The organism is Microcoleus sp. S13_C5, assembly GCF_036700845.1.
In the GTDB taxonomy this organism is placed as follows: Bacteria; Cyanobacteriota; Cyanobacteriia; order Cyanobacteriales; family Microcoleaceae; genus Microcoleus.
Genome location: NZ_JAUBPR010000034.1, coordinates 1 through 53,276 on the forward strand (window position 1 = coordinate 1; position 53,276 = coordinate 53,276).

Consider the following 53,276-nt stretch of genomic DNA (forward strand, 5'->3'; position numbering starts at 1 on the left):
TTCAACGGAAAAACTTTGGGGTTCCCACTTTTCACAACTGATAAAAAAATTCCACCCACATCTGCGGAATGTGGGTTGTAAACAGGTAGCCTTGCTGGTATTAAAGTTATAGTAGGAGGGCATTCTCCTGAACTAGGTGGGGTTACTCCCGATCGATGTATTCCCATCGCCGAAAAAACTGGATTGATTTTGCCCGAAGAGCACATGGGTTTTAGAGTAAGCTTGCTGGCAATATCAGCAGTGGCTAGCAGCAGGACTAATTCTGCCTAATATCGGGTTGAATCTGTCGGCACGTCAACTCAGCCAACCGACTTTAATCGCTAAGAGCGATCGCATTGTTCAGCGCACCGAAATGAAACCAAAATATCTCTAGCTATAGATTGCGGGAACGGCAATGATGCTTAATGTTGACATTGCCTACAATCTTTTGAGCCAATGAGCGAAGGGTGGCATTGAGATTTTTGTCGATGATTTTGGGACTGGCTATGCTGCTTTTAACAACCTGAAAAATTTTCCGGTGAAGTCACCCAAAATTGATCGCTCATTTGTCCGAAATTTAGCCAGCGATCCGAGCGATCGCTCAATTGCCAAAGCCATAGTTGCAATGGCACATCGCTTAAATCCGATCGCAATTGCCTAAGGAATTGAAACCACAGTGCAATGGCAATAGTTACAAGCATCGGCTGTGAAATCAGTCAGGGTTATATGTTTAGCAAGCCTGTCAGTGCTGAGGTTGCCACTCAATTAATCAGACATCCTGAATTGTTGTCTACCACTATTTGGGATGAGCAATCCTCATAAAAGCGCGCAAAAGTCTTATAATTAATTTAATGCTCGTGTCGATCAAATGACTCAAAAAATTTTACGGCGGAATAATATAAAAGTGTTTGGACAAGGCACCCAGACGATGATGTTTGCTCATGGATTTGGGTGCGATCAAAATATGTGGCGTTTCGTAACACCGGCCTTCGAGAAGGACTACAAAATCATCCTATTTGATTATGTAGGTTCGGGACAGTCTGATATTAGTGCCTACACTTATGAACGGTACAGCGACCTCAATGGCTATGTTCAGGATGTCCTCGATATCTGTGAAGAATTGGCGTTGACGGATGTGATTTTTGTCGGTCATTCTGTCAGCAGTATGATCGGCCTTCTGTCCTCAATGCAAGCTCCTAATTACTTTAATCGCCTGATTCTCCTAGGCCCTTCCCCCTGCTACATCAATGATTTACCAAATTATTACGGAGGGTTTGAGCGCACAGATATTGAAGATCTGCTAGATATCATGGAGAAAAATTACATTGGTTGGGCAAGCTTTCTGGCGCCAATGGTGATGCAGAATCAGGATCGTCCTGAGTTAAGTGAGGAACTTGAGACAAGTTTTTGCTCGACTGATCCAGTGATTGCAAGTCGCTTTGCCGAGGTAACTTTTTTCTCTGACAATCGCAGTGATTTACCCAAGGTATCAGTACCTTCACTGATATTGCAATGTGCTGATGACGTGATTGCTCCCACCGAGGTAGGGGATTTCCTCCACCGCCACCTACCTAAAAGTACGCTACGGCTGATGAAAGCTACGGGACATTGCCCGCACCTGAGTCATCCACAAGAGACGATCGAGATGATTAAGGAGTATTTGAGTGTACCTCATACTACCTGATTTGTATGGCAAACATGACCTACCAGATAGACGAGCTACTAAACACGTCACCCTGTGGATTCCTCTCGTTTGCTGACGATGGTACCATCATAATGGTCAACGCCACATTACTGCAATTACTCGGATACGAAACCGATGAACTGCGGGAACGGAAAATGGACTCCATTCTGCCAATGGCCAGCCGGATTTTTTTTCAAACCCATTTCTTCCCCCTGTTGAAGCTCCATGGTAAAGTAGAGGAAATTTACTTCTCATTAAGGTCGAAGGAGGGTAGTGATATACCCATGCTGCTCAACGCTGTGCGTCGGGAGAAGGGAGGAAGCTTCATCAACGATTGCATCTTTATCTGTATCCGCCAGCGTATCCTGTACGAAGGTGAAATTATTAAAGCAAAAAAAGCAGCAGAGGCAGCTACTCTCGCCCAAAAGCAAGCGGAAATGGCTCTGAGGCAACAGTACGACAAAGCCATATTACTTCAAGAAATTACTCAACACATCCGTCAATCTCTTGATTTATCTACAATTTTTGAGATTGCTTCGCAGGAGATTCGCCTGTTTCTTGATGCCGAGCGTGTCGGCATATTTAAGTTCGATCCTGACAGTAATTTTGGATATGGTGAATTTGTTTCAGAATCCGTAGGCGAAGGATGTAAATTGGTAAGCAGAAATCAATTTAACGACCCGTGTGTTAGTACACAAGATCCTGATTCATATAAAGAAGGGAGAATGCAGATAGTTGAAGATATCAATAAGATTGACCTTCAACACTGTTACCGCGCTCTTTGGAAACAATTTCCGGTTCGGGCTAACTTAGTGGCGCCGTTGCTCAATGGACAAGATTTGTGGGGGTTGTTATGTATTCATCAATGTTCTGCTCCTCGGCAGTGGGAAGAATTTGAAATTGACCTTGTTAAACAGATAGCTAATCAGTTAGCGATCGCTATTAAACAAGCGGATATTTTTCAGAAGTTGCAGAAGGAATTGGCAGAAAGGCAGCAGGCCCAAGCGCGCCTGAGAGAAATTAATCAACAACTTGCACTCTCTAACGAAGAACTAGCCCGCGCTACTCGCCTCTTAGAACAAGTGGTCAATATTGATGGGTTGACTCAAATTGCTAATCGCCGCTGTTTTAATGACCGCTTAGAGCATGAATGGCAGCGGCTATACCGGGAACAAAAACCTATTTCTCTTTTGTTGTTTGATGTGGATTATTTCAAACGCTATAATGATTGCTACGGTCATCAAATGGGGGATGATTGTCTGTTCAAACTTGCTCAGACTGTGCAAGAAGTGGTCTACCGTCCGGCGGATTTAGTGGCGCGTTACGGCGGGGAAGAATTTGCCATCATTTTGCCGAATACTGATATTGAAGGAGCGAGTTCGGTGGCCCAACGGATTCACGCTGCTATTCAAGCTTTACATATTCCTCACAAAACCTCTGATGTGAGCGATGTAGTTACTATTAGTATGGGTATCGCCAACTTGATTCCGATGTCGGACTTATCATCGGCTGACTTGATTGCGATCGCCGATCGTTCACTGTACCGTGCCAAGCAACAGGGGCGCAATCAGTCCGCGACCTGCGACTACAGTGGGGATTCGATTTTTGACACTGACGCTTAAATCACAATAATTGAGACCGAGGACAAAAATTTGTCCCCGGTCTCTCAAAATCAGTCATTTTATAAATTTAAATGAGCACGGAGGGATTTGAACCCCCGACCCTCAGGACCGGAACCTGATGCTCTATCCACTGAGCTACGTGCCCTCGACTGTTTACAGTATAACACGTCTTGCGGAAAATGGCGAGTGCCGATCGCAAATTTCCTGGCCGGCCTCCAAACCCCTTGACCCCTGGGGGTTAAACTCGCCCGCGCGCTCAAATATCAGGCTGTTCTCGAAGCCAGAGACTGCAACTTTTACCTAAATGGTAACAATAATACGACAATGGGTAAAATAATAGACTTTAATCGAGCAAACATTAGGTTTACATTCGATCGGGGTTGAGCATCTACCATAGCTCAAATAGCCCGCATCTATTCCCCCTAGCTAAGCGGCAGTAAATAAATGGTGCTGCTATTAAGACCGGTTGTGCAAATACGGTTCTAGACTAAGTTCACCAAACCTCTCAATTTTATGGTTTCTAAAATTTTAGACAAATTACCGCTGCGAACTGTTCTCATAGTTCCATTTATACTGCAAATCGTGGGAGCCGTGGGACTCGTAGGATATCTGTCTTTTAGAAACGGACAAAAAGCAGTTAATAACCTTGCCAGTCAGTTAATGAGCGAGGTCAGTTTGCGTGTCGAGCAAAACCTGCAAGTTTACCTGACAACTCCCCACCAAATCAATCAAACCAAGCTGGATGCTGTCAAACTCGGGTTGTTAAATATGGAAAACTTATCAGCTTGGGATAAATATCTTTGGCGTCAAGTACAATTATATCCCTATATCAATTTTACCTCCGTTGGCAACGATAAGGGAGATTATAGAGCAGGTGAACAACTGTCTAACGGCTCCCGAATGATTAATGTAATAGACACATCTACTGGCTTGAATTTTAATTCTTACAATACGAACTCTCTCGGCGATCGCACTACAGTTACTACCATTGCCAAAAACTATGATAATCGGCAACATCCTGCGTACAAAAAAGCCGTAAAAGTCGGCAAACCTACTTGGAGTTCAGTTTTTGTTTCCTTACTAGAGCCGACCTTAATTATCAGCGCTCTCCAACCAGTATACAGCGACAAAAATCAGCTAAAAGGAGTCTTATTTACTGCCTTGCGTCTAGACCATCTTGGGAGATTTCTCAACAGTCTCAAAGTTGGCAAATCCGGTCAAACATTTATTATAGATCGCCAGGGTACTTTGTTAGCAACTTCCACCACAGAAAAACCGTTTCGCACTAAAGGTAATGAAAGACAATTGTTTAAAGTAGAAGAAAGCAGCAACCATTTTACTCGCTCGACCGCTAAATATTTGACGACAAAATTTAAAAAATTAGACCAAATTAAAAAATCCGAGTTATTGAGCTTTGAAATAGATAACAAGCGACACTTTTTAAAAGTCTTGCCATTCCAAGACGGCAAAGGTTTAGACTGGCTGATTGTCGTAGTTGTTCCCGAAGCAGATTTCACCAAAGAAATCGATGCCAATACCCGCACAGCGGTTTTGCTTTGTTTCGCAGCTTTAGGATTAGCTGTGGTAATTGGCATTCTGACTTCTCAGTGGGTAACAAACCCTATTTTGAGTTTAAATACAGCAGCCAAAAATATTGCTAAAGGTGAATGGGATAAAACAGTAGAAACCGAACGCTCCGACGAATTGGGGGAATTAGCCAAGTCATTTAACAGCATGGCTCAACAACTGCAACAATCTTTTGAAACTTTAGAACAGCGAGTGCAAGAGCGGACGGCAGAATTGGCTATAGCTAAAGACAAAGCGGAAGTAGCGAACCAAGCTAAAAGCACTTTTCTCGCTAATATGAGCCACGAATTGCGATCGCCTCTCAATGCAATTCTCGGCTTTTCCCAACTGATGACTCGCAGCCAAACTCTATCCCTAGAACATCAAGAAAATATTAGCATAATTAGGAGCAGCGGAGAACACCTCCTTACCCTGATTAATAACGTGCTGGATTTATCTAAAATTGAATCGGGGCGCACCACCATAAATCCCAAAAAAATCGACCTCTATCGCCTGCTCAATGACTTGGAAGATATGTTTCAACTCAAAGCAGATGACAAGCACTTGCAGTTGGTTTTTGAGCGCAGTCCCCATGTGCCACAATACGTAGAAACGGACGATTTAAAATTGAGGCAAATTTTAATTAATCTGCTCAATAACTCTCTTAAATTTACCGAGTATGGCGGTGTCTGGGTCAGAGTTAGCAAGCAGTCGTCAGCCATAAATCAGCAGGCAGAAGGGGGAAATGTTGCTCAATCGGAAGTATCAACAAATACTGAAATTTCCGCCATTAATGGTATTAAAATATCTCAAGTAAGTCAGTCGAACAACCAGATCATTTCAACCCCAAATGACGATTCAGCTTCTACCTCTTCCTTCTTCCTTCATTTTGAAGTCGAGGATACTGGGCCCGGTATTGCTACCAATGAATTAGACGATCTTTTTGAACCTTTCGTGCAAACCAAGACAGGCAAAGATTCGCAAGAAGGTACCGGCTTGGGATTGCCCATCAGTCGCAAATTTGTGGAATTAATGGGCGGCGAAATGAGCGTCTGTTCTGCTGTGGGTAAGGGAACTAATTTTAAGTTTGACATTCAAGTTATTGCGGTCGATGCGGCTGAGATTGAAAGCCCAAAACCGGCCCGCAATGTTATTGCCTTGGCACCCAACCAACACACCTATAGAATTTTGATAGTAGACGATAAACCGCTCAACCGCCAACTGTTAATTAAAATCCTCTCTCCTCTGGGTTTTGAACTGAAAGAAGCTACTAACGGTCAAGAAGCTATTGAGATTTGGGATTGTTGGGAACCGCATTTAATTTGGATGGACATGAGAATGCCTGTGATGGACGGCTACGAAGCGACGCAATATATTAAAAGCACTATTAAAGGTCAAGCAACTGGGATTATTGCGCTGACTGCGAGCGTTTTGGAGGAAGAACGGGCGGTTATTTTATCGGCGGGTTGCGATGCTTTTATGAGGAAGCCTTTCCGGGAAGCCGATATTTTTGATGCTATGCACAAACATATCGGAGTGCGCTATATTTATGAAGATCCGGATCAAACTAATTTATCGGCAATCAAAGAGGGCGATCGCGCAATGACTGCGGCTGATTTCGTAAAATTGCCTGATTCACTGGTAGCAGATTTGAAGCTGGCGATACTAAATGCAGATATGGATGTAATTGATAGCTTGATCGAGCAAATTCGATTAAAGGATGCAGTAACGGCAGGTGCGATCGCGAATTGTATAGAAAATTTCGAGTACGACAAAGTTTTAAAGTTAATCTCTCAAGCAGTATCACATGAATAACGACCTTCCTAGCACCGAGCGCGGTAATATTTTAGTAGTTGACGACACCCCAGCTAATTTGCGGCTGCTAGCCGGAATTTTGAAGGGCAAGGGCTATAAAGTCCGCCCCGTACCTAGCGGCGAGTTAGCACTTTCGGCGGCAAAAGGTATGCCTCCAGATTTGATTTTGCTGGATATTATGATGCCCGAAATGAATGGGTATGAAGTTTGCGAAAAGATCAAAGCTGATGAACGGACTTGCGACATCCCGGTGATTTTTATTAGCGCGATTAATGACGTACTTGATAAGGTCAAAGCCTTTGCTGTGGGCGGGGTAGATTATATTACCAAGCCGTTTCAGGTGGAAGAGGTTATAGTGAGGGTAGAAACCCATTTAGCAATGTGCCAGTTGCAAAAAAAACTCCAACAGAAAAACAATCAACTTACAGTTACTTTAGACCAACTGCAAGCTACTCAGAATCAATTAGTGCAATCGGAAAAAATGGCAGCATTAGGGCAACTGATTGCGGGCATTGCTCACGAAATTAATACGCCGTTGGGGGCGATTCGGTCGTCTATTGGAAATATTACCAGCTTTTTGGATAACAATCTCGAAAGTTTGCCAGTTTTTTTTAAAGAACTGTCAACCGAACGCCAGGAAGATTTCTTGCGGTTGATGTACAGTTCTAGTCAACAAAATTACTCTTTATCTACGCGAGAAAAACGGGTATTGAAAAAAGGCGTGAAGCAGCAACTAGAGTCGGAAGGTATTGACAATTCGGACAGCCTTGCTAGCATTTTAGTCAATATCGGATTGCAAGGAAATCTGCAAGAATTCTTGCCGTTGCTCAAAGACCCGGACAGCGAAAATATTATAAAAACAGCCTACGACTTTGCTAGCATTCACCGAAGCGCCCGCACCATCGCTACCGCTACTGAACGCGCTGCAAAAGTCGTCTTTGCCCTAAAGAATTATGCGCGTTACGATGTAAATGGGGAAAAAATACAGGTGAATATTACGGATGGAATTGAAACGGTATTAACCCTTTATCAAAACCAAATAAAGCAGGGTGTAGAAGTTGTCAGAAACTATCAAGCTCAATTGCCGGCGGTACTGTGTTATCCCGACGAACTCAATCAAGTTTGGACAAATTTAATTCACAATGCCTTACAAGCGATGGACAATCAAGGAACTTTAACAATTGACGCGGTACAAAAAGATGCCAGCGTATTGGTAAAAATTATTGACAGCGGTAAGGGGATTCAACCAGAGATTATTCCGAAAATTTTTGAGCCGTTTTTTACTACTAAACCTGCGGGAGAAGGCAGCGGGTTGGGATTGGATATTGTCAAAAAAATAATTGAAAAACATCAGGGTAAAATTGATGTGGAGTCGATGCCAGGTAAAACAGCATTTACCGTATCTTTGCCAATTAATTTAACTGAGTAGATAAAGCGCCGGAGACTGAAGTCTGGGGCGAAAATTTGCAGTCTACCCGCGCAGAATGTAGAATTTGGAAAACGGTGTACTACCCATGGGGGTTCACCCTGCCACACTAAAGAAGGAAACTAGCGATGTCTAAATCAGCAATTTTGTGTGTGGACGATGAAGTAGCAGTGTTGGAAAGTCTGGAAATTGAACTGCAACAGGCATTTAACGGTAAATATCTGTGCGAATTTGCTGAAAGTGCTGCCGAAGCCCTGGAAATTATTGAAGAGCTATGTGAATCTGAAGTTAACATTTTAGTAATTGTCTCTGATTGGTTGATGCCCGGAATGAAAGGAGATGAGTTGCTGATTAAAATTCATCAAAAATATCCACAAATTGTGAAAGTAATGCTGACAGGACAAGCAGACAGACAAGCAATCGAACGCACCAAAAATCAAGCAAATCTTCATGCTTTCATAGAAAAACCTTGGCAAAATCAAGAATTAATTGAAGCGATTAAGTCGGGTCTAGCAAATTTATGAAAAAACCAGTCATTATTTGTGTCGATGATGAGCAGACTATACTCGATAGTCTGGAAATAGACCTGGTAAAAGCCTTTGAAGATAAATATTTAATTGAAACGGCCCAAAGTGGCGAAGAAGCTTTAGAGTTGCTGTCCGAACTTTTAGCAGAACAGTATGAAGTTCCTGTGGTGATATCGGATCATATCATGCCTAGTATGAAAGGAGACGAACTATTAAGGAGGGTTCATGCTATCTCGCCTAACTGTCTCAAGATTATGCTGACCGGGCAGGCAGATTTGGAGGCGGTAGCCAATGCTATTAACTATGCTAAATTGTACCGATATATACCTAAACCTTGGCAATGTGATGACTTAAAATTAACGGTCACTGAGGCAATATATAAATATTTTCAAGATAAACAATTAGCTGAAAAACAAATAGAACTTCAGGAAATGAATCAGGAGTTGGTAAAATTAAACCGCAAGCAGGCTATGCTGATTGCCAAACTCCATGAAAACGAAAGTCGCTTGACGCAATATCTAGAAGCTATGCCATTGGGCGTGTGTGTACTTGATGCAAACGGGCAATCTTTCTACGCTAACCAGAAAGCACGGGATGTATTTGGCAAAGGCACTGTGCCGCATATTAATTCAGAGCAAAAAGCAGCAATTTATCAATTCTATAAAACCGGGACCAATCAGAGATGCCCTGTGGAAGAATTGCCAATTATGCGGGCGCTTCGCGGCGAAAATGTGCGAACTGAGGGTATAGAAATTCGTACAGCTAATAAGATTATTCCTGTAGAAAGTTGGGCAACTCCAATTTATGATTCTACAGGCGAAATTTCCTATGCGATTATTGCTTTTAGTGACATAAGTGAACGCAAGGAAGCTGAAGCGGCGCTCATTCAAGCTGAAGAGAAGTATCGCGGGATATTTGAAAATGCTCTCGAAGGTATATTTCAGACGACGCCGGACGGACATTTTATCAGTGCGAATCCTGCTCTTGCAGAAATTTACGGCTACGATTCCGCATCAGAATTGATAGAAAGTATTAATGATATTCAGCAGCAATTGTACGTGAAACCGAACCGCCGTCAAGAGTTTCTGGCGCTGATGAAACAGCACGGTACTCTGTGTGAGTTTGAGTCTCAGGTTTACTGTCGAGATGGCAGCATTATCTGGATTTCTGAGTATGCCCGCACAGTTTATGATGCTAACGGTGAAGTGCTTTACTATCAGGGTTTTGCTAAGGATATTAGTTTGCAAAGACAGGTGGAAGTGGAACGAATCAGATTTACTAATGATTTAGAAAAAGCTTTGGCAGCTCAAGAAAAGTTAAATGAGGCACTGTCAGAAAGCGAAAGCCGATTGACTCAATTCCTGGAAGCGATGCCGGTGGGAATATTTGTTGTGGATGGTAAGGGTAAACCTTTTTACATGAATTCTTGGGGCGAAAGGATACTAGCCCAAGGTTTAATTTTTGATGGGGGTACTGACCAATTTCCTGAAGCTTATCATTTTTACGACGCTGGAACTAATCAATTGTATCCGAGAGATAGCCAACCGATTGTTCGGGCGTTGCGGGGAGAATTTGTGCGTATGGACGATCTAGAAGTCCATGGGTCGGATCGGATTGTGCCGATCGAGGTTTGGGCGACTCCAATCTACGACGAACGGAAAAACATAGTTTACGCGATCGCGGCTTTTCAAGACATCACAGAACGTCAAGAGGTAGAAACCGAGCGCCGTCAATTCACAGACGAGTTACAAAAAGCTTTAGCAGCGGAAGAAAAATTAACAGATGCTTACGGGCGATTTGTGCCGCACGAATTTCTCCACTTCCTGGGATATGAAAGTATTCTGGAAGTCAAATTAGGCGATCAGGTACAGAAAGAAATGTCGGTGCTGTTTTCAGATATCCGTGATTTCACTTCTCTTTCGGAAAGGATGAATCCCGAAGAGAATTTCCAATTTCTTAATGGTTATTTGTCGCGGATGGAACCGGCAATTACTGACAACTTGGGTTTTATTGATAAATACATTGGCGATGCGATTATGGCGCTGTTTGATGGCAGTGCGGACGATGCTGTGAAAGCTGGAATTGCAATGCTAGAAGAGCTTAACGAGTATAATCTTAGTCGTAATCAGGTCGATTGCCCGCCGCTGCAAATTGGCATTGGCATCAATACGGGTTCTTTGATGTTAGGCACGGTTGGCGGCCAAAGTCGGATGGACAGCACGGTGATTAGCGATGCGGTAAACTTAGCCTCCCGCGTGGAAACTTTGACGAAAGAGTATGAAGTTTCGATGTTAATTACTCACAATACTTTTATACAGTTAAACGATATTTATGATTTAAGGTTGATCGATCGCGTAACAGTTAAAGGCAAATCGCGAATGGTAACACTTTATGAAGTATTTGCGGCAGACCCGCCAGAGTTACGACAGAAAAAGTTAGAGACAAAGACAATCTTTGAGCAAGCTTTGGTACTCTACAATAGTGACAAGTGTGGCGAAGCTATAAGATTGTTTTCGGCCTGCTTAGAAATCAACCCTAATGATAAGGTAGCTCAAATTTATATGCAGCGGTGTCTGAAAGGAGCGATCGCTCCTGCATAATACAATTTTAAATTTTAGATTTTAGAATTGGGAATGATTTATTCCATAATGGTTGGGAGTGTGCTTAGAGTTGTATTCTTTTTTGAAACTGGTATAATCATTGTTTAGACAGGCAGGGAAACGCAAACTATGGTTTCTTGCTCCGGGAAACTTTCTATTTTAAATTCTCCTCCGTGCAATTCTACAAGGCGTTGAACAATAGCCAGACCCAATCCCAAACCTGCTTGTTGGTAAAGTTTGCGATCGAACTGCCTGTAAGCTTCTAGCTGGGCAATCTGATCGGCAGTCATGCCACGGCCTTGGTCTTTGACAGAAAGAACAAAAGTCTTATTTTCGACGAAAGTGCTTAATAAAACTGGCGTTCCTTCTAATGAAAATTTGAAGGCATTGTCCAATAGTTCTTCAACAATTTTTGCGAGTCGGACAGAATCCATAGCTACCGAGGCATCTTGCAAGTCTAATTGTAAATCGTCGGTTCTACTCGCGTGTTTTGCTTGCTGCCGCGCTTTTTGACTCAGCAAAGATTTTACACAGCTAAATTCGCTGTTTCGCATCTCCTTTAGCAGTTCGGGATTTGTGGCTGCTATCTCCAGTTCTGCATACAGCAAAAAGTTCTGAATCAGTCGATACAAGCGATGACCTGAAGTTTGAATTTGACCGATCATCTCTAAGATATCTGATTCCTCTAACACCTGATATTCTGACAGAATCAGCTCAGAAAAACCCAGAATTGCATTCAAAGGAGTCCGCAATTCGTGGGGCAGCGACATACTAATGTTAGTGCGTAATTCGTCTAGCGTCTTTTGAGATTGTCGGCTAATTGTTTTTTGTTTTTCAAGTCTAATAGCAATGGCTTTTAGCAGTTCTTGTGGCGTACACGGCTTAGTAATGTAATCGTCAGCTCCCAGTTCCATGCCCGTGCGAACGTCAACTTTATCGGCTTTGGCTGTGAGGAAAATAAACGGAATTGTGGCAGTCAAGGGTTCGGAGCGCAAAGCTTTAATGACGCCGTGACCGTCTACTTCCGGCATCATCATGTCGCACAAAATTAAATCCGGGATTGTTTCGATCGCCAATTTGATGCCGACTTTGCCGTTAATCGCTCCTATTCCTTCAAAATTCTCGGCTTCCAGCAACTCTAAAATATTCTCTCTAATCGCTTCTTCGTCTTCTATTACCAAAATTTTAGCCACGGTGATAGCTCCTTTTTGTTAGTAGTTTGTTGGCAAATTATGGGTTCAGATACTTGATAATTTTGTTGGTTAGGTGCTTAATTACTCGTTAAATTACGGATATATATAGTTGATAATTCAGTTGTTATTGACTGGGTTCGCAAATTAAAGGCAAGGTAATAGTGAAAGTTGTGCCTTTTCCTTCTTGACTGTCGATCGCAAGTTGGCCACCGTGAAGTTCCACAGCCCTCTTCACAATTGCTAAACCGAGACCTGTTCCCGAAATAGTGCCGACATTTGTAGCTCGGTAAAAAGTTTCTAATATCCGCTCTCGATCGGCTTGGGGAATGCCGATGCCCTGGTCTTGAATTTGGAAAACAGCTTCTTTGTTTTGACAATTGAGGTGCAAGGAAACTGTACTGCCGACGGGGGAATATTTGATGGCATTTGAGAGGACATTTCCCAAGATTTGCTGCAGCAGCTTTTCATCCATTTGAGCATCGCAGTTGCCGCCTTCATGTTGAAAGACGATCTGGTGTTGGTTGCTGTCGTTGAGCTGCTGCTCTTCTACCAGTTGACGGCAAAATTTTTCAAGGTTTAAGGAAACCGGTTGAAACTGCAAGGTATTGGCTTCGATTTTGCCAATTACGAGGATATCTTCTAATAACTCGGTCATGCGTTTAATTGCTAATTGAATCCGCACAAAATGAGTAGATTTTTTATCTTGGGGCCACTGAGAACTGTAATCTTGCAGCAATCCAGCCGAAAATTGGATGGTTGTCAAAGGTGTGCGGAACTCGTGGGAAACCATTGTGACAAATTTAGCTCGCAGTTCTGAAAGTTCCTTTTCTCGTGCGAGGGCTTTGAGAATTTCCGCTTCTGCTCGTTTGCGATCGCTAATGTCACGGGCTTCGGCAATCAGCAGCAAAACTTGTCCTGTTTCATTTTTAACAGGTTTCAGTGAGAAATCAACTGTCATAATTTGGCCACTTTTGCCTAACAAGTCGATTTCGCTGCGGAAAAACTCGCCGCGACTTGCTTTGCCGATCGCGCATTGCAATTGTTCGGAAACCTGTGGCGACTGGGCCCAAATCGCCATTTCCCAAATCGGGCGGCCCACAATACCCTCCGATCGCAATCCGGCAAAATCGAGGGCTGTCTCGTTCACTTCCAGCACAATTCCTTCGGGAGTCAGCAGCTTGGTTAGCTGAAATGAAGAGTCAAATATCGCCCGAAAGCGGCGTTCGCTTTCCCGCAGCATTTGAAATGTTTGAGATCGTTCGATCGCGTAGCGGATCGTCCGCACTAATAATTGAGTAGTAATTTGACCTTTAACAATATAGTCTTGAGCTCCCAAGCGAACTGATTCGAGGGCGATCGCCTCATCATCCAAGCCTGTCATTACCACCATTGCCGTATCGGGCGCAACTTCTCGCAGGCGAGTTAGGGTTTCCAAACCGCGGCTGTCCGGCAAAGAAAGGTCGAGCAAAACTACATCAAAGGATTGTTTGCACAGTTGTGCGATCGCCTCATGCAGGAACTCAACAGACACCAGTTCCCACTCGACACCCACAGATACTTCTAACAGTTCTGCAAGCAAATCAGCATCAGCAGGATTGTCTTCTACTAACAGAATCTTAATCCACATAGCTTTGACATTTTTGACTGTAAAATTTTCACTCTACCAATCTCAGGTTAAACTTTTTTGCTTTCTCTGGACATTTTCAACTTGAAAATTATTATTTGGGAACTGTCACCACCACCAGCCACCAATCCTCAATCCATTTCACGAGCTTAGCGACTTGACTAAAATCGATAGGCTTAGTGATGTAGCACCGGGCTGACAGGGCATAAAACTTAACCATCTCTTCATCGGCTGCTGAGGTTGTCATAATTACCACCGGAATCATTTTTAACTTTAGTGCTGAGTAGATTTATATCAATATTTTTCACCTTTTCTTTAGGCAAAATTAAGTTAAGCAGAACTAAATTGGGACTAGAAGGCGAACAGAAAAGGCTGTTTTGTTCAATAAGATTATTTCTTATACCATATTTTATACTATTTGCAAATTGTTAAAAATTTGCTGGTCGCCAGCTTTTATAAATTCCATCCCAGCCTCGCTGAGAAAATCATCCACCAGCAGAATTTCCATAGGTTAAAAATTTTTAGAGTTCTCATAAGCAAAGCATCTGTTCGTTTAATTTAGAGGAAGTTTGACGACTGCCAGCCAAAATTCCTCAATTAACCTCACTACTTTAGTAAATTCTAGGAAGTCTACCGGTTTTGTTATGTAACAGTTGGCGTGGAGCGAGTATGACTTAAAAATATCTTCGGGAGCTGCTGAAGTGCTGAGAATCACTACAGGAATTAATTTTAACTTGGGATCACTTTTAATTTCTTCTAGCACTTCAATACCGCTTTTTTTCGGCAGATGCAAATCGAGCAAAATCAAATCGGGACGGGGTACCCTGAGATAGGGTTCTTTTCGGCGCAAAAACTTGATTGCTTCGACTCCATCCTCCACAAAATGCAAGTTATTCAATATTTTACCCTGACTGAGGACTTCTATTGCCAAATCGGCATCGCTGGGAGAATCCTCAATCAGCAGAATCTCTATAGGTCTAACAGTGCTTCGATCGCTCATAACCGGCGTATCCTCTTGAGTATAAAAACAAAATTGAATTTTGAGGCTTCAGGTACTAATTATAGGAATAGTGAAGTAAAAAGTCGCTCCTTTTCCCTCTTGAGATACCACCCAGATGCGCCCGCCGTGGCGTTCAACAATGCGCTTGCACATCGCCAAACCTATGCCAGTACCGGAATATTCGCGGCGGGAGTGCAGGCGCGCAAAAATGATAAAAATGCGATCGGCATACTGCGGATCGATGCCAATGCCGTTATCGCGGACACTAAACACCCATTCGCTCTCTTGCCTGCAGGCAGCGATATAAATCAACGGGATCTCTTGGCGACAAAATTTGATGCTGTTGGCGAGCAAATTTTGGAATAATTGCACCAGTTGAAATTCATCCGCCATCACAGTTGGCATCGCGTCGCAGGTGATTACAGCTTTTGTTTCGGCGATCGCAATTTGCAAATTGCACATACTTTGCTTAACCACAGCGTTGCAGTCCGCCTGCTCAAACTCCTTACCCCTCGTTCCCAGGCGCGAATACGCCAACAAATCGTTAATTAACTGCTGCATTCTGGTGGCGCCATCGACAATATAATGAATATACTTATCTGCGCGATCGTCCAAATTTCCTTGATAGCGCTGGGCAAGCAATTGAGTGTAACTGGTAACGGCTCGGAGCGGTTCTTGCAAATCGTGGGAAGCCACATAAGCAAATTGTTCTAATTCCTCGTTGGAACGCTTCAAATCTTCTGTCAGTTGCAGCATTTGCTGCTCTGCTTCTTTGCGGGCTGTAATGTTGTAAACCAAGGCGCAACAAGACAGCAGATTACCCTGGGAGTCCATGACTGGACTGGTAGACATATCAGTCCAAATATCTTTGCCATCCTTGCTTTTGAATTTAAATTCGTGTTGTTCACCAATACCTTGCTTGCGCCGCTCGACATTTTCAATAGCTTGTGGTTTTTCCCGTTCGTCCATGAAATCCAAAAGTGGCCGCCCGAACATCTCTAATTCACTATAGCCTAGCATTCGCGCCATTGCGTGGTTTACGTAAGTCGTGAGGCCATTTCTATCAATTACCCAAATACCTTCTTCTGCTAATTCAACTATTTGCCTGTACTTGAATTCGCTTTCCTGCAAAGCTGTTTCAGTTAGTTTCCGTTCAGTGATATCTTTCATAAAACAGTGGTGACCGTTAAATATCCCTTGTGCATCGCAAGCTTTTACCATCGTTAATTGCTTATAAAAAAACGAGCGATTTTTTCGGACTCCTCTAGCTTCAACTTCTACTTTTCCAGAAATTAGCATTTCCTGATAAGCTGAGAGCATCATCTCAACATCGCCCGGATGTACGGTGAGCTGCCATTCCATGCCAAGCATTTGTTCCGGTTCGTAACCACATTTATGAGCGTAAGCTCGGTTAACCTTCACGTAGCGCCCCTCAATATCCAGCCGTGAAATGCCTTCCACCGCATTTTGCATGGCACTGGTTAGATCACGCAGCTCTTTTTCAGCTTGTTTGCGATCGCTAATATCCTGACCGATACCCAAAAAACCGTTAATATTTCCGTTACTATCAAATAAGGCAGTCACTGAAAGCAGTACCGGAAACCGCGAACCATCTTTGCGAATGTAAGTCCATTCATTTTCGTCAGCGATTTCCCGGCATGGCAAGGCAAATAATACTTGAATTCCCGGCTCTATTTTCACTCCCAATTCTTGAGAAAGAACTTCAGCTCTTTGAGCGACCTCCAGAGGCTCGTGAATTATTGCTAACGTGGCTTTTCCCACCACTTCTTCTAGCGAATAACCTAAAAGTTGCTCTGCCGCCCGATTAAATGTTTTAATTGTACCGTCGGGATCGGTAGAAATAATTGTGTAGTTGGCGCTATTAAGAATTGCATTTTGCAGTTGCGTCAATTCCAACAAAGTGAGCGCAATTTTTTCGCGGTAACCTATTTCTTTTTGTAATTGGTGGTTAGAAATTTCGATTTGAGCAGTGCGCTCAGCAACTCGATGCTCCAGAGTTTCATTGAGCCGTCGATTTTCATCTTCTACCTGCTTTCGTTCTGTAATATCAGTAATAGTACACACATAACTTTTAACCTCCCCATTTTCTCCAATTTGACCGACAGATTGACCGAATACCCAACTGATTTGAGTGTGATTAATGCCTTGAAAGCGGTACTCAGATTTAAACGGCAATTTCTCCTGCGCGGCGCTATACCATTCAGAAAAAACCCGATCGCGGTCGTCTGGATGAATGCCTTGCAACCACCCTTTGCCCAAAGCTTCATCACAGGTTATTCCCGAAATTTGACACCAGCGCTCGTTGACATACAAGCAGTCTCCTTCAGCATCTGCATAAAATATTCCTACCGGCGAAGCTTCAGTTAAAGTTTGATAGCGAGCTTCCGTTTCTCGGCGTTCAATTATTTCTTTTTGCAGTATTGAATCGATCATCCCTAATTGAGTTGGACTCAGCAGAGTTAATGCTTGGGGAACGAAAGGAATTAATGCAAAAGCGGTGTAACCAGAAATCGCAGCCGTAATAATTTTCAGACTGCCAGAAACCCAATAAACAGGATGCCAAAGCGTCCAAACTTCCATTATATGAGTAGTGCCGCAGCAGATAATAAAGGCTGCCAACAGCCAAAAGATGTTGCGGAAGGGTAAGTCTTTTCGCTGACCGATAAAATAAATTAGGGATAGCGGTATTGAATAGTAGGCCAGGGCAATTATAGAGTCTGACACTATGTGGAGCGCGACTAGCTCTCGCTGCCAAAGGTAACAGTAGCCTTGAGGAATATAATTCCCGGTGAATAACAACTGATTTAAAAAATTCCAAATCATAAACGGAATGGCAAATGGGGAAGGAGTAATTTAAGGCAATAACTTATAACTTATCTTAACTCTCTGAAATATACTGTTCTGGAGGCACGGGGGGCTAAAAACCCGGTTTCTTCATAAATGCCTCGTTGCCAAACCGAATATTGTTGTAGAAACGGGTTTTTCTTCGGTAAGTCTTAATATAGCAATTCTCAATGATTCGCGAGCTGTAGCGAGCTCTAGGTTGGGTATAACTCATATGTTGCACCATTCTCAATCCTTTTATGAACAGGCAAGATGCCTGTTCCACAAGAGATGAATTTTCTTGTGGAACAGGCATCTTGCCTGTTGCTGACAATGGTGCAAGATGTGAGGTATAACGAAGTGAAACCCTAGATGCCGATTTGAGATTTTAGATTTTAGCTTTTCCTTTCTTCTTCCTTATCTTCTAAATAACTAAAGCCTTCTTCCATCAATCCGTTACATCTGTTACATCCGTTACAGAATCCGTTGCCGAACTTCTTTCTTTTGCTATAAAAAATGGGGCGAGCTCGAAGCCCGCCCCACCAAAAATTATGCTGCTGCTATTAACCCAACAGCGCCTGAGCCTTAGCTACCACATTATCAACTGTGTAGCCAAACTTTTCTAAAGCAACGGGACCCGGTGCAGAAGCGCCAAATCTGTCGATGCTGATGCTGTCGCCTTCTGAACCCAAATAACGTCCCCAGCCGAAGCTACAAGCTGCTTCAACGGCCAACCGTTTAGTAACAGCTTTCGGCAGTACAGATTCGCGGTAAGCGGCATCTTGTAAGTCGAACAATTCCCAGCAAGGCATCGAAACTACGCGCACTTTATTGCCTGCAGCGCGCAATTTTTCAGCGGCATCAACGCAGAGGTAGGTTTCGCCGCCGGTGCCGATTAAAATGATGTCGGGAGTGCCGCCGTCGTCAGACAAAATGTAAGCGCCTTTGGCCGTTCCTTCGATCGAACTTCCAGCCAAGTTAGGCAAGTTTTGGCGCGACAAAGCCATTAAAGTGGGGCGAGTGCGGCTTTCAACTGCCACTTTGTAAGCGCCGGATGTTTCATTACCATCCGCAGGGCGCATTACCAACAAATCTGGAATTACGCGCAGAGAAGCTAAAGTTTCAACTGGTTGGTGAGTCGGGCCGTCTTCGCCCAAGGCTACGGAGTCGTGAGTCATTACATAAATAACTCCAGCTTCCGATAGTGCAGAGAGGCGAATTGCGCCCCGCATATAGTCAGCAAATACCAAGAAAGTGGCGCAGTAAGGAATTAAACCGCCGTGCAGTACCATACCGTTGGCGATCGCACCCATGCCGTGTTCCCGCACACCAAAGCGCAGGTTACGTCCTTCGTACTGACCTTTTTGGAAGTCTTTTTCACCCTTGAGCAAAGTCATGTTAGAAGATGCCAAGTCAGCGGAACCGCCGATCAATTCAGGTAAGACACCTGCCAAAGCATTCAAACATTTTCCAGAATGATTCCGAGTCGAATCTGCCTTATCTTCCGGCTTGTATGTCGGCAAAACTTTATCCCAACCTTCAGGAAGTTTGCCGGCAACCGTGCGCTCATATTCTGCTGCTTCAGCAGGATATGCTGCTTTATAAGCATCAAAAGCTTTCTGCCATTCTTGCTCAGCTTGAGCACCGCGATCGACTGCTTTGCGGAAGTGTGACAAAGCATCCTCAGGAATCTCAAACGGTGCGTGTTCCCACTTCAAGAAATCGCGAGTTGCTTGCACTTCATCGCTACCCAAAGCAGCACCGTGAGCACTGTAGGAATTGCGCTTGTTGGGAGAACCGTAACCAATGATGGTGCGGACTTTAATCATGGACGGTTTGTCCGTGACTTTTTTGGCTTCTTCAATAGCTTTGTGAACTGCTTCTAGGTTAGTATCTTCGTCTAGAGCGGTATTGTCTACTGTAATAACGTGCCAATTGTAAGCTTCAAAACGCTTGCCGACATCTTCAGTAAAGGCCAAGCTTGTGTCGCCTTCAATAGAAATGTGATTGTCATCGTACAAGGCTATTAATTTGCCGAGTCCGAGGTGTCCGGCCAAAGAACAAGCTTCGCCAGAAACACCTTCCATGTGGCAGCCGTCACCCATGATGACATAGGTGTAGTGGTCAACAATTGTGTGGTCGGGCTTGTTATACTTAGCAGCGAGGTGAGCTTCTGCCATTGCCAAACCGACGGCATTAGCAATTCCTTGTCCCAGGGGACCGGTGGTAACTTCTACGCCTTCGGTCATGAAGTTTTCGGGGTGTCCGGGGGTTCTGGATTCCCACTGGCGAAATTGCTTGATGTCGTCGAGGGTGACGCTATCGTAGCCGGTCAAGTACAGGAGGGCGTACTGTAGCATACAGCCGTGGCCGGCGGAGAGGACGAAGCGATCGCGATTAAACCACTTGGGGTTTTTGGGGTTGAACCGCATGAACCGATCCCACAGCACGAAGGCCATAGGGGCAGCGCCCATCGGCAGTCCCGGGTGTCCTGATTTTGCTTTTTCTACCGCATCGATGGCCAAAAAGCGGATAGAGTTGATGCAGAGTTCTTCGAGTGATTGGGTTGCAACAGCCATAATTCTGGTTTTTATATGTTAAGAGAGAGTGTGTGTGGTCGATTCTGACAGAGGTGCGATGAGCCGAGTTCGATCGCTCGCGTTTCTGCTGTTCAGTTTCTATGGAACTGCCGTGAGGCTGCACTACATATCATCTCACCAGTTGCGATCGACAGACAACTTAATTTTTTAATGTTTCGGTCGCTTTGTGCAGTCGATAACAATAGTTGTCTGTTGACTGTTGACTGTTGACTGTTGGGGAGAGGGAGTAGGAGGGATTGTTGTCTGTTGACTGTTGACTGTTGACTGTTGGGGAGAGGGAGTAGGAGGATGGAGAGGATAGAAGACTTCCGTCAGGATTAAAACCTTACTGACCTTTTGCATCTGTCGATCGCCAGTGTGTCTAGATTATCTGACAAATTGGTCTATGTTGACCAGTTATGATAGAGTTTGGTGTTTCTGACATTTTGCAGCTCGATCGCGAACAGGCAAGATGCCTGTTCCACAAAGAGTGAATTTTCTTGTAGGGCGTTGCTTTGAGCAACGCTCGATCGCACGATCGCCAGAATAGTGCAAGATGTCAGATATTTGTAATTTTAATCAGGCAATAACTAATGACTCTCAGTGAAGCCGAAGTCCGCAGTCAAAAAGTAGACGAACTGCGATCGCAAGGCATAGAACCGTATCCCAGTGAATCCTACGCGCGATCGCACACAGCCAAGCAAGTTCGCGAAATATTTAGTCAGCCGGGAAAAGAACTCCAAAACGGAGAAAGTGACCCCGAAGAAATTTCCCTGCGCTTAGCTGGCCGCATCACTTCCAAACGAGACAGCGGCAAAATTGGTTTCATCGATTTAAAAGACGCCACAGACAAAATTCAACTCAAAATCGAGAAAGCAATCGTCACCGGCGAAGTCGGTTTGAGCTTTGAACAAATTAAAAAATTGCTCGATGTCGGCGATTTTGTCGGCGTCGAAGGTATCGGCTGCCGCACCCCCAGGGGAGAACTTTCTATTTTAGTGAGGGAATTAAAGCTTTTATCAAAAGCTACCATTCAATTTCCCGATTCTTATTACGGAATTAACGACCCCGAAGTTTGCCGCCGTCACCGCGAAATGGACTTGGCAAGCAACCAAGATGCGCTTAACCGTTTTATGCTTCGCAGCCGCATCGTTCAAAGCATCCGTTCCTATCTATGGCAAGCCAATTTTTACGAAATAGAAACGCCAACACTGCAAGCTATTTATGGCGGTGCTGCTGCTAAGCCATTCATCACTCACCACAATGCTTTAGAGGTAGATTTGTATTTGCGAGTGGCTCCAGAATTATTCTTAAAAAGAGCAATTTGCGGCGGTTTCGAGCGAGTATTTGAACTAGGGAAAGCCTTTAGAAATGAGGGGATTGACAGCACCCACAATCCTGAGTTTACCTCTTTAGAAGTTTACCAAGCTTATGCTGATGTTTTCGACATTTTAGGAGTTGTCGAAGATGTGATTTGTTTCGCAGCGGCAGCGGTATTTGGGGATGTCAAGGAAATTGAAAATCAGGGGGAAACGATTAGTTTAGAACGCAAGTTCGACTACAGCGAAAAATATCCTGGTTTCAGCGGCAAACACTGGCAAGTGAAAACGATGGTAGAAGCTGTCAGAGACGAGTTTGGGCTGGATTTTGACAGTTTGGACTTAGAAAGTGCGCTCGCTTCTGCAACCAAGCTAGAATTGCATCTGTCTAAGTTAGAACAACAGAGTTTAGGCTACGTGCTGTATGCAGTTTTTGACAAATTAGTTGTTCCTAAACTAATTCAACCTACATTCATCATCGACTACCCTGTTGAAGTCAGCCCCTTAGCAAAAGGACATCGCAGCAAGCCAGGATTTGTAGAACGTTTCGAGCTATTTATCAACGGTACAGAATACTCGAACGGATTCTCTGAATTGAACGATCCGAAAGAGCAAAGAAAGCGGTTTGAGGAACAGTTAGCACAGAAAAATGCGGGCGATGACGAAGCACATCCAATGGATGAAGACTTTATCCAAGCGCTATCTTTGGGAATGCCTAACTGTGCCGGAATGGGTATCGGTGTAGACAGATTGGTGATGCTTTTAACTAATACTCAAAGCATCCGAGATGCGGTGATGTTCCCGACAATGCGACCTGTTAAAGATTCGTAAAATATTTTATTTCAGTTCACTTCCCCGACTTATTAGAGAAGTCGGGGAGTTCGCTATAGGCAGCTAAATATTAATATTTATGACATTTATAATAATAATTATAGCGCCCGTTATAATATTTTTGTTTATTTAACTAACCCACCGATCGCACATGATTTTAAGTGAGTCAGTTACCCTAAAACCTAAATATCAGTCTCAAGCATTAGACACTTGTATTGAGGCCGAAATCATCCAGTTTAATCTGTGGAGGCAAATGCCACCCGCAAAGAGATTAGCATTAGCCTCTGCTGCCACGAGGGGCTGCCGCCAATTAGCCTTGTCGGGAATCAAAAAACGCAACCCTCAATTAGATTCCATCTACCTCAAACAAGAGTTTATCAAAGCAACTTTAGGACAAGAATTTATTGAAATTGCCCAATTACTAGAGACAAAACTTGTAATGCAAGATCCGATCTGGTTAGCAGCTAAAATTGGTAACATCCTAGATACACTGTCAATTCCCTACTATGTTGGCGGTTCCATTGCTAGTTCCGCTCACGGCGAACCCAGATCTACTCAGGATGCAGACATTGCTATCAGCATCCGAAAAGAACAAACTCAGTCCCTCATGCAAGCAATGCAAAGCGAATTCTACATCAGCGATATTGCAGTTGAAGACGCTTTGAGGGGGAGAAGTTCAAGTTTCAACGTCATTCATCTAGAGACAGCCATTAAAGCAGACATTTATTTGATTAAACCCGATCGCGAATACGAACAATCTCAGCTTGATCGCCGACAGCAATTCTACCCAGACGACAGACCAGAATTAACCTTTTATATCTGTAGCCCAGAAGATATAATTTTGCAAAAACTCATTTGGTACAGAATGTCAAGATTTCAGTCAGACAAGCAATGGCGATATATTCTAGGAGTGATGAAACTTCAAGCAGATTCGTTAGATAGGGCTTACCTGCAACATTGGTCTTCCCAGTTAAATGTCGCTTCAGAAATCGGTCGGGCTTTTTCTGAATCGGGATTAAATTAGCCAGAAGACGCATATCCCCGACTTCTTTAAGAAGTCGGGACTATAACAGCGAGCGCGACGATTACCTGGATCGACTTATCACCGCATAAATGAACCGACAACACCGTTCATATCCTCAGCCAAAGGATTTCCCAAAGCCTTAAACTTCCACTCGCCGCCTTCTCGATAAACTTCTCCCATCAACATATTTAATTTTCCTTCATAAGATGGGTCATTAGACAAGCGATAGCGAGCTATTTCTTTCCCGGCGGCATCTACAGCCCTCACGAAAGCATTTTGTACCAGGCCAAAATGCTGTTTTCTCTCTTTCCCATCGTAAATATTTACTCCCAAAATTATTTTGTGATATTGTGCTGACAAAGAACTCAATTTCACCAATATTTGTTCGTCGTCTCCCTCTCCCTCCCCCGTGAGATTGTCGCCTGAGTGAACAACTGTTTTGTCATTTGACTCCAAATGAGAGTAATAAATTACATCCTCTTTGTAGTTCTTTATTTTCCCATTTTCTCCCAGCAGCAAAGCGTAGGAATCTAAGTCAAAATTTGCACCACTGCTTCGGCCGAAAAGACCTTTTTTAGCTTGTGCAACATCCCAGCCCAAACCCATTGTCAGTCTGGACAAGTCGTATTCGCTTTTGCTGAGAACGATCGATTGTCCTTTTGTTAAGTTGATAGCCATAGTTTTGTGATTCTGTAAGGTTTATGGTGAAGTTGAATGATTGCCCTAAGCTAGGATTTTGTTGGGCAGCAAAAGCTGTTTCTAGGGTAAGAGATTTTTGATTCGCGCTGATTTTACCCAATGGGGATATTCTGCTGTCAACAAATCGTATAATTCCTCATCGGCAATATGCTCCGGGTCTTCTAAACTGAAGAAATCGGCGTTGTCTAGGTAGCGATCGCCCATTTCGTCAAGCTGTTCTAAAAATGTAAAATCGCTCGCTACGGCTCTTGCTAACCACCCGCGAACTCCCTTACTTTTGACATCTTTCTGCGACTTACCGATCGCCATAAACTGCCAAAATATCGGCTCATAGGACGACCATTTTAGCTGCTGCTTGCTTTGCGATTCGTCCGCAGTTTCTCCATCAGTGACAAACATCACGTAGACAGGTCGATCGGCTTTAATAGCTGCGTTGCGCCTGCTACCGCGACCGTCAGGAAAATAGAACTTTCTAATTTCCTTCATCACTTTACCGTAGTAAGTACCTCCTTCTAAAGGATACTGTTGCAGTATATGGTGGATGAAGTTTGAGAAATTGTCGATCGACATTTCACCGGGATTGTGCGGGTTGACTCCAAACAGAAATATGTCTATTGCTGCGTTGTCATCAAACCGACATCCCAAAGCCAAAATCTTCTCGGCCAAACGCTGAATTTTTCCTGAACGGTATAGGGAAGACATGGAAGCAGAAATATCGAGGCAAAGCGCTACTTGAGCATTGTGATTTGTTAGATTTGCTTTCTTGAGCGAGATATCGGCTTTCTTAGCAAGATTGAAAATGTGCGGCGCTTTCTCCTGAAGCTTTTTGTCTAATGCTATAGCTTTCTGACTTTGGTGGCTATCTTCAATAACTGGTAATCTAGGTTCTGCTGGTTTTTCTTGCTGTTGAATCTCAGAATGATACTTGTCAACAAAACTCTGCAACCCTGCTTTATATCCTTGTCCTACGGCCTGAAATCTCCAAGCTGCCTCTTTTTTATACAACCGTCCAAACTCGACTGCTGTTTCTTCAGAAAAAGCTTCTGTTAAATCATACCGGGCTAGTTCGCTGTCGGTTTGGCGATCGTACAATCGGATAAAAGCATTTCTGATTTGGCTAAAATTTTGATGTTTAGCTTGTGCGTCGTGAATCGTGACCACAAAAACCATTTCCTCAACAGTAGCCGTTACTTTTTCTAAGTCTACATAAATTGTCTCGTCATCTCCTTGAGTTTGACCTGTTTGATTATCTCCCGAATGGGCGATCGCTCCGTCCGGCGACTGCGAGTTATTGTAAAATACAAAGTATCTTTCATCGGGAATTTTGCCGTCCCCACCTAACGCAAAAACAGAGGCATCGATATCGCAGCTTTGCGGGTTTGAGTCCGAGAAATTTAGTTCATTTTCTACTTCCCAACCCAGCGCGATCGCAACTTTTGTTAAATTAGGAGATGTTTTAGAAAGATTAAATCTTTCGCCCTTCTTTAATTGAATTCCCATCTGGTTTGTCACCTCATGAGTCTGGGTTAAAATCGAGGGAAACATTCCTGCTTCCGAATTTCCCCTCGATTTATTTAGCTAGGAGCGATCGACCTTTTATCAGGCATACTTATCTACAAAGCTTTGCAAGCCGGAATTGTAGCCTTGTCCTACAGCTTGAAACCTCCACTCACCGTCTTTCTTGTAAAGTCTGCCAAACTCTACCGCTGTCTCCCTAGAAAAATCCTCGTCTAAATCGTACTTCGTTACCTCTGTGTTAGTAGTAGTGTCGTAAATCCTGATAAAAGCATTCCGCACTTGACCGAAGTTTTGCCTTCTCGATTCTGCTTCGTGAATAGTTACCACAAACACAATTTCTTCCACCGCCGGATCGACTTTGGTTAAATCGACTGTAACGGTTTCATCATCGCCAAATCCTTCTCCGGTTCTGCTATCTCCCAGATGTATTACAGCAGTGTCCGGCGACTCCTTGTTGTTGTAGAAAACAAAGTATTTTTCGCTAGGAATTTTGCCAGTAGCCCCCAACATAAACACGGAAGCATCTAAGTCAAACGCTGCGCCGGTGTCTGTAGAATTGGTATCCCATCCCAAACCAATCCCGGCATTTTTTAGCCCCGGTGCTTCTTTAGAGAGATTGATTCTCCCGCCTTTTTCCAAATTGATAGACATTCGCCCTCCTATTGATAACATCACTGGCGTTATTGATCGCAATTATATCAATTATTAGAGTAGCTTGACAAATTGCTGCTGGTACTCATCCTCAGTCAATCGATTTTAGATTTTAGATTTTATAATTGAACCCACGGATAAATCCGGGCGCTTTGTACCTTGAATGCTTGCGGCTATAGCAGGTTGACAATTTCCTTTTGGTACTCATCAATCGATTTTAGATTTGAGATTTTGGATTTGAGATTGGATAATTGAAGAATTGACCCTGCGGATTAATCCGGGGGCTTGTACGCTGGATGCTTTTGCTTAGAGTAGCTTGACAAATTGCTGCTGGTACTCGTCTTCTGTCATCAATTCGTGGGTGTTTTCCACTCTGTCTAAAAACACGATTCCATCTAAATGGTCGTGTTCGTGTTGAAAAATTCTGGCCACAAAGTCGGTCAATTCTTGTCGGTGGAGTTTGCCGTCTCTACTGGTGTATTCTATCTCGATCGCCCTACTTCTCGGCACCAATCCCCGAATCCCCGGAATGCTCAAACAGCCTTCCCAGTCTTTGACTGTCTCTGTTGATGCAGCCACAATCCGGGGATTAATCATCGCTGTGGGCTCCATGTTGGGTGCTTGGGGATAGCGCAAGTTGGGGCGCGATGCGACGATGAACAGGCGATCGGACTGAGCCGCTTGAGGGGCGGCAATCCCCACTCCGTTTGCCTGCTGTACTGTAAAGATTAAGCTGTCAATCAACTGTTGAATGCGATCGTCCTTAATATTCTCGACAACTTGCGACGGGCGGCGCAGTACGGGATTTCCTAATTGAGAAATTTGTAATATTTCTGCCATAGCTATTGGTTAGTGGTTATTGGTTAGTCGTTAACTACTGACAAATTATTATTTCCTTCTTCCTTCTTCCTTCTTCCTTATTCCTTCTTCCTTCTTCCTTCTTCCTTCTTCCTTCTTATCGAACTTTTTGAACGGGCAAACTCCCCGTTTTAACAGTCAAATTAACTATTTGCCCGTTGCGGTTAATTTCCATTGGCAACAGACCGCCAACCTTAGCATTTTGCACGAACTCCTGAACAGCTTCCGACTGAATAATCGGCTGATTATTAATCTTTTGAATCACATCTCCAGCGCGCAAACCGGCTGCTGCTCCCGGAGAATTAGGAACAACGCTAACAATAGCCACACCCCGATCGACTGCAACTCGCAGGCTACTGTTAGCATTGCTGTTAATTTGCTGCTTAACCTCCGGAGTCAGCGTCGCCATTTCAATGCCTAAATAAGCGTGTTCGACTTTCCCCGTCGAAATCAGTTCCTTCGCCACCTGTTGGGCCGCCTGAATGGGAATCGCAAACCCCAATCCTTGAGCACCTTGAATAATCGCCGTATTCATGCCAATAACTTGGCCCGAAGCATTCAGCAGCGGGCCACCAGAATTCCCCGGATTAATTGCAGCGTCTGTTTGAATAAAACCGATCCGCTTGTCAGGCACGCCCACATCAGAGCTCGATCGCCCCGTAGCGCTAATAATCCCCGCAGTTACGGAATTGTCCAAACCCAAAGGATTGCCGATCGCGATCGCCCATTCCCCAGACAACAGCTTATCCGAATTGCCGATCGGCACCACAGGCAGATTATTCGCCTCAATCTTCACCACAGCCACATCCGTCACCTTATCCGCCCCCAACACCCGCCCCTGAAAGCTGCGGCTGTCCTTGAGAGTTACATTTACCGTATCGGCTCCCTCTACAACGTGAGCGTTAGTGAGAATCACGCCGTCGGCACCGATGACAAAACCCGAACCAGTGCCCCGTTCGATCCCGCCCCTGCCGCCCGAATTCGGTTGTATGCCAAAAAAATCTTCCGGCGACAGCCCTCTATTTTCCGGTTTCACCCGGCGCGAAGCATCGATCCGAACCACTGCCGGGCCAACTTTTGCCACCGCAGCCACAATAAAATTCACATTAGCCGCGTCGCCCGACAAGGAAGCAGGCGGCAAGACTTTGCTAGTTCGATCCTTTGCATTAGGAGGCAGTTGCAATTTCGGTTCGAGCGCCCTTTGTCCCGAATCGCCAGAATTTGCACGAAATTGAGAAACCGTCAGACGATCGCCCAACATGGCGGCCCCGGCTCCCGTTACCAGCAGCAATATGTAAATTGCCGGTTGCTTCCAAAATTTGCCAGTAGAACTTTTCATGGCCACGTTTTTAGGCTTTCCTGCCAAATCTAAATATTTGCTGAGCAGATCCCCGATACCTGGTTTGGACTGCAGAGCCGCAAAATTTTTGGGCGATGGCGTCCCGCCCTCGCCCGTGCTACGGCAGACTCCCTTAAACTTTAGCATCTGAGGACTAAACTCTCTAGAGTAGAATTAATATCTTGAATGCCGAGCGGCAGAGGTTAGCAGTGGACATTCCCCTCGAAAGTCTGTGGAATCAGATACTTGAACGTCTCCAGATACAACTGAGCAGACCTAGCTTTGAGACGTGGATCAAAACTGCCAGGGCCGAACAACTCGAAAATAACTGTTTGATCGTCAGCGCCCCCAACCCCTTTGCTCGCAATTGGTTGCAAAAATATTACGTCAAAACCATTGCCGATGCAGTCGAAGAAATTCTCGGCTATCCCGTAGACATTTACTTGACAATTGCCGGAGGAAACGAAACAGGCGGCAGCAGTGACTCCGCCATGATTTGGCCGTCCCCCATCGCCTCCGATGTCCCCGAAAGCCCCTCGCTTCACCCCCCCAAACCCGCCAATTTAAACCCCAAATACCTATTTTCCCGCTTTGTCGTCGGTTCTAACAACCGCATGGCTCACGCGGCCTCCCTCGCGGTAGCCGAGTCTCCGGGCAGAGAATTCAATCCCCTATTTTTGTGCGGTGGCGTTGGTTTGGGCAAAACTCATTTGATGCAGGCGATCGGTCATTATCGCTTGGAAATTGACCCCAACGCCAAGATTTTTTACGTTTCTACTGAAAAATTTACTAACGATTTAATCGCCGCCATTCGTAAAGACAGTATGCAAACTTTCCGCGATCATTATCGGGCAGCAGATGTTTTATTAATAGATGATATCCAATTTCTTGAAGGCAAAGAATACACTCAAGAAGAATTCTTTCACACTTTTAATACTTTGCACGAATCGGGAAACCAAGTAGTTTTAGCTTCCGACCGTCCGCCACAGCAAATCCCCCGCCTGCAAGAGCGTTTGTGTTCCAGATTTTCGATGGGATTAATTGCCGACATTCAATTGCCAGATTTGGAAACTCGGATGGCAATTTTGCAGAAAAAAGCTGAGTATGAAAATATGCGGTTGCCGCGAGATGTCATTGAATATATTGCTTCTAGTTACACTTCCAACGTTCGGGAATTAGAAGGTGCTTTGATTCGGGCGGTAGCATATCTTTCAATTACCGGTTTGCCGATGACCGTGGAGAATATCACCCCGGTTTTGAACCCGCAAACAGAAAGCGTAGAGGCGACTCCCGATGCAGTAATTGCAGTTGTGGCCGAGGCGTTTGATGTTTCTGTTGAAGATTTGAAAGGCATTTCCCGGAGGCGAGAAATTAGTCTCGCCCGTCAAATAGGGATGTATTTAATTCGGCAGCATACAGGTTTGAGTTTGCCGAAAGTTGGCGAAGTGTTCGGCGGAAAAGACCACACGACTGTGCTTTACAGTTGTGACAAAATTGCTCAGTTGCGCAACACTGACCCGAATTTGGCCCAAACTTTGCGTCAGTTGAGCGATCGAATTAACGTTGTCAGCCGCAAAAGTTAATTTGAAGTCAGTTGTCTGTTGTCGGTTGTCAGTTGTCATCACTCAACGCCGTCAACAGTTAACAGTCAACGCCGTCAACAGTCAACAATTCCCATTCCCAATTCCCAATGCCCCATAATAGACAATCTTGCCTGTGGAAAAACCTGTGGAAAATTGGCCCTCTGTTTGTGGAAAACTTTACTCGATCGCCCGAAACAGCTTTTGCACAAAAAAAGGCGATCAACCGCACCAGCTTTTCCACAAGTTTTCCACAGGTATTTATTACGTATAAGTGACGCCCAGCAAGCAGTTAGCTTTTTTTTCCACAGTTTCCACAGGGCGATCAATACAAAAATAATTCAATAAATAAAAAAAACTGCTGATCCCTACACACCCTACACAAATAGTTTGCGACGCGCCCTAACCTCAGAAACCCGGTTTCTACGAAGATTTCTCCTTTTTACAGGCAAAATTTTGCCGAGAAACCCGGTTTCTAGCCCCATGCTTAACCCCTACACACAGAAAAACTGACCCGCCGGCTTTCTGTGATACCATTTGTTTCTGTTTCAAATCCGGTTAATTAACCTTCCTCTCATGAAATTGGTTTGCACCCAAAGTGACCTCAACGCCAACCTCTCGTTGGTAAGTCGGGCCGTTCCCTCTCGCCCGACACATCCGGTACTAGCCAACGTGCTCTTAGTAGCGGATGAGGAAAATCAGCGGGTTAGCTTGACAGCTTTCGATCTCAGTTTGGGCATTCGTACCAGCTTTGCAGCAGAAGTGACGGGCGGCGGCAGTTTTACCATACCCGCTAAATTGCTTAACGATATTGTTTCGAGACTCCCAGATGGAGAGATTACTTTAGAAGACGAAGCGGGAGACACCGTAGCATATCTCACTTGCAGTTCTGGCAGCTACCAAGTTAGAGGCATGGGCCCGGAAGAATTCCCAGAATTGCCTGCAATCGAAGCCGGAACAATCCTCAAATTGCCGCCGGAAGCCTTGATAGAAGGACTCAAAGGAACTTTATTTGCTACTAGCCCCGACGAGGCAAAACAGGTACTTGCAGGCGTGCATTTAAAGGTATTGCAAGATTGTTTGGAATTTGCAGCTACAGACGGCCACAGATTGGCAGTAGTTCAAACTGCCAATGAAAAAGCTGAAGACGAAGAAACCCAAGAAGAATTTGAGGTGACAGTCCCGGCTAAAGCATTGCGGGAAGTAGAAAGAATGCTGGTGATGCGGCAGTGGACTGAACCGGTCACCCTGCATTTTGAACACGGTCAAGTAGTGTTTGAATGGGCAGACCAGCGGCTAACAACCCGCACTTTGGAAGGGCAATATCCCGCATACCGGCAGTTGATTCCGCCGTCTTTTGAGCGGCAAATTACCTTAGAAAGGCGATCTTTTTTAGCAGCAGTAGAAAGAATTGCCGTGTTTGCAGACCAAAAAAATAATATTCTCAAATGCAGCATCGACGAGGAGAATCAGGAAATTACTTTGTCTGTAGATGCTAAAGATGTCGGCTGTGGCAAAGAGTCAATGCCGGCACAGATTTCTGGAGATAGCATAGATATTGCTTTCAACGTGAAATACTTAATTGACATTTTGAAAACTGCTCAATCCCCAGAAATTCAACTGCAATTAAACGGTGCTTTAGCTCCCGTAATTTTCCAGCCTTTGGGCGGAGTTAATGCTACATTCTTGGTAATGCCAGTTCAGCTAAGAGCTTAAACAAAAGACAGTGGGAGAGTGGGAATTTGGCATCGGGCATTCCGTTACATCCGTCGAGCGAATCAGTTGCCGAACTTCCCTCTTCCATCCGTTACTATCCGTTACATCCCGTACATTGCTCGTTGCCGAACTTCCTTCAAATCAATGGCAACAAAATTTCAAATTCAGTACCTGTACCGGGGGTTGAATGCAAATTTAACTTGCCTTTATGCTTTTCCGTAACAATTTGATGGGTAATTGCCAATCCCAAACCGGTACCTTTCCCCGCAGGTTTAGTGGTGAAAAATGTCTCAAAAATCCGCCGCTGAATTTCGGGCGGAATTCCCGGCCCGTTATCGGCAATTCGGATGGCTATCCAAGCGTTATTTTGATTTTTTTCCGCTGCTTGTGGGCATAAGTCGCCGTTTTGGCTGGTGCAGGATAGCTGTTTTGCATTGTGCCGATCGCCCATAACATAATTTTGAATTAATTCCGAATTCACGCAGTCTCCGTCAGAACTGTCTATTACCTCGGTTTCAATAGTAATCGCAGGCATAAAATCTTTTTCTGCTTTTACCTCTTCCAAAGCGTCGATCGCATTGCTAATGATATTCATAAATACCTGGCTCAACTGACCAGAGTAACACTTGACTAAAGGCAAATCACCATAGCTTTTAACTACTTCAATACTGTACTTGAGACGGTTTTTCATAATTAGTAGCGTACTGTCAATACATTCGTGGATGTTAGCTTGCTTCAAGTGGGTTTCGTCCATGTGAGAAAAGGTGTGCAGGCTGGTGACGAGTTCGGTCAGCCTCTGCGATGAAACTTTCATACTTTTGAGAATTTCCACCCAATCTTCTTGCAAAAAATCAAATTCTATGTGTTTTTTGAGTTGGTCAATTTTTTCGCTGTCACCCACAATGTGTTCGTAAGCAGACAGCAACTCCATGAGGTCTTTCGAGTAGTTGGACAAAAAGCCGAGATTTCCGCTGATGCAGGTGACGGGATTTCTAATTTCGTGGGCGACTCCAGCTACCATCTGCCCCAAACTCGCTAGTTTTTCGGTTTGAATTAGTTGAGATTGAGTTTGCTGCCTCAGCAATTTTGTTGCTAGTTCGTGAATATTGGATTGGGCTACTAACAGTTCGTGCACGTCTAGCAAACTATAAGTTTGAGGCGACACTTGAACAACAATCGGTTCGTAAAGCAGTTCTTTCGATCGCAACAGCGACTTCCTTGCTGCATCCACAATTAAAGTATTGCTGGGAAAAATTAAACTCTCAGTTTCGGCAAAGCGGTACAAAGCCCTCACTGGTCGCTTTAAAAATAATTCTCGCCCAAAAGGACGGCTGATAAATTCTAAAAATCTCCGCCGGGAAATCATACCGGCAAATTCACCTTGATGGGTCACAATGACTCCCGGTAACAGCGGATTAGCTTCTAACATCTGAGAAATTCGCATTCCCCAATCCGTAGCTTCTACCTGAAAATCGTAAAGCGACAATTGTTGGAGAGTAGAGTCTAAACAAAGTTCTCCTAGATCAGCCTCGGAGATGGGTTGGACGGGTCTTTCTACGCAGGAGGTATTCAACATAAATTTATCAGCACGCTTTTTTGGGGTTCTATTTGCCAGCAGACATTCAGCTACCAAAGGTCAACAGGTGAGTTGCTGAGTGCTTTGACCGGCATCCCCGTGGCAAACTTAATTTTTAATTACACAAAAAACTGACTGTAGTAAGGAAAATTTTACCACTTAGAGTATTAGGCAAGATTGAGTAAGCTGTTTAGCATTTAAACTGCGTATTTCAGAGCCTGAAACCCAATACTTGCTTACATAGCCTCTGAGATTTAAATGGTGAACAGCTTATCACCGAGATAAATGCGCCCTGGTAATTATACCTGACTTTATTTTATACTGACTTGAGCGGTATTAACGCTTGGTTTAATTATTTAACTATTAATTAACATTGAGTTCTCGTCTTAACCTATTGTTAATAAAATTACGTAGCTGAAAAAAAATAATTAAGTGACAATAGAGGAAAATCGGAATTGCCCGATCGCCCGCCTCGCGGTCGAATGTACCCGTGGGTGCGCGTCCCTGAGTTTTAGGTTGCAAAATAACCGCGATGGTGTCCTGCCCCACAAGCTACGGCATTTGAGACTGAAGACACGGCAATGCCGTTTCCCTACCCCAAAATAATCAATTTTTTTCGATGAAATATCTAACCATCGCCCGCCGATTAATTGTAGGGAAACGGCCAGGCGCGTTGTCCTGACTGTGAATCATATCAATTTCGATACCACCGAATTAGATATCAGGCAGAAATTTTGAGTGTAATTCAAACAACTGTAACTATTCAACTTATTCACAACCTAGCATTGATTAAATTATAAACTCTACGAATTCCCGCCCATAAAAGGCCTTATTAAATTTTTAATTTAATCCTATACCCAGGGACACATATATATTCTACGCCATATCTATAGGGAAACAGTACGGCCGTCTCCTTACCAGGCTCTGCGACTTTTAATGATGGGTATAAGATAGAGGATTGGATGAAAAAAGTCTCTACTGAATCTTAACTTAGTGCTATGCTTTGGTATGATCTACAGGGAGTTCTACCAAAGACGTATAACTAAATAGCCATCTACCAGTAGGTACTCGATGCAACCCGGCATAACGAATCAGTTAAACAATGCTTTTACCCTTTTTCTCAGCTTGTTAGTAGAGGCAATACCTTTTCTGCTGCTGGGAGTTTTATTTTCAGGTTTGCTGCTGGGGTTTGTAGACGAACGCAAACTCGTATCCCGCATCCCCCGAAACCCTCTACTGGGGGCTTTGATGGGCAGTTTGATCGGCTTTTTGTTTCCCGTGTGCGAGTGCGGTAACGTGCCCGTAGCCCGCAGGCTATTGATGCAGGGAGTGCCCGCACCAGCCGCGATCGGCTTTTTGCTCGCAGCCCCCACCATCAACCCCGTGGTAATTTGGGCGACTTGGACGGCATTTCGCGATCAGCCAGAAATTGTAGTTTTGCGGGTGGTATTTTCCCTAATCACAGCCACAATTATCGGCTGGGTGTTCAGCGCCCAAAAAGACTTGCGGCCTCTGCTGCACCCCTCTGTAGCCCGCGCTATCCCTCTACTAAAACCCGAGTTTTCCGAACAAGAGCTCATCCAAGCCAACACTCCGCTGCTGTTGCAGTCGGGAACATTTATGCTCGGTCAGCCAGGGGGGGCGGTGCCGATCGAATCTTTGCTACAAGACGACTGGAAGCCATTACAAACAGGCAAAACAGAAAAAACCTCGAAACGTTCCTCAATGTTTCACCGCGTTTCTAAAGAGCGTCTGCGCCTGCTTTTAGATACTATGGTACAGGAGTTGCGCGAATTGGGAGGAGTGTTGGTAATCGGAAGTGCGATCGCGGCCATCATTCAAGTTGGCGCCCCCCGCGAACTAATTCTCAACCTCGGTCAAGGCCCCGTTTCCTCGATTCTAGCCATGCTGCTATTAGCGACAGTCGTATCGATTTGTTCCACAGTAGATGCCTTTTTTGCCCTGTCTTTTGCTTCCACATTTACCAGCGGTTCGCTGTTAGCATTTCTCGTTTTCGGCCCGATGATTGACCTCAAAGGCATCGGTTTAATGCTGTCAATTTTTAAGGGTCGAGCCGTAGTTTACTTAATTGTTTTGGCAGCTCAGTTAACCTTTTTAATGACCCTCGCTGTCAACTTGCATTTAGGTTAATAAACTAGCTCAAACAGACAACTAATACGATTTTAGATTGGCGATTTTCAATTACGTTGCTCCACGAGACGGAATTCACAGATATAAGAATAGCTGTTTTTTCCATCTTTCTTCTTTGTTATTGCCTTTTTTTCTCCCTTCTTTATTATTCCCTTTTCTTCGGCCTTTTTTCTTCTTCCTTCAACGTCTCAATTCCCAATTCTCAATGACTCTTTAAAAAAAATGAATATTAAAAAAATTAGCCCCTGGCTGGACGCCTTAGCTATCTTAGCGTGGGGAATACTGCTTCTTAAATATTGGATCACCGGCAAATTAAGCATTCTCATTCACCCCAATTACTTTGGCTTGACTTTAGCTGGAGGAATCGGCTTAATGGTGATTGGGGGTTTAAAAACTTGGGAACTCTTAAAACTCGATCGCACCACAAAGCAATCGCGGACATCACCAGCAAATAACTCTCTCAGAATCACAGAAGTTGAACACGTTACTTTGTTTCCCCCCAGTATTGGCAGCACCTTAATGTTGAGCGTCGCATTAATTGGTTTATTAACAACCCCACGCACATTTACCAGCCAGACAGCATTAGAACGAGGCCTCACCGAATCCCTGCCTATCACCAGACTGCAACCCCAAGAATTTCGCAATACTACAAAACCAGAAAAGCGATCGCTCGTCGAATGGGTGCGACTGTTAAATTTAAATCCAGAACCCGATACATACAAAGGTCAAAAAGTCAAAGTTCAAGGATTTGTAATTCACCCCCCTAACCTAACAGAACAATATATGTGGCTCGGGCGTTTTATCATTACCTGCTGCGCGGCCGACGCCTATCCGATCGGCTTGCCAGTAAAATTACTGATCGGTCAAAGCCGCGCCGCCTTTGCCCCAGACAGTTGGCTAGAAATAGAAGGAGAAACGATCGTAGAAGAACTCCAAGGCAAGCGCAAATTAATCATTCAAGCATCCTCCCTCAAACCAATTTCCGAACCAAAAAACCCTTATGATTATTAGATGCGGAGTAAGTAAGAGATTAACTTTTATCTTTGATTGCGAGATGGACTGTCCAGACCCAACCTCCGTATACAGATGAAGATACGGTAAAGTCAGCTATAAAAGTGGCAGCAACATCCTGTAGAAGTTGCAAATAACAAATTCAGCAACTACACTCGTAATTGGAAAATAAATTCTGAGTATATGTCATTAGAAAAAAAATTAGCTATCAAAGGTGCCGCCTGGACGCTCGCCAGCTATGGAAGCAGTCAAATTATCCGATTTGCCAGTAACTTAATCCTGACCCGCCTGCTTTTGCCAGAACTATTTGGTCTGATGGGTCTAGCCTACGTTTTCATCACAGGGATCCACTTATTTTCAGACATAGGTCTAGGCCCAAGCATCATCCAGAACAAACGCGGGGAAGAGCGTGAATTTCTCAATACCGCTTGGACACTGCAAGTCATTCGCAGCTTTTTCATTTTTATTTGTTTGATTATAATTACTTACCCAGTTGCTAGTTTTTATGGAGAACCCCGTCTCCTGTGGTTGATTCCAATAATAGGTATAAATACCCTAGTAACAGGGTTCAACTCGACTGCTGTATCCAGCCTCAACCGGCAGATGGCAGTCAAGAGAGTAGTAATTTTTCAGTTGGTCATACAGATCGTTTCTACTACAGTGATGGTTGTCTGGGCCTGGTTCGATCACAGCATCTGGGCGATCGTTGCAGGCGGCTTTACTGGAGCTTTAATGGAGGTAGTATGGAGCCATTTTTTGATTCCCGGCAAGTCAAACCGTTTTGCTTGGGATAAAGAAGCAGCTAAAGAAATATTTTCTTATGGTAAATGGATATTTTTGTCTACGGCTTTGTATTTCTTGTGTTCTCAAGCCGATAGACTCATCCTCGGGAAAATATTTACTTTAACAATGTTGGGCATTTACGGCATCGCTTTTACTCTCGGCGATATGCCGCGCCAAGTAATCATCGCCATTAGCGGGAGGGTGATTTTTCCCTCGATTTCTCTGCTGGCAGAGTTGCCGCGGGAGGAGTTGCGCACGAAGATACTCAATAACCGCAAGCTAATTCTAATACCGTTAGCCGTAGGTTTAGCAATTTTTGTGAGCTTCGGAGATCAGTTAATTTTAACACTGTATCGGAAAGAGTATGCGGCGGCATCTTGGATGATGCCCATCTTGGCTTTAGGTATCTGGCACACCACCCTCCACAATATGATGGGTTCTTGTCTGTTAGCAGTAGGGAAGTCTCAGTACGCAGCTATGGGCAATTTGGTGACTTTTGTGAATCTATGTATAAGTATACCGCTGGGATACCACTTAAAAGGTAATTTAGGTGCCGTGATTGCTGTAGCTCTCGGCGACCTTCCTACCTATGCAGTAACGAACTACGGTTTGTGGAAAGAAGGACTAACTTGTTTTTGGCAGGATATTCAATTAACAGCACTGTTTGTAGGGGTGCTGGCAACTCTAATTTGCTGTAGAGTCGCTTTTGGTTTGGGTCTGCCGATTGATAAAATATCACCGGTGGATTTAATACCTATCAATCAACTGTTTCAGTAAACAAACCTGTTGAAAGTGCCGCGTGTCCCACCTACTTAATATCTTAAGTTTCATTCAGTCCTGGAGGCACCACCAGTTTCAAAAACTAGGTGTGTTACGGAAAATAACTCGTGGCAGCTATTTACTGTGGCAAAAAAATGGCTTGGTGAGTGTTAGGATTGGGTCCAAAACTGTAAAATTTAATAGGGAAAATTTGGCAGTAAATGGTAAGCAGAAGTAGGAGAGAAAGATTTGTGAGTATTTTTAACAAAAAAAATAATCCTTCACGCTTAGCTATTCTGCCATTCAAACAGCCGATCGACCGCACGGCGATCGTCCTCATGCTAGTGCTGAGCTTCTTAATAGGGCTGCTGCTGCTGAGCGGCAATCGCACAGCACCCAGAGTGCGAGAATTTACCTGGGAAAACAAACAAATCGGCGCCGAAGATACTGGCTTTATCCTCACATTCTTTCGGCCGATGAACCACTCCACCGTCGAGGAAAACTTAAAGCTAGAACCCCCCCTCCCCGGTAAATTTAGTTGGGCTGGCAGACGCATGGCTTACACCCTCAAAGATCCAGCACCCTACGGCGTTACCTACACAGTAAAACTCGCCGGAGCAACAGACAAGTATTTCGGAGACAACAACCAAAATAAAGGAACGCCAATGCAACCGTTTAGCAGTTCCTTTCGCAGCCGCGATCGAGCTTTTGCTTACATCGGCGTCCAAGGCGAAACAGAAAGCAGATTAATGCTAGTCAATCTCACCAGCAGCGACTCGAAACCGATAGCGCTGACTCCCAAAGATTTAGTCGTTACCGATTTTAAACCGTATCCTGACAGCGATCGCATTTTATTCTCCGCCACAGATCGATCGATCGCCCGTACTCGCGGCACCCTAAATCAAGAACTATTCACAGTCACCACCGGCCTCAATCCCCAATCGGGCTCAGGAACTCAACAAAAATACCCAGCAGGTAGAATCGACAAAATCTTAGACTCCAAAGATTACCAAAACCTCAAATTTGACCTCTCAGCAGACGGAAAAATCATAGTTGTCCAGCGCGTCAACCGCCGCAATCCTGGCGATTTTAGTCCTTGGATTGTGGAAGAAAAACAGGCGCCCAGACCATTGGAAAATGAACAAGGCGGAGATTTTATGATTCGCCCCGATAGCAAATCGATGGTAATCTCTCAAAAACAAGGATTAGCGATTGTCCCCCTCAAACCCGAAGCAGACCCTGTAGAATTTTTGCCAAAATACGAACAAGTATTGGGGATGGCCCGCGACAACTCCGCCGCCGCCTATGTTAAATACAACAGCGACTTTACTCGATCGCTTTTCATCTTAGATAACCAAGGTGTAGAACAAGAAATATTGCGTATTCCCGGCAGCATTATGGCCGTTTATTTCGACCCCCGCAAAAACCAAGACAACCAAGTTCAGCGTCTCTACTGTTTGTTAGCCCAACGCCTCAAAACAGAAAGCTACAAAGAACAGCCTTTCATCGCCACCATCGACCTCAAAAAAGAGGGTACTCGTTTGGTAGGAACCATCAAACCGCTGCTGATTTTGCCCAACCAATTAGATACCCAAATCAGTTTATCTCCCGATGGGCTGGCATTAATTTTCGACCAATCAGTCACAGCAGCAACTCCCTCAGCAGCAGACAGTCCCCGCAACGATAGTGGACAGTCGATCGCCACCAGCCACCTCTGGCTGCTACCCTTAGTAGAAATACCCGCAGACGGTTCTCCCGCAAAAATACAGCCAGAAGAACTTCCCTTTGCCGGCTATCACCCCCGCTGGCTCCCCTAAATCGATTTTAGATTTTAGATTTTAGATTTTAGATTTTAGATTGACCAATATTGGTAAATATCAATAGGGTAAGGTGCGCCCATAAACACCAAGCGTTGAAATATGCGCGGTGCACACCCTACTTTTACTAAATTGATTTGAAATTTGAATTTTTAGATTTGAGATTTGAAATTGAGTTGATACTAAGCCATACTGGTAAATATTACAAACTTTTGAAACGAACTCGCCAGCCTGCAATTTCACATCTAAAACCTCAAACCTAAAATCTAAAATTATCATGACTCCCGAAGAAATTAGCAATACCCTTAAAGACTTATTTGGTGACAGTGTAGAGATGCCTGCTGCCACTTCTTGGCAAGTAGAAACCCCCAAATTTCGCCTGTTAGTCCTCCTTTCAGAAGACGGGAGTTGGTTGCGGATTTTGCTGCCGATCGCCGATGCCCAGGAAGCTCAACCATTTTTTGATAAACTGCTAGAAGCTAACTTTGACACCACCCTCGAAACTCGCTACGCCTTACATCAAAACGTTTTGTGGGGAGTATTTCAGCACAGTTGTGCCACACTCGCGGCAGCCGATTTCTCAGCCGCCGTCGCCAGACTGCTGGCTTTGCAAGAGCTAGGTTTGTCTGACTTTTTCGGCGGTTTGATAGAAAGCCGCATCCGTCAAATCATCAAAGCTGCGAAGATGCAGGGACAGTCTGTGGAAACTACCCTTCAGACTTTAGACCGTTTCTACGCAGAGGGATTGATGGGTGAAATGGAACTAGGGCGAGAGTCTCGCGAAAACACTCTCGCCGCTTGGCGGTATCAGCTAGAACGCCTCTGGCCGGAGGTGGAACCCTAAGACTATGGCAGATGGCAGATGGCAGATTGCAAAAAACTGACTACCATCGAGGTTGGAAGTTGCCTAAAGTTGCATTTCTTTTGAGTGGTATCGCAACCGCCAATACGGTTAGAACGTTCTTAATTGCACAAACCCTTGCGGAACAGTGCTTCTTCCTTCTCTCGCGACGATTACTCAAGCCTCCCATCCGTTACATTCGGTTACATCCGAAGAAAGCAAATCCGTGGCCCAACTTCCTTTGGCCTGGGCCCTAGTCTTGACAATTGGAGCCTGCAAGCCCCTTGGACGATGGCTAATCCGGGCCCTCCAACCCTCGAAGGATGCCCGTATATTCACTGATAACCCGCTCGCGGTTCTCCAAATTCCCTTCTATCACTAGAAAAATGGTATAATTTATCACAATAATTAGTTATAAATATTAAAAATTTTCGGAAAACACCCGATCGCAGGTATATCATGGTAAAAAGTTTACAGCAGAGATCAGTAAGTTCCACAAAAGCTTCGATCGTTTAATATTGACTTAGACACAAAATCTTTAGCAGAGAATGCTACTGCGATCGGGTTTTCCCATCGGGTGCTGTTGTCATTTGGCAAATTAGCAACTACCCGCTACCAATTACCAGTTACGAATTAATAGCAACTTAAGTTGTCCATTAATACAATATTTAACAGGGGTTTCATCTATGTTTGCTGTGCGTGAGACTAGCTCGGAGTTATCAGTGTTGCATATACCTGAATTTTGTACTTGGAACATCTCCTTAGAATCAACTCTCCTAGACCTGCCACTCTCCAACTGCCAAATTGAATTAACTCAACAGGCAAAAGAAGTAGCCCAGGCTTTTGAAGAAAATTCCATGCTTCCCGGCGTCATTTTGACAAATGGAGGTAATTTTGTCGGCATCATATCCAGGCGTCTATTTTTTGAAAAAGTTAACCGTCGCTACGGAGTAGAAATGTTTTTCAAGCGACCAATAGAGGTGTTGTACAAGTTTGCCAAGCCAGAGGAACTCGTACTTCCCGCCAGTAAATTAATAGTAGAAGCCGCCCACGAATGTCTTTACAGATCAGCAGAATTAATTTACGAACCCGTAGTAGTGGAAATAGCCCCCCAGAGCTACAAGCTGTTAGACGTACACCAATTAATGGTCGCTCAATCAAGAATTCACGAATTAACAAATAAGTTACTCCACAAACAAACCCAAGCCAAACTCATCCAAACAGAAAAAATGGCGAGTTTGGGGAGGATTGTAGCAGAAGTAGCCCACGAAATCAGAAATCCGCTGAACTGTATTTGGGGAAATTTAACTTTTCTGCTGTCCTATTTTGAACACTTGCTTCAGCTCATGTCGGTTTATGAAGAAGAATATTCGGCACCCTGTCCCCGAATAGAGGCCCTAAAAAAAGAAATTGAATTTGATTTTTTACAAGAAGATTTGCCGATAACCTTAGAAGGGATGGAGTTAGGAGCCTCGCAATTGCTAAAAATAGTTAACGGGCTGCACCACTTCTCTCACATGGACGAGACAAAACCAGCCGACACAGACATTCACGAATGTGTGGAGATGACGCTGTTAATTTTGAAAAACCGCTTTAAAAACAGCATAGAAGTGGTTAAAAATTACGGCGAACTGCCGCTAGTTAGTGGCTACTCCGGTCAGTTGAGTCAGGTGTTTTTGAATTTGTTAGTTAATGCTCTAGACGCCCTGACAGAGTACGCAGCCGATCGAGAAATACAGACCCAGTGCCTGGACAACTGGCAGCCCCAAATCGAAATTACCACTAAAGTTATAGAAACCGAACACGGCAAGCGGGCCGCAATTTGCATTGCCGATAACGGGCCCGGCATTGCCCCAGAAAATCACAAGCAGATATTTGACACCTTTTTTACCACTAAACCAGCAGGCAAAGGCACCGGTATGGGGCTAGCTATCTGCCATCAAATCGTCACAGAAAAGCACGGTGGCCAACTGAGAATGCGATCGCAACCAGGTAAGAATACTGAATTTGAAATTCTCCTGCCTATAGTTGGCACAACATGATTAACTTAAGAATATTCTCGGTAGTTCGCTCCTGCGGTGAAATGATAGGGTAGCTTAGTAGTAGGCTCTCAATTCACTTTCCCAGCGTTTCGGCAACTAAAAGTTCCAGTGGCAAATAAATTCAGTTCCAAACTCCTTAGCCCTTCACTCTCCGAAGGCAGCCATCAAGACCTTTCCCTAGAGTCTACCCTCTGGGATTTGCCCCTGTATGACTTTCAGGTTAAATCGAGCTGCTTGGCCGTGGCAGTTGCCGAAATGTTTGAACAGCATCCCCTAGTGCCGGGAGTCGTCTTGATGGAAGCAGGAGAGTTTGCTGGCATGATATCCCGAAGGCAACTGCTGGAATATTTGCTCAAACCCCAAGGCCCTGAGCTATTTTTGCACCTGCCACTAAAAGTTCTCTACAGTTACGCTCGCGTCGAAATATTATTAGTCCCAGAGAGTACAACCATTTTGGCAGCAGCCCCACAAGCTCTGCGTCGATCGCCCGAATTACAGGCAGAACCGATCGTCGTCCAAATAGACTCCCAATCTTACCGACTCTTAGACCCTAACGCACTAAACATCGCCTACTGGCAAATTCGTGGCATAGAAACTCAAGTCCGCTACGAAAGAGCCCAAACTCAAATGATTCAAAGCGAAAAAATGGCTAGTTTAGGGCGTTTAGTCAACGGAGTAGCCCACGAAATTTTAGATCCGGTAGGCTTTATCTGGGGGAATTTAACCTACGTCACCGACTACAGCAAAAACTTGATGGAGTTGCTCTCAGCTTACGAGGCGTACTGTACCGAACCCCCGCCGGAAATAGCACAGCTCAAGGAAGAGATCGACTATGATTTTCTGCAAAACGATTTCCTCCGAACTGTTGCCAGCATCAAATCTGGAGCCGAACGTTTGAGCAAGTTAGCAAGCAGTTTGCAAAACTTCTGCCACATAGACGATATTTATCCCAAACCCACCGACTTGCACGCCAACATAGACAGCATACTTTTGCTGCTCAAAAGTCGTTTGACCAGGGAAATCCAAGTAGTGAAAAACTACGGCTACCTGCCACCAGTGCCGTGCTATGCAGGACAGCTAAACCAAGTATTTATGAATATCTTGACCAATTCTATTCATACATTAATTAACGAAGCAGTCGGTCAAGAATTGGCGAAAGAGTTCAAAGGTGGAGGACTCAAAGAGTTCGATCGCCAGCCTAAAATTGAAATCACAACTCAAGTCTGCTGTCCCGAACCTGCGCCGGATTTAGACAAACTTCATGTTCGCTGGGTTTCGATTTGCATATCAGATAACGGGCCAGGAATGTCACCTAGCAAGTACAAAAAAATCATAGAATCATTCTCTACGGAAAAACGCGCCCTCAAAGAAACCAGTTTAGCGGTTAGCTATCAAATCGTGACGGGCAAACACGGCGGTGCATTCAGAATGCGATCGGAGTTAGGCAGAGGCACTGAATTTGAAATTTTGTTACCCTTAGCTTAAAGAAGGAAGTTCGGCAACGGATTCTGTAACGGATGTAACGGATGTAACGGATGTCAGGAACAGGGAAGTTCGGCAACGGATTCTGTAACGGATGTAACGGATGTAACGGATGTCAGGAACAGGGAAGAAGTTACAGTTTATTCCTGATTTATGAAGTATAGACACGGCAATGCGGTTTCCCTACCTGTTATCTGTACAACAGTCAACAGTCAACAGTCAACAGTCAACAGTCAACCATTATCTAATTGACTGCCGCACATTTTACAAAATCTAGCATTAGCATCGTGTACAGACCAACCGCAACCTTTACAAACAGCTTCTCCGTGATTAGCACTTTTAACTAATTGTTTAATCAAATCCCCCAATTGCCAAGGAATCAGAGCAATTCCTGTCAAAATCATCAAAATAGTCAGAAAACGACCGGATTCCGAAATCGGAGTAACATCGCCAAATCCCACCGTGGTCATCGTGACAACGGAGAAATAAACAGCATCCAAAAAAGTTCCAAAACTTTCGGGATTGGTCGGATGTTCGACTTGATAAATCAAACCAGAATAAACAAAAATTATTGCCAGCAAAGTAAACAAAATTCGAGCAAAAATCACCCCATCTTCGCTGCTGATGCGGAAAATAGAAATTTTTAATTCCAGAAAACGGATGAGTCGGAGAATTCTAAACCAGCGAAAAATTCGGATAAAACTAACGTTGACAAATCCCAGTAAAAATGGTAATATTGCCAGCAAATCTATAATTGAAAAAAAACTAAAAATAAATTTAACTCGATTTTCGGCACACCACAGCCGCAATAAATACTCAACTGCAAAAACGATTAAAAGAACGGTATCGAGAGTTTGGAAATTAATTCTAACAGGTTGGGAAAGCGGGTAAGTTTCGGCGATGAAGCTGGCGGAAGATAAAAGAATGAGTCCGGTAAGAGTTAAATTGACGGTTCTGCCAATGGGGGTTTCGATGTCTTCGAGATAAAATCCAATTTGCGATCGGGTTAACATAGATGAGAGAATTAATACCATTTATGAGGTAAGGGAATTATCGCATATGAGTATCGAATTAACTAAGGGTGAAAGGTTCAATCTTTCTAAAGAAACTCCTAATTTCAGTAAAATTGCGATCGCCCTGGGGTGGCAAGTCAGCCAGACCGCACAAAACTGCGACATTGACGCATCTGTTTTTATGTTAGCGGCAGACGGTCGGATTCCTGATGAAAAGTATTTTGTATTTTACAACAATCTGACATCGCCGGACGGTGCGGTGCGACATTCGGGAGACAGTGCGACTGGGCAAATAGACGGAGATGACGAGACGGTTTATGTGGATTTGAGTAAAATCAATTCTGCTATTCAGGAAATTGTGTTTGTGGTGACTATTCACGAGGGACAGGAAAAAAATCAAAGTTTTAGTCAAGTTACAAATGCTTTTATCAGGCTTTACAACCGAGAAACTCTTAGCGAATTGGTTCGGTACAATTTAAATCAGATTTTTTCCCAAGAAACGGCTTTAGAATTTGGACGCTTGTATAAGAAGAATGGCGAATGGAGGTTTCAGGCGGTAGGACAGGGATATAATGCGGGGTTGCAAAGTTTTGTAGATAAGTATTATGTTGAGAATGCGGTTGAGAAAAGCTCGAAAGCTGCTGAGAAGCTTGATGATGCTGAGGTTGTGAGGCGGTTTAGCGATCGGGTGGATAAGCTATTGCGCGAAGAGGCGATCGAGGAGACACCGATTCCAGTATCTAGCGAAGCGGTAGAACAGCCGGTGGCTACTCCTGTAAATGCGGATACTGTGCAATCTGAGGCTGAGGCAAAAATTGATGATTCTGCACTAGAAAATCTGGAAGCAGCTATTAGTGCTGAGGAATTTTTGAAACGGTATAATCAGGGAGAACGAGATTTTACAGGGATTAACTTATCGGGAGTGGCTCTGAGCGGAAAAACCCTGCATTCTGTCAATCTGAGTAATGCTAATCTAAGCCGTGCAGAACTTTCTGAAGCCGACTTATCTTATGCTAACCTGACTGAGGCAAATTTATGTCAGGCAAACCTTCACACAGCTAATCTAACCTCAGCCAACTTAGGGAAAACAAAATTCATAAATGCAAATTTAAGTGAAGTAAATCTGCGAGGCTCAAACCTAAGTGAAGCTAATCTGAGTGGGGTAAATCTCAGTAGTGTTCATTTGTTCTCTAAAACAAACTTCCGCAGGGCAAACCTCAGTAAAGCCAACTTAACAGGGTTGAATTTGAGGGAATCAAAATTGATGAAGGCTGATTTGAGTAATGCCAACCTAAGTGATACTAACCTAGTAATGGCAAACCTTGAAGGGGCAAACCTTGAAGGAGCAAAACTTCAACAAGCACTTTACAACCCACAGACTGTCTTCCCCAGAGGCTTTGACCCTATTAAAGCAGGTGCTTACTTAATCGCTCCTAATGTTTCACTGAAAGAAGCAAACCTAGCTCGTCGTAACTTGAGCGGAGTTAACTTGAGCGAAGCTAACTTGAGTGGTGCAAATCTAACTACGGCAAATTTGCAGAGTGCAAAACTCCTGCAAGCTAATTTGAATAAAACTAACTTAAGCGGAGGAAATCTGAGTAGTGCCAACTTAACGGCAGCAAACCTGATAGGAGCCAACCTGATGCAGGCAAATTTAGCATCTGCTAACCTAACTGCCGCAGACTTGAGTGGAGCGAATTTGAAAAATACAGAAACAAGTGGGGCCAATTTTAGTGGTGCTAATCTGACCAAAGTTAATCTGGTTGGTGGAACTCTTCAATGTAATGTCAGCGGAGCAATATTAACTGAAGGAAATCTCTGTGGGGCTAACCTTCGTTATGGTAATTTTACTGGAGCCAACTTAACTTCGGCAGACTTGCGTGGGGCAGATTTGGATAATACAAACCTAGAAAAAGCCAACCTCAAGGGAGCGAATCTAAGTGGGGTGGTAAATCTGGAAAAGGCAAAACTCGCAGGTGCAATTATGCCTGATGGCACAATTCATGAATGAATTATATCGCCAATATTAAACAGCAAGGTGGGCAATGTATTGGTGTGAATTTAACCGAAAGTCCGCCAGGGAATTCATTCCCTGGCTAATAGCAAAAGTTTTCGGTCGAGGACTAATGAGTTCTTCAGTCCTCATAGCGATGACTTTTGCTATTAGCCAGGGGTTTAAACCCCTGCCGGACTGAGGGAAATAGCGTTAAATTAACACCAATGGTGTGCATCGCCCTCCATACAAATAAAGTATAATTAGTATTAAAGTTCAAATACATAGATTGTCGATGAATGAATCTGACACGGAAATTATAGAATCTACCCTCAGATGGATGACGGAGTTTGTTGAGTTACCGCATCCTATTTTCAGCGATTTACCGATTTGTCCCTTCACTAAAAAGGCACGCTTGGCTAATCAAATTTTATTCAAAATCGAGCGGTTTTCAGCGCTGACTGAGTTCGATCGCGATTCTGCCATCATGAAATCAATTTATGAATTTTACAATTCGGAATTTGAAATAATGGTAGTAATTAATCCCGAAAAAACCGTAATTACTGCACCAGAAACTAAAGAATTGATAGACAAATTGAATAATCAGATTTCAGAGTTGGGCTTGCTGGCTTTTCACACTCATCCCGAAGAAGATTTTAATATTGACGGGCTTCATACTAGGAGGATGCCGTATCCGGGCTTCACTGTTCAAGTAAATTCTAAGCTGAAGCCAGCTTCCGATGCTTTAGAGAAAACTGAATATTACAAAAATTGGACGGCCGAACAACTAAAATATTTCGGGATTCCGAGAAATTGACGATCGCCCACGCTCCCCGCGCATCTCTGTGCCATTACAATTAATTCAGCAAAAAATCTTTACACATAAGAAGTCATGCAGCTTAAGTCAACAACCCGCCATATTCGCATATACACCGCCATCCTCGAAGACAACGAACTCGTACCCAGCAACGACCTTTTGACGCTCGACATTGACCCAGATAACGAACTTAACTGGAATGACGAGTCAGTCAAACAGGTATATGCCAAATTCGACCAACTCGTAGACGCATACGAGGGCGAAGACTTGACCGAGTACAACCTCCGCCGTATCGGTTCGGAATTGGAACACTTGGTACGATCGCTCCTCCAAAAAGGCCAAATCAGCTACAACCTCAACGGCCGCGCTGTCAACTACAGCATGGGCTTGCCTCAAGTTGATGCCAAAATTAACCTGTAAGGGCGATCGGGCGATCGGCATTTATGTCAACTTAAGATTGATACCCATAATAAATGTCGCTTGTAGCTGAGTTTCGATCGCTCCTACTGCTATTAATCAGGGGAGTACGGGGGGAAAAGAGGGTTCTGTTGCGTCTCTCGCTTTGGGGATTGAGGGGGATTTAGACTTGGATACAGAGGAAAGGTGGAGATAGGGAGAATTGGGAAAATCTGCCTTTATTCTTCTTCCGGCTTCTTCCGGCTTCTTTCTGACTCCTGACTCCTGGCTTCTTCCTTCTTCCGACTTCGATCGGACTTGTCCCCCGCCTCCCCAGCATCAACCGGAGAATTTGGAACGCGATCGCGTTCCAAAAACTGTTTAACTGCAAGTTGGCGGTTGGTCATAAACTGACCCCAAGCGCCGGGAAACAGCCCATCCAAGGTTTCCACCAGCGCCCAAACCTCAAGATTCATCACTTTGTAATAGAAACTGTGAGAATGTTGAATGCTAGTGAGTATTTCGTCTATTTCAACTGCAGGCAGTAGCTTCGCATCGGGCAAATTCTTGGGAAAGGCGCTGGGCTCATGTGGGGGCATGGTTAAATACTCAACAGCTTGCAGAGGCCGGTCAGTCGATTTGAGATTTTAGATTTGAGATTTTAGATTGACTCCACAGATGAATCTGCGGGCTTGAACGAATATCTAATTTTTTTTGCTCTCCCCTACTCCTGTCGGGGGCTGGCATCCGTCAGTCGATTTGAGATTTTAGATTTGAGATTTGAGATTGACTCCACAGATGAATCTGGGGGCTTGTATCCGTCTTGGGGCCAGTCGATTTGAGATTTTAGATTTGAGATTTTAGATTGATTCCACAGATGAATCAGGGGCCTGGAACGAATATCTAATTTTTTTTGCTCTCCCCTACTCCTGTCGGCGGCTGGCATCCGTCAGTAGATGTGAGATTGTCGATTTTATACTTTAGATGGACTCCACAGATGAATCTGGGGGCTTTTATCCGTCTTTGGGCCAGGTTAAATTTAACTTTACTTGCGAAACTCGGGCATGAGGCAATTAACACCCTTGGCGAGAAAACCGAGAATTGATATTTATTTATACCTGTTGGGTCAGGTGATTTCTACCTAGCTGCATCATACCATTATAGTTAGTCGAAAATCTCAATTCCCTTGAGTGCTGCGATTTCTTGGGAAATGGCCACTATCAGGAATATGCTGAAAACAGTGTGATTTCAAGCCGAGGACTTGGGCGTCGCGCGATCGTCTAACTCTGAAAGCTCCTAGCAAAATTCATCGGCGGGTTAACAAAATGGTAGACTATTTGTGTCAGTACAAGACATTAAAACCTACCCCTGGACTGGGGGAAAGTCACGCCTAAAACATTGTCAGGAGATATCACTACGCACACAACAGTGGAAACGTGGTGAGCCCGGGAACCTGAAAAATCAGGATATTAGGACTGCGAAGTCTTAAGAATCTCCGTCTGTTGAGAAAGCGGGGGTGTCAAATAATCGCCACGTATCAACCCGTCGAGGTTTAATCGCTAAAATAGTTCAGATCAGCACGCTTGCCCAAAGGCGTCAGGAACCCTTATGCAAAACTCTGTGGCAAAACACTACTTATGGGCTTTAGGTGAAGGGATCAAAGGGTGTAAGCCAGGCGATCTGATCGCTGGTCGCTACTTGGTCAAGCGCGATCGACTTCTTGTCGATACTCAACCCGAACACTTGCCGGAACTGCCCGAAGAGATTCCGAGTGTTGTCACTCCTTATCTGAGACTGTTTGCCTATCAGTTGCACGTACCTCAAGTATACGGCCTGGTATCGTCGAAGATGAGCAAGCTCTCGGGAGATATCTGGCTGCTGGAAAACGTGCCGATTTTGAAGGTGACGGAATCTTTAATGCCGGAATTGGCGGATTCCTGGAAAGGAGCCGCAGCGATGCGCCAGCTCAATTGGCTGTGGCAAATTGCTCAGTTGTGGCAGCCGTGTATCGCTCAGGGCGTGGCTTCGACGCTGCTGACTCCCGAACTGCTACGGGTGGAAGGGCAAGTGGTGCGGTTTCTGGAATTGCAGCCCGATCGCAAACCGCCTCATTTGTCGCAGTTGGGCAAATTGTGGCAGCAGTGGCTCGAAGATGCTCACCCGACTATTGCCAATTTTTTGAGGCAACTTTGCCAGCAAATGGTTGCCGGTCAAGTGCGCCACGGCGAACAACTGATGGGTCAGTTGGATAAAGCTTTGGCAAAGTGCGGCCGATTTTACGATCGTCACGTTGAGATTGCCACGGGCACGGATGTGGGCAGAGCCCGGGCTCACAACGAAGATGCTTGCTATCCGCCCAGCGGTACGCTGTTGGCAGGAAACCCGGGTGCGGAAGCTTGCGCGATCGTCTGCGACGGTATCGGTGGACAAGATGGTGGCGAAGTCGCTTCGGAAGAAGCAATTGGTGTGCTGCGCGACAAGTTGCAGCAAATGCCCCTACATCAAGCTAATTGGGACCCGTTGAGCCTGACTTCCAAGCTGGAACGGGCGGCTTGTGCTGCTAACGACAAGATAGCCAGTCGCAACGACAGCGAACACCGCCAAGGCCGCCAGCGGATGGGAACTACCCTAGTTATGGCTTTAGCCCACATTCACGAACTCTACGTCGCCCACGTCGGAGACAGTCGGGCTTACTGGATTACCCGCACCGGCTGCTATCAAGTTACTCTTGATGATAATGTGGCTTGCCGCGAGGTGCGTTTGGGCTACTCTCTCTACCGGGATGCTTTGGAACAAGTGGCCGCCGGAGCTCTGATTCAAGCTTTGGGGATTACTTCCTCCAACACTCTGCACCCGACTGTGCAGCGTTTTCCGGTGGATGAAGACTGCGTTTTGCTGCTGTGTTCCGACGGTTTGAGTGATAAAGACCGGGTTGAGGAATGTTGGGAAGCGGAGATTTTGCCAATTCTCGACGGTAGCATTAATTTGGGTAAGGCGCGCGATCGACTGATTGAGATTGCTAATACTAGAAACGGTCACGATAACGTCACTGTTGCTCTAATTCACTGTCAAGCACATTTGAGGGAAGACGGTAATACTTTGACAGAACTGTCTGTCGCACCTTTAGATACGCCGATCGAACTAATTTCCGACAGCGAGGATTTGCCAACGGATTTGAATGGGCCGACAAGCCTTGGCGATGGGGATTCTCCAGGAAAAACGCAGTTGTTACAGCCGGAAAAAAGCAAAAGTTTATTTTCGCTGCTGCTGAAAATTTTATTTTTATTAGGATTGGGGGGTGTATTTGCTTATTTTTTCATCCCTCCGGTGGGTCCCGCGATCGATACTGCCGGGGAGTCAATTTTTGGGAAACGCGGTTTTATTAAAGCTGGAAGCACGCCAGAAAAAACTGTTGAATCTGTACCTTCTCCGGTCAAATCTTTAGAAATAGGCTCGTTTATAGAGATTAAAAGTTCTGGGGCTGGGGAAGTGGAAAAAGAGGGCGATCGCTTGGATTTGCGAGTCGCAATCGGTGAGTTGACTGTCAAAGGAACAGTCCCAGCCGGTAGCGTTTTACAGGTGACAAACAAACAGCTTACGCCTCAAGGCAATTGGCTGGAATTGAAAGTTTGTTCGATTCCTGAAAAAGTGCGATCGAACTCTCCCAAGCCCGAGCCAAATAAAGATTTTTCTACAGTTTCAAAACCCGCACTGACTCCATCTGCCGCTGTGGCAAGTCCGTCGCCTTCCCCGGCAGTTAAGCCAACAGTTGAAGTAGAAAGCGCCAAGCTGCAACCGGGGGAAATCGGATGGATTCAAGAACAAGCTGGCGTTTCTAAAGTAGTCTCTAACCTAGCCTTAAACCCCACTCAAAAGGGAAAATGCGTTGATGCTGACTCAAATCCAAATGCTAATTAAACTGTTCATGCTTGAGTATGTTGAGCAACTTTGCTGAAATTTAGTAGAAATAAAAATGCAAATTTCTAAACAAAACTAAGATTAACTGATACGATCCCTGGTCAAGTAGCTGACATAATTTTAGATTTGAGATTGGAAATTTAATAATTTCCAATCTCAAATCTAACAAGGTTTCAAAATTTCTAACGTAATTTGTTAGATACCTCTGCCAGTTTAGCCACCATTTGGGATACGGCTTTATCAACTGCCGCGCTCAAAAGTGAGTCTTCATTGCTGCTGCCAGAATTGCCGCTGACACCTCTGACTGAAATATTAGAATCGCTTTGATCTGCCTCTCCTACTGCTTTGGCAGTGGCAAGAATATCTCCCGAAGCTGTAGCGATTAACCGCACATCTATTTGAACGGTAGCTTTGGTTTTTTGTGAACCGGCGCCGATTCCCATGAAACTGCCGCCGCCGGATTGTTTGTCGATATTAAACTTGGTAATGGTGCCGATGAGCACGGCGTCAACTCCTAATTGTTTGCCAATTTCGGCTGCTGTGCCGGCATCCATCGCACCGCTGCGATTTTGCTGTTTGAGCACTTGTTCGAGTTTGCTACGATCGACTAAGTAGTTAAGCAAAATTAATTACATAATTATCTCCAAATTCTTTAAGAATTCTTTCGACAGATGAAACAAGAG

Annotated in this window: 40 protein-coding genes and 1 tRNA gene; 25 read left to right on the forward strand and 16 right to left on the reverse strand. The window is 44.5% G+C overall.

What is annotated here, in order from left to right; genetic code table 11:
- The first annotated feature begins 457 nt into the window (after window positions 1–457).
- The 4 genes from QUA04_RS11865 to QUA04_RS11880 all read left to right on the forward strand — a co-directional run bounded on the left by QUA04_RS11865 (window position 458) and on the right by QUA04_RS11880 (window position 3,285).
- The gene (locus QUA04_RS11865) at window positions 458–640 is read left to right on the forward strand and encodes an EAL domain-containing protein (protein WP_333257198.1); all 183 of its coding nucleotides are present in this window, start codon (window positions 458–460) and stop codon (window positions 638–640) included.
- Between the two features lie 20 nt (window positions 641–660).
- Window positions 661–801 (forward strand): hypothetical protein, encoded by a 141-nt coding sequence (locus QUA04_RS11870; RefSeq protein WP_333257097.1) that lies wholly within the window; start codon window positions 661–663, stop codon window positions 799–801.
- A 46-nt stretch (window positions 802–847) separates the two neighbouring features.
- Entirely contained in the window at window positions 848–1,663 is an 816-nt protein-coding gene (locus QUA04_RS11875) for an alpha/beta hydrolase (RefSeq protein WP_333257100.1), read from the forward strand.
- 92 nt (window positions 1,664–1,755) lie between these two features.
- Window positions 1,756–3,285, forward strand: coding sequence for a diguanylate cyclase domain-containing protein (locus QUA04_RS11880; protein ID WP_333257104.1), 1,530 nt, complete (start codon window positions 1,756–1,758; stop codon window positions 3,283–3,285).
- 72 nt (window positions 3,286–3,357) lie between these two features.
- Here QUA04_RS11880 and QUA04_RS11885 read toward each other — a convergent pair.
- Window positions 3,358–3,430, reverse strand: a tRNA-Arg gene (locus QUA04_RS11885).
- A gap of 368 nt (window positions 3,431–3,798) precedes the next feature.
- On the opposite strand from QUA04_RS11885, the gene QUA04_RS11890 reads away from it, so the two are divergent.
- The 4 genes from QUA04_RS11890 (at window position 3,799) to QUA04_RS11905 (ending at window position 11,219) form a co-directional block, all read left to right on the forward strand.
- Complete coding sequence (locus QUA04_RS11890) at window positions 3,799–6,666, forward strand: ATP-binding protein (RefSeq protein WP_333257107.1); 2,868 nt, start codon at window positions 3,799–3,801, stop codon at window positions 6,664–6,666.
- A complete protein-coding gene (locus QUA04_RS11895) occupies window positions 6,659–8,095 on the forward strand; it encodes a response regulator (RefSeq protein ID WP_333257110.1) in 1,437 nt (478 codons plus the stop codon). Before QUA04_RS11890 ends, QUA04_RS11895 begins: the two co-directional genes overlap by 8 nt.
- Window positions 8,096–8,220: 125 nt before the next feature.
- Window positions 8,221–8,616 carry a response regulator gene (locus QUA04_RS11900; RefSeq protein ID WP_333257112.1) on the forward strand — a complete coding sequence of 132 codons (396 nt, stop codon included), beginning with the start codon at window positions 8,221–8,223 and terminating at the stop codon, window positions 8,614–8,616.
- On the forward strand, window positions 8,613–11,219 hold the full coding sequence (locus QUA04_RS11905; protein ID WP_333257115.1) for a PAS domain S-box protein: 2,607 nt from the start codon (window positions 8,613–8,615) through the stop codon (window positions 11,217–11,219). Before QUA04_RS11900 ends, QUA04_RS11905 begins: the two co-directional genes overlap by 4 nt.
- 104 nt (window positions 11,220–11,323) lie before the next feature.
- Here the strand turns inward: QUA04_RS11905 and QUA04_RS11910 are convergent, their stop codons facing one another.
- The 6 genes from QUA04_RS11910 to tkt form a co-directional block, all read right to left on the reverse strand.
- The gene (locus QUA04_RS11910) at window positions 11,324–12,412 is read right to left on the reverse strand and encodes a response regulator (protein WP_333257117.1); all 1,089 of its coding nucleotides are present in this window, start codon (window positions 12,410–12,412) and stop codon (window positions 11,324–11,326) included.
- A gap of 124 nt (window positions 12,413–12,536) precedes the next feature.
- Complete coding sequence (locus QUA04_RS11915) at window positions 12,537–14,039, reverse strand: ATP-binding protein (RefSeq protein WP_333257119.1); 1,503 nt, start codon at window positions 14,037–14,039, stop codon at window positions 12,537–12,539.
- A 91-nt stretch (window positions 14,040–14,130) separates the two neighbouring features.
- Window positions 14,131–14,283, reverse strand: coding sequence for a hypothetical protein (locus tag QUA04_RS11920; RefSeq protein WP_333257122.1), 153 nt, complete (start codon window positions 14,281–14,283; stop codon window positions 14,131–14,133).
- A gap of 306 nt (window positions 14,284–14,589) precedes the next feature.
- The gene (locus QUA04_RS11925) at window positions 14,590–15,036 is read right to left on the reverse strand and encodes a response regulator (RefSeq protein WP_333257125.1); all 447 of its coding nucleotides are present in this window, start codon (window positions 15,034–15,036) and stop codon (window positions 14,590–14,592) included.
- A gap of 48 nt (window positions 15,037–15,084) precedes the next feature.
- A complete protein-coding gene (locus QUA04_RS11930) occupies window positions 15,085–17,880 on the reverse strand; it encodes a PAS domain S-box protein (protein WP_333257127.1) in 2,796 nt (931 codons plus the stop codon).
- Between the two features lie 563 nt (window positions 17,881–18,443).
- Window positions 18,444–20,459, reverse strand: coding sequence for a transketolase (gene tkt / locus QUA04_RS11935; protein WP_333257130.1), 2,016 nt, complete (start codon window positions 20,457–20,459; stop codon window positions 18,444–18,446).
- A 34-nt stretch (window positions 20,460–20,493) separates the two neighbouring features.
- Here tkt and QUA04_RS11940 point away from each other — a divergent pair, with 34 nt between their 5' ends.
- The 3 genes from QUA04_RS11940 to QUA04_RS11950 all read left to right on the forward strand — a co-directional run bounded on the left by QUA04_RS11940 (window position 20,494) and on the right by QUA04_RS11950 (window position 23,633).
- Complete coding sequence (locus tag QUA04_RS11940) at window positions 20,494–20,631, forward strand: hypothetical protein (protein WP_333068296.1); 138 nt, start codon at window positions 20,494–20,496, stop codon at window positions 20,629–20,631.
- 421 nt (window positions 20,632–21,052) lie between these two features.
- Window positions 21,053–22,609, forward strand: a complete 1,557-nt coding sequence (lysS, locus tag QUA04_RS11945; protein WP_333257131.1) for a lysine--tRNA ligase — start codon at window positions 21,053–21,055, stop codon at window positions 22,607–22,609.
- A gap of 151 nt (window positions 22,610–22,760) precedes the next feature.
- Window positions 22,761–23,633 carry a hypothetical protein gene (locus tag QUA04_RS11950; protein ID WP_333257134.1) on the forward strand — a complete coding sequence of 291 codons (873 nt, stop codon included), beginning with the start codon at window positions 22,761–22,763 and terminating at the stop codon, window positions 23,631–23,633.
- A gap of 78 nt (window positions 23,634–23,711) precedes the next feature.
- Here QUA04_RS11950 and QUA04_RS11955 read toward each other — a convergent pair whose 3' ends face one another.
- From QUA04_RS11955 to QUA04_RS11975, 5 genes are all read right to left on the reverse strand, one after another.
- Window positions 23,712–24,311, reverse strand: coding sequence for a TerD family protein (locus QUA04_RS11955; RefSeq protein ID WP_333257137.1), 600 nt, complete (start codon window positions 24,309–24,311; stop codon window positions 23,712–23,714).
- Between the two features lie 81 nt (window positions 24,312–24,392).
- Window positions 24,393–25,877 (reverse strand): TerD family protein, encoded by a 1,485-nt coding sequence (locus QUA04_RS11960; protein WP_333257140.1) that lies wholly within the window; start codon window positions 25,875–25,877, stop codon window positions 24,393–24,395.
- Between the two features lie 54 nt (window positions 25,878–25,931).
- On the reverse strand, window positions 25,932–26,501 hold the full coding sequence (locus QUA04_RS11965) for a TerD family protein (protein ID WP_333257143.1): 570 nt from the start codon (window positions 26,499–26,501) through the stop codon (window positions 25,932–25,934).
- A 306-nt stretch (window positions 26,502–26,807) separates the two neighbouring features.
- Window positions 26,808–27,341, reverse strand: coding sequence for a peptide deformylase (gene def, locus QUA04_RS11970; RefSeq protein WP_333257146.1), 534 nt, complete (start codon window positions 27,339–27,341; stop codon window positions 26,808–26,810).
- A gap of 115 nt (window positions 27,342–27,456) precedes the next feature.
- Window positions 27,457–28,698 (reverse strand): HhoA/HhoB/HtrA family serine endopeptidase, encoded by a 1,242-nt coding sequence (locus QUA04_RS11975; protein WP_333257149.1) that lies wholly within the window; start codon window positions 28,696–28,698, stop codon window positions 27,457–27,459.
- A 209-nt stretch (window positions 28,699–28,907) separates the two neighbouring features.
- On the opposite strand from QUA04_RS11975, the gene dnaA reads away from it, so the two are divergent.
- From dnaA to dnaN, 3 genes are all read left to right on the forward strand, one after another.
- The gene (gene dnaA, locus QUA04_RS11980) at window positions 28,908–30,281 is read left to right on the forward strand and encodes a chromosomal replication initiator protein DnaA (protein WP_333257152.1); all 1,374 of its coding nucleotides are present in this window, start codon (window positions 28,908–28,910) and stop codon (window positions 30,279–30,281) included.
- A gap of 107 nt (window positions 30,282–30,388) precedes the next feature.
- The gene (locus tag QUA04_RS11985) at window positions 30,389–30,556 is read left to right on the forward strand and encodes a hypothetical protein (RefSeq protein ID WP_333257155.1); all 168 of its coding nucleotides are present in this window, start codon (window positions 30,389–30,391) and stop codon (window positions 30,554–30,556) included.
- A gap of 298 nt (window positions 30,557–30,854) precedes the next feature.
- Complete coding sequence (gene dnaN / locus QUA04_RS11990; RefSeq protein WP_333257157.1) at window positions 30,855–31,994, forward strand: DNA polymerase III subunit beta; 1,140 nt, start codon at window positions 30,855–30,857, stop codon at window positions 31,992–31,994.
- A 136-nt stretch (window positions 31,995–32,130) separates the two neighbouring features.
- Here dnaN and QUA04_RS11995 read toward each other — a convergent pair whose 3' ends face one another.
- Window positions 32,131–33,570: a HAMP domain-containing sensor histidine kinase gene (locus QUA04_RS11995; protein ID WP_333257160.1), complete on the reverse strand. Its 1,440-nt coding sequence runs from the start codon at window positions 33,568–33,570 to the stop codon at window positions 32,131–32,133.
- Between the two features lie 1,071 nt (window positions 33,571–34,641).
- Here QUA04_RS11995 and QUA04_RS12000 point away from each other — a divergent pair.
- From QUA04_RS12000 to QUA04_RS12030, 7 genes are all read left to right on the forward strand, one after another.
- Window positions 34,642–35,721, forward strand: a complete 1,080-nt coding sequence (locus QUA04_RS12000; protein WP_333257162.1) for a permease — start codon at window positions 34,642–34,644, stop codon at window positions 35,719–35,721.
- A gap of 222 nt (window positions 35,722–35,943) precedes the next feature.
- Window positions 35,944–36,732, forward strand: a complete 789-nt coding sequence (locus QUA04_RS12005; protein ID WP_333257164.1) for a TIGR03943 family putative permease subunit — start codon at window positions 35,944–35,946, stop codon at window positions 36,730–36,732.
- 183 nt (window positions 36,733–36,915) lie between these two features.
- A complete protein-coding gene (locus QUA04_RS12010) occupies window positions 36,916–38,292 on the forward strand; it encodes an oligosaccharide flippase family protein (protein ID WP_333257167.1) in 1,377 nt (458 codons plus the stop codon).
- A gap of 233 nt (window positions 38,293–38,525) precedes the next feature.
- On the forward strand, window positions 38,526–40,091 hold the full coding sequence (locus QUA04_RS12015) for a hypothetical protein (RefSeq protein WP_333257170.1): 1,566 nt from the start codon (window positions 38,526–38,528) through the stop codon (window positions 40,089–40,091).
- A 277-nt stretch (window positions 40,092–40,368) separates the two neighbouring features.
- Window positions 40,369–40,935, forward strand: a complete 567-nt coding sequence (locus QUA04_RS12020; protein WP_333257174.1) for a hypothetical protein — start codon at window positions 40,369–40,371, stop codon at window positions 40,933–40,935.
- Between the two features lie 683 nt (window positions 40,936–41,618).
- Window positions 41,619–42,974, forward strand: a complete 1,356-nt coding sequence (locus QUA04_RS12025; protein ID WP_333257177.1) for an ATP-binding protein — start codon at window positions 41,619–41,621, stop codon at window positions 42,972–42,974.
- Between the two features lie 108 nt (window positions 42,975–43,082).
- Complete coding sequence (locus QUA04_RS12030; RefSeq protein WP_333257179.1) at window positions 43,083–44,459, forward strand: ATP-binding protein; 1,377 nt, start codon at window positions 43,083–43,085, stop codon at window positions 44,457–44,459.
- A gap of 230 nt (window positions 44,460–44,689) precedes the next feature.
- Here the strand turns inward: QUA04_RS12030 and QUA04_RS12035 are convergent, their stop codons facing one another.
- The gene (locus QUA04_RS12035; protein ID WP_333257182.1) at window positions 44,690–45,490 is read right to left on the reverse strand and encodes an ion transporter; all 801 of its coding nucleotides are present in this window, start codon (window positions 45,488–45,490) and stop codon (window positions 44,690–44,692) included.
- Between the two features lie 25 nt (window positions 45,491–45,515).
- On the opposite strand from QUA04_RS12035, the gene QUA04_RS12040 reads away from it, so the two are divergent.
- The 3 genes from QUA04_RS12040 (at window position 45,516) to QUA04_RS12050 (ending at window position 48,699) form a co-directional block, all read left to right on the forward strand.
- Window positions 45,516–47,480 carry a pentapeptide repeat-containing protein gene (locus QUA04_RS12040; RefSeq protein WP_333257183.1) on the forward strand — a complete coding sequence of 655 codons (1,965 nt, stop codon included), beginning with the start codon at window positions 45,516–45,518 and terminating at the stop codon, window positions 47,478–47,480.
- Between the two features lie 277 nt (window positions 47,481–47,757).
- Window positions 47,758–48,279 (forward strand): hypothetical protein, encoded by a 522-nt coding sequence (locus QUA04_RS12045; protein ID WP_333257185.1) that lies wholly within the window; start codon window positions 47,758–47,760, stop codon window positions 48,277–48,279.
- 75 nt (window positions 48,280–48,354) lie between these two features.
- Window positions 48,355–48,699, forward strand: coding sequence for an NAD(P)H-quinone oxidoreductase subunit M (locus tag QUA04_RS12050; protein ID WP_333257188.1), 345 nt, complete (start codon window positions 48,355–48,357; stop codon window positions 48,697–48,699).
- Between the two features lie 215 nt (window positions 48,700–48,914).
- Here QUA04_RS12050 and QUA04_RS12055 read toward each other — a convergent pair whose 3' ends face one another.
- Window positions 48,915–49,274 carry a hypothetical protein gene (locus tag QUA04_RS12055; protein WP_333257190.1) on the reverse strand — a complete coding sequence of 120 codons (360 nt, stop codon included), beginning with the start codon at window positions 49,272–49,274 and terminating at the stop codon, window positions 48,915–48,917.
- A 1,009-nt stretch (window positions 49,275–50,283) separates the two neighbouring features.
- On the opposite strand from QUA04_RS12055, the gene QUA04_RS12060 reads away from it, so the two are divergent.
- The gene (locus QUA04_RS12060; RefSeq protein WP_333257193.1) at window positions 50,284–52,593 is read left to right on the forward strand and encodes a protein phosphatase 2C domain-containing protein; all 2,310 of its coding nucleotides are present in this window, start codon (window positions 50,284–50,286) and stop codon (window positions 52,591–52,593) included.
- A gap of 182 nt (window positions 52,594–52,775) precedes the next feature.
- Here the strand turns inward: QUA04_RS12060 and QUA04_RS12065 are convergent, their stop codons facing one another.
- On the reverse strand, window positions 52,776–53,216 hold the full coding sequence (locus QUA04_RS12065) for a CsgG/HfaB family protein (protein ID WP_333257195.1): 441 nt from the start codon (window positions 53,214–53,216) through the stop codon (window positions 52,776–52,778).
- Between the last annotated feature and the right edge of the window lie 60 nt (window positions 53,217–53,276).

Coding starts and splice junctions, on each gene's coding strand:
- QUA04_RS11870 (WP_333257097.1), top strand. CDS start 661: ATGGCAATAGTTACAAGCATCGGCTGTGAAATCAGTCAGGGTTATATG.
- QUA04_RS11875 (WP_333257100.1), top strand. CDS start 848: ATGACTCAAAAAATTTTACGGCGGAATAATATAAAAGTGTTTGGACAA.
- QUA04_RS11880 (WP_333257104.1), top strand. CDS start 1,756: ATGGTCAACGCCACATTACTGCAATTACTCGGATACGAAACCGATGAA.
- QUA04_RS11890 (WP_333257107.1), top strand. CDS start 3,799: ATGGTTTCTAAAATTTTAGACAAATTACCGCTGCGAACTGTTCTCATA.
- QUA04_RS11895 (WP_333257110.1), top strand. CDS start 6,659: ATGAATAACGACCTTCCTAGCACCGAGCGCGGTAATATTTTAGTAGTT.
- QUA04_RS11900 (WP_333257112.1), top strand. CDS start 8,221: ATGTCTAAATCAGCAATTTTGTGTGTGGACGATGAAGTAGCAGTGTTG.
- QUA04_RS11905 (WP_333257115.1), top strand. CDS start 8,613: ATGAAAAAACCAGTCATTATTTGTGTCGATGATGAGCAGACTATACTC.
- QUA04_RS11915 (WP_333257119.1), bottom strand. CDS start 14,039: ATGTGGATTAAGATTCTGTTAGTAGAAGACAATCCTGCTGATGCTGAT.
- QUA04_RS11920 (WP_333257122.1), bottom strand. CDS start 14,283: ATGACAACCTCAGCAGCCGATGAAGAGATGGTTAAGTTTTATGCCCTG.
- QUA04_RS11925 (WP_333257125.1), bottom strand. CDS start 15,036: ATGAGCGATCGAAGCACTGTTAGACCTATAGAGATTCTGCTGATTGAG.
- QUA04_RS11930 (WP_333257127.1), bottom strand. CDS start 17,880: ATGATTTGGAATTTTTTAAATCAGTTGTTATTCACCGGGAATTATATT.
- tkt (WP_333257130.1), bottom strand. CDS start 20,459: ATGGCTGTTGCAACCCAATCACTCGAAGAACTCTGCATCAACTCTATC.
- lysS (WP_333257131.1), top strand. CDS start 21,053: ATGACTCTCAGTGAAGCCGAAGTCCGCAGTCAAAAAGTAGACGAACTG.
- QUA04_RS11950 (WP_333257134.1), top strand. CDS start 22,761: ATGATTTTAAGTGAGTCAGTTACCCTAAAACCTAAATATCAGTCTCAA.
- QUA04_RS11955 (WP_333257137.1), bottom strand. CDS start 24,311: ATGGCTATCAACTTAACAAAAGGACAATCGATCGTTCTCAGCAAAAGC.
- QUA04_RS11960 (WP_333257140.1), bottom strand. CDS start 25,877: ATGTTTCCCTCGATTTTAACCCAGACTCATGAGGTGACAAACCAGATG.
- QUA04_RS11965 (WP_333257143.1), bottom strand. CDS start 26,501: ATGTCTATCAATTTGGAAAAAGGCGGGAGAATCAATCTCTCTAAAGAA.
- def (WP_333257146.1), bottom strand. CDS start 27,341: ATGGCAGAAATATTACAAATTTCTCAATTAGGAAATCCCGTACTGCGC.
- QUA04_RS11975 (WP_333257149.1), bottom strand. CDS start 28,698: ATGAAAAGTTCTACTGGCAAATTTTGGAAGCAACCGGCAATTTACATA.
- QUA04_RS11985 (WP_333257155.1), top strand. CDS start 30,389: ATGCCCCATAATAGACAATCTTGCCTGTGGAAAAACCTGTGGAAAATT.
- dnaN (WP_333257157.1), top strand. CDS start 30,855: ATGAAATTGGTTTGCACCCAAAGTGACCTCAACGCCAACCTCTCGTTG.
- QUA04_RS11995 (WP_333257160.1), bottom strand. CDS start 33,570: ATGTTGAATACCTCCTGCGTAGAAAGACCCGTCCAACCCATCTCCGAG.
- QUA04_RS12000 (WP_333257162.1), top strand. CDS start 34,642: ATGCAACCCGGCATAACGAATCAGTTAAACAATGCTTTTACCCTTTTT.
- QUA04_RS12005 (WP_333257164.1), top strand. CDS start 35,944: ATGAATATTAAAAAAATTAGCCCCTGGCTGGACGCCTTAGCTATCTTA.
- QUA04_RS12010 (WP_333257167.1), top strand. CDS start 36,916: ATGTCATTAGAAAAAAAATTAGCTATCAAAGGTGCCGCCTGGACGCTC.
- QUA04_RS12020 (WP_333257174.1), top strand. CDS start 40,369: ATGACTCCCGAAGAAATTAGCAATACCCTTAAAGACTTATTTGGTGAC.
- QUA04_RS12025 (WP_333257177.1), top strand. CDS start 41,619: ATGTTTGCTGTGCGTGAGACTAGCTCGGAGTTATCAGTGTTGCATATA.
- QUA04_RS12035 (WP_333257182.1), bottom strand. CDS start 45,490: ATGGTATTAATTCTCTCATCTATGTTAACCCGATCGCAAATTGGATTT.
- QUA04_RS12040 (WP_333257183.1), top strand. CDS start 45,516: ATGAGTATCGAATTAACTAAGGGTGAAAGGTTCAATCTTTCTAAAGAA.
- QUA04_RS12045 (WP_333257185.1), top strand. CDS start 47,758: ATGAATGAATCTGACACGGAAATTATAGAATCTACCCTCAGATGGATG.
- QUA04_RS12050 (WP_333257188.1), top strand. CDS start 48,355: ATGCAGCTTAAGTCAACAACCCGCCATATTCGCATATACACCGCCATC.
- QUA04_RS12055 (WP_333257190.1), bottom strand. CDS start 49,274: ATGCCCCCACATGAGCCCAGCGCCTTTCCCAAGAATTTGCCCGATGCG.
- QUA04_RS12060 (WP_333257193.1), top strand. CDS start 50,284: ATGCAAAACTCTGTGGCAAAACACTACTTATGGGCTTTAGGTGAAGGG.